Annotated in this window: 49 protein-coding genes (2 of these 49 cut by a window edge); 19 read left to right on the plus strand and 30 right to left on the minus strand. The window is 57.1% G+C overall.

Annotation, left to right across the window (positions count from 1 at the left end; all coding sequences use genetic code 11):
- Positions 1-154 carry the final stretch of a winged helix-turn-helix domain-containing protein gene (locus OJ965_RS20870; protein ID WP_265139340.1) on the plus strand. It extends 722 nt beyond the left edge of the window, so only the last 154 of its 876 coding nucleotides appear in the window; its start codon lies beyond the left edge, outside the window; the stop codon is at positions 152-154.
- Positions 147-620: a hypothetical protein gene (locus OJ965_RS20875; protein ID WP_009093199.1), complete on the plus strand. Its 474-nt coding sequence runs from the start codon at positions 147-149 to the stop codon at positions 618-620. Before OJ965_RS20870 ends, OJ965_RS20875 begins: the two co-directional genes overlap by 8 nt.
- Positions 621-724: 104 nt before the next feature.
- Here OJ965_RS20875 and OJ965_RS20880 read toward each other — a convergent pair whose 3' ends face one another.
- Together OJ965_RS20880 and OJ965_RS20885 are read right to left on the minus strand one after the other, a co-directional pair.
- On the minus strand, positions 725-1,222 hold the full coding sequence (locus OJ965_RS20880) for a FidL-like protein (protein WP_058957537.1): 498 nt from the start codon (positions 1,220-1,222) through the stop codon (positions 725-727).
- On the minus strand, positions 1,219-2,043 hold the full coding sequence (locus tag OJ965_RS20885) for a transcriptional regulator (protein WP_154929192.1): 825 nt from the start codon (positions 2,041-2,043) through the stop codon (positions 1,219-1,221). Before OJ965_RS20885 ends, OJ965_RS20880 begins: the two co-directional genes overlap by 4 nt.
- A gap of 316 nt (positions 2,044-2,359) precedes the next feature.
- Here OJ965_RS20885 and OJ965_RS20890 point away from each other — a divergent pair, with 316 nt between their 5' ends.
- Complete coding sequence (locus tag OJ965_RS20890; RefSeq protein WP_154929191.1) at positions 2,360-3,241, plus strand: ROK family protein; 882 nt, start codon at positions 2,360-2,362, stop codon at positions 3,239-3,241.
- A 195-nt stretch (positions 3,242-3,436) separates the two neighbouring features.
- On the opposite strand, the gene OJ965_RS20895 is transcribed toward OJ965_RS20890, so the two are convergent.
- Complete coding sequence (locus OJ965_RS20895; RefSeq protein ID WP_154929190.1) at positions 3,437-4,225, minus strand: MipA/OmpV family protein; 789 nt, start codon at positions 4,223-4,225, stop codon at positions 3,437-3,439.
- A 129-nt stretch (positions 4,226-4,354) separates the two neighbouring features.
- On the opposite strand from OJ965_RS20895, the gene OJ965_RS20900 reads away from it, so the two are divergent.
- The 4 genes from OJ965_RS20900 to OJ965_RS20915 all read left to right on the plus strand — a co-directional run bounded on the left by OJ965_RS20900 (position 4,355) and on the right by OJ965_RS20915 (position 10,484).
- Positions 4,355-5,050 carry a response regulator gene (locus tag OJ965_RS20900; RefSeq protein ID WP_154929189.1) on the plus strand — a complete coding sequence of 232 codons (696 nt, stop codon included), beginning with the start codon at positions 4,355-4,357 and terminating at the stop codon, positions 5,048-5,050.
- The gene (locus OJ965_RS20905; protein WP_265139341.1) at positions 5,047-6,216 is read left to right on the plus strand and encodes a sensor histidine kinase; all 1,170 of its coding nucleotides are present in this window, start codon (positions 5,047-5,049) and stop codon (positions 6,214-6,216) included. The genes OJ965_RS20900 and OJ965_RS20905 overlap by 4 nt, the downstream gene beginning before the upstream one ends.
- Positions 6,217-6,309: 93 nt before the next feature.
- The gene (locus OJ965_RS20910) at positions 6,310-7,443 is read left to right on the plus strand and encodes an efflux RND transporter periplasmic adaptor subunit (protein ID WP_265139342.1); all 1,134 of its coding nucleotides are present in this window, start codon (positions 6,310-6,312) and stop codon (positions 7,441-7,443) included.
- Entirely contained in the window at positions 7,440-10,484 is a 3,045-nt protein-coding gene (locus OJ965_RS20915; protein ID WP_154929187.1) for an efflux RND transporter permease subunit, read from the plus strand. The genes OJ965_RS20910 and OJ965_RS20915 overlap by 4 nt, the downstream gene beginning before the upstream one ends.
- Before the next feature lie 38 nt (positions 10,485-10,522).
- Here the strand turns inward: OJ965_RS20915 and OJ965_RS20920 are convergent, their stop codons facing one another.
- Complete coding sequence (locus OJ965_RS20920; RefSeq protein WP_033736884.1) at positions 10,523-10,768, minus strand: hypothetical protein; 246 nt, start codon at positions 10,766-10,768, stop codon at positions 10,523-10,525.
- 71 nt (positions 10,769-10,839) lie between these two features.
- Positions 10,840-11,742: a LysR family transcriptional regulator gene (locus OJ965_RS20925; RefSeq protein ID WP_058957545.1), complete on the minus strand. Its 903-nt coding sequence runs from the start codon at positions 11,740-11,742 to the stop codon at positions 10,840-10,842.
- 104 nt (positions 11,743-11,846) lie between these two features.
- On the opposite strand from OJ965_RS20925, the gene budA reads away from it, so the two are divergent.
- From budA to OJ965_RS20955, 6 genes are all read left to right on the plus strand, one after another.
- Positions 11,847-12,629, plus strand: coding sequence for an acetolactate decarboxylase (gene budA, locus OJ965_RS20930; RefSeq protein WP_009093211.1), 783 nt, complete (start codon positions 11,847-11,849; stop codon positions 12,627-12,629).
- Between the two features lie 14 nt (positions 12,630-12,643).
- Entirely contained in the window at positions 12,644-14,323 is a 1,680-nt protein-coding gene (gene alsS / locus OJ965_RS20935) for an acetolactate synthase AlsS (protein WP_154929186.1), read from the plus strand.
- A gap of 23 nt (positions 14,324-14,346) precedes the next feature.
- Positions 14,347-15,120 (plus strand): (S)-acetoin forming diacetyl reductase, encoded by a 774-nt coding sequence (locus OJ965_RS20940; protein WP_154929185.1) that lies wholly within the window; start codon positions 14,347-14,349, stop codon positions 15,118-15,120.
- Between the two features lie 203 nt (positions 15,121-15,323).
- Positions 15,324-16,775, plus strand: coding sequence for a flagellin N-terminal helical domain-containing protein (locus OJ965_RS20945; RefSeq protein ID WP_140029860.1), 1,452 nt, complete (start codon positions 15,324-15,326; stop codon positions 16,773-16,775).
- A gap of 331 nt (positions 16,776-17,106) precedes the next feature.
- Positions 17,107-18,420, plus strand: a complete 1,314-nt coding sequence (locus tag OJ965_RS20950; protein ID WP_009093217.1) for a CitMHS family transporter — start codon at positions 17,107-17,109, stop codon at positions 18,418-18,420.
- A 165-nt stretch (positions 18,421-18,585) separates the two neighbouring features.
- On the plus strand, positions 18,586-19,446 hold the full coding sequence (locus tag OJ965_RS20955) for an MBL fold metallo-hydrolase (protein ID WP_009093218.1): 861 nt from the start codon (positions 18,586-18,588) through the stop codon (positions 19,444-19,446).
- Here OJ965_RS20955 and OJ965_RS20960 read toward each other — a convergent pair.
- The 3 genes from OJ965_RS20960 to OJ965_RS20970 form a co-directional block, all read right to left on the minus strand.
- Complete coding sequence (locus OJ965_RS20960) at positions 19,443-21,980, minus strand: excinuclease ABC subunit UvrA (RefSeq protein WP_154929264.1); 2,538 nt, start codon at positions 21,978-21,980, stop codon at positions 19,443-19,445. The two genes, OJ965_RS20955 and OJ965_RS20960, sit on opposite strands and share 4 nt — an antisense overlap.
- A gap of 270 nt (positions 21,981-22,250) precedes the next feature.
- Positions 22,251-23,627 (minus strand): DUF2382 domain-containing protein, encoded by a 1,377-nt coding sequence (locus OJ965_RS20965; RefSeq protein ID WP_237712334.1) that lies wholly within the window; start codon positions 23,625-23,627, stop codon positions 22,251-22,253.
- Positions 23,628-23,989: 362 nt separating this feature from the next.
- The gene (locus OJ965_RS20970; RefSeq protein WP_154929263.1) at positions 23,990-24,559 is read right to left on the minus strand and encodes a pyridoxamine 5'-phosphate oxidase family protein; all 570 of its coding nucleotides are present in this window, start codon (positions 24,557-24,559) and stop codon (positions 23,990-23,992) included.
- A 246-nt stretch (positions 24,560-24,805) separates the two neighbouring features.
- On the opposite strand from OJ965_RS20970, the gene OJ965_RS20975 reads away from it, so the two are divergent.
- Positions 24,806-25,342 (plus strand): GNAT family N-acetyltransferase, encoded by a 537-nt coding sequence (locus tag OJ965_RS20975; RefSeq protein ID WP_154929262.1) that lies wholly within the window; start codon positions 24,806-24,808, stop codon positions 25,340-25,342.
- A 48-nt stretch (positions 25,343-25,390) separates the two neighbouring features.
- Here the strand turns inward: OJ965_RS20975 and OJ965_RS20980 are convergent, their stop codons facing one another.
- The 3 genes from OJ965_RS20980 to OJ965_RS20990 all read right to left on the minus strand — a co-directional run bounded on the left by OJ965_RS20980 (position 25,391) and on the right by OJ965_RS20990 (position 29,826).
- On the minus strand, positions 25,391-27,526 hold the full coding sequence (locus tag OJ965_RS20980) for a sensor domain-containing phosphodiesterase (protein WP_154929270.1): 2,136 nt from the start codon (positions 27,524-27,526) through the stop codon (positions 25,391-25,393).
- 278 nt (positions 27,527-27,804) lie between these two features.
- Positions 27,805-28,044 carry a hypothetical protein gene (locus OJ965_RS20985; RefSeq protein WP_009093224.1) on the minus strand — a complete coding sequence of 80 codons (240 nt, stop codon included), beginning with the start codon at positions 28,042-28,044 and terminating at the stop codon, positions 27,805-27,807.
- A 348-nt stretch (positions 28,045-28,392) separates the two neighbouring features.
- Positions 28,393-29,826: a methyl-accepting chemotaxis protein gene (locus tag OJ965_RS20990; RefSeq protein ID WP_154929261.1), complete on the minus strand. Its 1,434-nt coding sequence runs from the start codon at positions 29,824-29,826 to the stop codon at positions 28,393-28,395.
- Positions 29,827-30,172: 346 nt separating this feature from the next.
- Here OJ965_RS20990 and OJ965_RS20995 point away from each other — a divergent pair, with 346 nt between their 5' ends.
- Positions 30,173-31,954 carry a sensor domain-containing diguanylate cyclase gene (locus tag OJ965_RS20995; protein ID WP_154929260.1) on the plus strand — a complete coding sequence of 594 codons (1,782 nt, stop codon included), beginning with the start codon at positions 30,173-30,175 and terminating at the stop codon, positions 31,952-31,954.
- A 24-nt stretch (positions 31,955-31,978) separates the two neighbouring features.
- Here the strand turns inward: OJ965_RS20995 and OJ965_RS21000 are convergent, their stop codons facing one another.
- From OJ965_RS21000 to OJ965_RS21030, 7 genes are all read right to left on the minus strand, one after another.
- On the minus strand, positions 31,979-33,559 hold the full coding sequence (locus OJ965_RS21000) for a sensor domain-containing diguanylate cyclase (RefSeq protein ID WP_265139300.1): 1,581 nt from the start codon (positions 33,557-33,559) through the stop codon (positions 31,979-31,981).
- Positions 33,560-33,693: 134 nt separating this feature from the next.
- Positions 33,694-35,574, minus strand: a complete 1,881-nt coding sequence (locus OJ965_RS21005; protein WP_154929256.1) for a sigma 54-interacting transcriptional regulator — start codon at positions 35,572-35,574, stop codon at positions 33,694-33,696.
- A 136-nt stretch (positions 35,575-35,710) separates the two neighbouring features.
- Complete coding sequence (locus OJ965_RS21010) at positions 35,711-36,874, minus strand: metallo-dependent hydrolase (RefSeq protein WP_154929254.1); 1,164 nt, start codon at positions 36,872-36,874, stop codon at positions 35,711-35,713.
- 13 nt (positions 36,875-36,887) lie between these two features.
- The gene (locus tag OJ965_RS21015; protein ID WP_154929252.1) at positions 36,888-38,285 is read right to left on the minus strand and encodes a DASS family sodium-coupled anion symporter; all 1,398 of its coding nucleotides are present in this window, start codon (positions 38,283-38,285) and stop codon (positions 36,888-36,890) included.
- Between the two features lie 69 nt (positions 38,286-38,354).
- The gene (locus tag OJ965_RS21020) at positions 38,355-39,053 is read right to left on the minus strand and encodes an RraA family protein (RefSeq protein ID WP_009093232.1); all 699 of its coding nucleotides are present in this window, start codon (positions 39,051-39,053) and stop codon (positions 38,355-38,357) included.
- 10 nt (positions 39,054-39,063) lie between these two features.
- The gene (locus OJ965_RS21025) at positions 39,064-40,017 is read right to left on the minus strand and encodes a hydroxyacid dehydrogenase (protein WP_140029844.1); all 954 of its coding nucleotides are present in this window, start codon (positions 40,015-40,017) and stop codon (positions 39,064-39,066) included.
- 586 nt (positions 40,018-40,603) lie between these two features.
- Entirely contained in the window at positions 40,604-40,813 is a 210-nt protein-coding gene (locus OJ965_RS21030) for a hypothetical protein (protein WP_009093234.1), read from the minus strand.
- A gap of 415 nt (positions 40,814-41,228) precedes the next feature.
- Between OJ965_RS21030 and OJ965_RS21035 the strand changes: the two genes are divergently transcribed.
- Positions 41,229-42,140: an N-acetyltransferase gene (locus tag OJ965_RS21035; protein ID WP_154929250.1), complete on the plus strand. Its 912-nt coding sequence runs from the start codon at positions 41,229-41,231 to the stop codon at positions 42,138-42,140.
- A 2-nt stretch (positions 42,141-42,142) separates the two neighbouring features.
- Here the strand turns inward: OJ965_RS21035 and OJ965_RS21040 are convergent, their stop codons facing one another.
- Positions 42,143-42,382: a hypothetical protein gene (locus tag OJ965_RS21040; protein WP_154929248.1), complete on the minus strand. Its 240-nt coding sequence runs from the start codon at positions 42,380-42,382 to the stop codon at positions 42,143-42,145.
- Positions 42,383-42,611: 229 nt separating this feature from the next.
- On the opposite strand from OJ965_RS21040, the gene OJ965_RS21045 reads away from it, so the two are divergent.
- The 3 genes from OJ965_RS21045 (at position 42,612) to OJ965_RS21055 (ending at position 45,168) form a co-directional block, all read left to right on the plus strand.
- Positions 42,612-43,145: an SRPBCC family protein gene (locus OJ965_RS21045; RefSeq protein WP_058958374.1), complete on the plus strand. Its 534-nt coding sequence runs from the start codon at positions 42,612-42,614 to the stop codon at positions 43,143-43,145.
- The gene (locus tag OJ965_RS21050) at positions 43,146-44,312 is read left to right on the plus strand and encodes a zinc-dependent alcohol dehydrogenase (RefSeq protein ID WP_046103058.1); all 1,167 of its coding nucleotides are present in this window, start codon (positions 43,146-43,148) and stop codon (positions 44,310-44,312) included.
- A gap of 310 nt (positions 44,313-44,622) precedes the next feature.
- Positions 44,623-45,168, plus strand: a complete 546-nt coding sequence (locus OJ965_RS21055) for a chorismate mutase (RefSeq protein ID WP_154929246.1) — start codon at positions 44,623-44,625, stop codon at positions 45,166-45,168.
- Between the two features lie 245 nt (positions 45,169-45,413).
- Here the strand turns inward: OJ965_RS21055 and OJ965_RS21060 are convergent, their stop codons facing one another.
- The 11 genes from OJ965_RS21060 to OJ965_RS21110 form a co-directional block, all read right to left on the minus strand.
- Complete coding sequence (locus tag OJ965_RS21060) at positions 45,414-46,445, minus strand: hydroxyacid dehydrogenase (RefSeq protein WP_154929244.1); 1,032 nt, start codon at positions 46,443-46,445, stop codon at positions 45,414-45,416.
- Positions 46,446-46,468: 23 nt separating this feature from the next.
- The gene (locus OJ965_RS21065; protein ID WP_154929242.1) at positions 46,469-47,887 is read right to left on the minus strand and encodes a DASS family sodium-coupled anion symporter; all 1,419 of its coding nucleotides are present in this window, start codon (positions 47,885-47,887) and stop codon (positions 46,469-46,471) included.
- 26 nt (positions 47,888-47,913) lie between these two features.
- Positions 47,914-48,612: an RraA family protein gene (locus OJ965_RS21070; protein WP_154929269.1), complete on the minus strand. Its 699-nt coding sequence runs from the start codon at positions 48,610-48,612 to the stop codon at positions 47,914-47,916.
- Between the two features lie 37 nt (positions 48,613-48,649).
- Positions 48,650-49,219 carry an HD domain-containing protein gene (locus OJ965_RS21075; protein ID WP_154929240.1) on the minus strand — a complete coding sequence of 190 codons (570 nt, stop codon included), beginning with the start codon at positions 49,217-49,219 and terminating at the stop codon, positions 48,650-48,652.
- Positions 49,220-49,544: 325 nt separating this feature from the next.
- Positions 49,545-50,492, minus strand: a complete 948-nt coding sequence (locus OJ965_RS21080) for a LysR family transcriptional regulator (protein ID WP_009093245.1) — start codon at positions 50,490-50,492, stop codon at positions 49,545-49,547.
- Positions 50,493-50,967: 475 nt separating this feature from the next.
- Positions 50,968-51,972, minus strand: coding sequence for a substrate-binding domain-containing protein (locus OJ965_RS21085; RefSeq protein WP_265139301.1), 1,005 nt, complete (start codon positions 51,970-51,972; stop codon positions 50,968-50,970).
- 28 nt (positions 51,973-52,000) lie between these two features.
- A complete protein-coding gene (locus OJ965_RS21090) occupies positions 52,001-53,410 on the minus strand; it encodes a sucrose-6-phosphate hydrolase (protein WP_265139302.1) in 1,410 nt (469 codons plus the stop codon).
- On the minus strand, positions 53,410-54,780 hold the full coding sequence (locus tag OJ965_RS21095) for a sucrose-specific PTS transporter subunit IIBC (protein WP_046103061.1): 1,371 nt from the start codon (positions 54,778-54,780) through the stop codon (positions 53,410-53,412). Before OJ965_RS21095 ends, OJ965_RS21090 begins: the two co-directional genes overlap by 1 nt.
- A gap of 66 nt (positions 54,781-54,846) precedes the next feature.
- Positions 54,847-56,361: a carbohydrate porin gene (locus tag OJ965_RS21100; protein WP_265139303.1), complete on the minus strand. Its 1,515-nt coding sequence runs from the start codon at positions 56,359-56,361 to the stop codon at positions 54,847-54,849.
- 158 nt (positions 56,362-56,519) lie between these two features.
- Positions 56,520-57,446 (minus strand): aminoimidazole riboside kinase, encoded by a 927-nt coding sequence (locus OJ965_RS21105; RefSeq protein WP_265139304.1) that lies wholly within the window; start codon positions 57,444-57,446, stop codon positions 56,520-56,522.
- A 184-nt stretch (positions 57,447-57,630) separates the two neighbouring features.
- On the minus strand, positions 57,631-57,671 hold the 3' portion of the coding sequence (locus tag OJ965_RS21110; RefSeq protein WP_154929237.1) for a ParB family protein. It continues 931 nt past the right edge of the window; 41 of the gene's 972 nt are visible here — the last part of the coding sequence; its start codon lies off the right edge, out of view; the stop codon is at positions 57,631-57,633.

Here is a 57,671-nt window from a genome sequence, read left to right on the forward strand (position 1 = left end):
ATTGAAAAGCAGCTGCAGCCATTATCCCTGGGTCTATGTGACGCATTATGCGCTCCTGCCCAGAACCTCAGTCATTCGCTGCAATAAACCGATGAGCCAGAAAAATCAGTGCATTTCAGAATATCATTTCAGAGGATTGAATCCGGGTGATTAAAAAAACGCTTATCGTACTAACGGGTATCGTAATTTTAATGGAGGCGTCTTTTCTGGCCTACCCCTATCTGCAGCGCCGTCCCACAGAAAGTTTTAACTGTGTTGCAAACTTAGTAGAACATTACAGTGACGACATTTATCATCTGTCACTCAACTATATGATTCGCGATAACTTTGCGTTAGCCCATATCACCGGCTATTCAGAAATGAATCCTGGAAAGGTGTTTAATCGTAAAGTCTCCTTCAGCCTGCAACGCAATGGTGATATCTATTATATGTCCGCTGAAAAAAACATCAGGCTACCGGATGACAATCTCAGTGATGACGAGATCAGCCAGTATCTCTCGCGGTTTTTCATCGCCTCTGAGAAGGAAGTTTATATGCGAATCATCAGGCAGAAGAACAAAAACTTTCTTTTTATGGTCAATTTTATCCCGACCTATATCTGCAATTCGATATCAGGATAACAGCCTCTTTGTCCGATGCAGGGAAGAGCGGATACACACAAAATGGCATAAGCCTAACGTCCGCTTTCAACGCTTAACAGGCCCCTGCAGAGGCCTGCCTTCATTCAGTAACGCTTGCAGGTAAACAGATAGGAGAGCGGCCCGCTAATCAGGTAGGCCTGCTGATCCACCTGGCGCACATCCAGTTGCAGGTAGGTCGGATCCAGCGTGATCTCCGCCAGCAACAGATTGAATACCGCATCCGGGGTGGTATCGTTGGTTGAGGTGATAATCGATTTAATTTTATAGCGATAAGTATCGCTCTCTATTTTTCCCCCCTCGCTCAGTGCAATACGGCGATTGAGCGTGGTGACCTTATCTCCCAGCGTGACCTGCCCGTTGAGTAACAGATAACCGGAGTGCGCATCAATAAAACGCAAATCCTGCGACACCGCAAACTCGACTTTCTTCCCTTCCTGACGACTGAGATCGTAGCGGCTGAACGCCGAGCATCGGAACGGCAAATCAGTTTCCTGATGACGATAAAAATTGATGGCTGCAAAGGTAACCAGTAGCAATATGGCCAGCGTTGCCGTCAGCGTAAGAGTGGCGCTGCGTTTCAATTCATTCTCCAGTCGAGATAATAAACGTTGTCACAGGAAATGATGTGCCCACGCTCATCAAGATTACAGGCTGACAGCATCGTTCTGCCGTAGTTCGTGGTGGTGAACGCCGTGTTTTTATCGAAATAGATCCGTCGTCCGGCGCTGCAGGATTGATTATTCTCCCGGAGCATCTGCAGAATCTGTTGATCAATAGACTCGCGCTCTACCACATCCAGGCCTTTCAGCAGTACCGCTTCACAGCCGCCCGCCAGTGACACAGTGGTCAGCCCGCTATTCTTCTGCGCAGGATGGATGAAGATGTAAAAGCTGAAGGCAACGATGAATATCGCCAGAAGAATCAGAGCCACACTCAGTAGTCGGGTCCTGCGCATCGGCTTTGCGACCGGAGCCAGAGAGGGTTCCGGCGCGGTGACGTTATCCGGCGGCGCATCGGTGTCTGTGCCCGCTACCGGCTCCGGCGCGATATCAGACACCGCCACCGGCTGAGCCGTTTGCCGGACAATCCTGATCTCCGGATTAAGTCGGATGCCAATCTTCGGCAGGGTCATTATCAGATTCTGGCAACCATAGGCCGCAAGCGCCCTGCGCAGAATACTCAGATACTGATTCAGATTACTGTTAGATCCGCGCAGGCCATACCGGTCCCACACCTCTGTCAGTAAGGTGTCACGCGACAGGATTTCTCCGCCAGAATTCAGCAGCTGCTCAAACAACCGGCCGGAAGAGATACTCAGGCTCAGCGACTCCTGAGTAGGTATATGGCTCAGCGTACAGTCATCTGAATTATACGTAATCTGGTCATCGATAATGTAAATCATTAAGAAATCACTGAATTTGCGCTCATTGCTGACAGTATAATTCAGCTGGATTGAAGAAGCACCAGGCAGGGTTAATCCGGTAAATTAATACCGAAAACATTCGCTTAACAGAAACATCGCCGCCGGAATGTTCACTATTCTCCGCACCGCTTACTTAATAGCAGCACCTTCCGTTATTAACGCTTCGCTCATGGCGCCCTGTTCCGGCAGCTTTATAAATCTGTACCTTTCCTGACAAAATTGCGGCTGCCCGGCCGCCTGCGATTTTATTTCAACACTACAATTAATCGCACCAACATCATTTCAGAGAACGTTGATGAATATTGCAGCTTTTGATATTGGCGGTACCTCTTTAAAAATGGGCGTGGTGGACGATCGGGGAAACATTCTGACGCAGGAAAGCGCCGACATTTCCCACAACGCGCGGGACAAAATTCTGGAAGAAATAGTGGGCTGGCTGGAGAAGAATCCCGGCTGTGAAGGTATCGCCGTGAGTACGCCAGGCTATATCGACCCCGATAAAGGCTTTATTGAGATGGGCGGTACCATCCGTGATTTTGACCAGTTTCATCTGAGCCAGTGGCTGACGGAGAAAACATCCCTGCCTGCCACGGTGGAAAACGACGCGCACTGTGCCCTGCTGGCGGAATACTGGCTGGGCAAAGCGAAAAAACTGAACGACTTCCTGATGCTGACCATCGGAACCGGGCTGGGCGGAGCCGCTTTCTGCAACGGTGCGCTGATTCGCGGTGGCCGGAACCGGGCCGGTGAGTTTGGCTGTCTGCTGACCTCACGTCCCACCAGCAGCGACATTGAACGCCACACCATGAGCCAGAGCTGTACCATGACCGCCCTGCGGGAGAATTACAGTCAGCTCACCGATCGGCCTGTCGACGACGTCAGTGGCAAAGATGTGTTTGACGCCTGCGACCGCCAGGAAAAAATGGCGCAGCAGGTGGTGGAAAAATTCTACCAGGATCTCGCGGCCTGTTTATATAACCTCTTCAGCGTCTTTGATCCGCAGATGATATTTATCGGCGGCGGCATTACGGCGCGGGAACCTTTCCTTGAAGAACTCGCTGAGCAGCTGGAAAAGTATCAGATTGATATTCGCATTGATGCGGCCACCTACGGCAACGACTCCGGCATGCTGGGTGCAACATGGAATTTCCTCCAGCGCCAGCCACAGAAAAATTAGCTGACCGGTCACAGACAGCGTCAGGATAAAGGAGACGCCCAACCCTCTCTGTCGCCTCCCTGTCGCGCCGGCCCGGCTCCGGCGCATCAAACAGGCTCAGTGCAGCACCGGTCAGGGTAAAGACCAGCAGATATAACAGAATGAGCGCGACAAGCAGAGCACGGTGACTGCGCATCCCGCTTATTCCCATGTGGCTCAGAAGGTGTAGCTGAGGGCCAGCGTGACCCCGGCACCGTCGTGCCGTGCGACAAGGGGACTGTCGGAGGCAGATTTATCGAGCCAGCTGTAGTCACCCGTGACGCTGGCTGCCCAGGCAGGGGTCAGCTGATGACTCCAGGTCAGGCTGGCGTCCGTTCCGTAGAATCCCCCTGAAGCGTTATACCGTGCAAACCCGCTGCGCGCACTCTGCTGGCTGTTCACGCCGTACCAGGTGTTCATGTAGCGTCCATCACCGAACAGACCGGCCACCTGCAGCGCCACGGTATCGTCCGCGGTCTGCCAGGGGATCAGGGTGACCGACGTCCGGTACTGCACGCCCTGACTGTCACTCAATGGCAGCGTCGCTTTCCCCTCCAGCACCAGCCACGGCGTCACAGACCAGCCCAGCGCCAGCGCGGTATTGACCGTCGCGTCGATATTTCCCATTCCCCGCAGCCGGTCATCCCCGTCACGCCAGGAGGAGTTCCGGTCTGAGCGGCCCAGCCCGTAGCCCAGCGTATGCTCAAGGTAAAGTCCGTTATCCGCCTGCAGGTCATAGCCGATACCTTTTTGCGAATCGAGAAAAAACGCCCCGTCGCGCGCCTGAATCACCGGCATCACCTGCCAGTGATTCCTCTTTGCGCCGCTGTAGCGCGGTGCGTTAATGCCAGCAATGCCCAGCGTCATGCTGGGAGGCGGCGTGGGACTCTCTTCGGCCATCGCGGCGGCGGCACTGAAACCCAGCGACAAACAGACCATGTGAAGCGTTATTTTTCCGGTTATCATCACGTTTCCTCATTATCACATCCGGTGCGGAGCTGGGGAGTCAGTACCGCGTCACCGGAGGTGAGTATGCGAGGCGCGTATCAATGAACGGCCAGGGATTTATGAAGAAACAGTCAAGGTGGTCCGGAAATGCAGGAAAAACGTGTACTGATTATTGAAGATGACGCGGATGCAGCGGGCGTCCTTGAGGCTTATCTGAAACGTGAAAACTATGCGGTTACGATAGCCGGTGACGGACCGGGCGGGCTGGAGGCGGCCAGACGCTGGCAGCCCGATCTGATCCTGCTCGATATCATGCTGCCCGGCATGAACGGCACCGAGGTGCTGGCGGCGCTCCGGCGGCGTGACGATACCCCGGTGATCATGGTCACGGCGATGGGTGACGCGCCCGATCGCATCGGTGCGCTGCGCTACGGGGCCGATGACTATGTGGTAAAACCCTATCATCCCGGTGAAGTGGTGGCGCGCGTGCAGGCCGTTCTGCGCCGCAGCCAGCCGCCCGCGGCCGCGGCCGGGGTCCTGCGCTGGGCTGGTTTAACAGTCGATCCCGAGGCGCTCACCGCGGTCGTGGAGGGTGACAGCGCTGCCCCACACCGGCTCGATCTGACGCCCACCGAATTTTCTCTGCTGGTCACGCTGATGCGCGCCCCGACGCGTCCCTTTACCCGCCTGTTTCTGCTGGAGCACTGCCTGCCGGAAAGTGATGCGCTGGAGCGGGTAGTCGATACCCATGTCTACAACCTGCGCCGCAAACTGGAAGCCGCCGGCATCTCTGATGTACTGCCGGCGGTGCGCAGCGTCGGCTACCGGTTCAGACAGCCATGAAGAACGCAACCCACACCTCACTGTGGCGCTGGATCTGCATCCGGGTCCTGTTGCTGGCGATAGGCAGCGTAGTGCTGATCGCCCTCTGTATGTGGCTGCGATTTGCGGTGCAGGCGGTCTGGGTCTACCACCGGATGCCCCCCGCGCTGGTGGAGGAGTTCACCCGGCTGCGCCAGCATCCCGCCAGCGATCCGGCGCGCTTCCATCAGATAGTCGATCAATACTGGGGCATCAATTTTTCCGATCCGTCGCTGGCCTCCTCTGACTGGCTGACCGTCATCCTTCTGGTCGTGGTCACCATTCCCCTAATGGTGCTGATCGCGCTGCGCTTTGCGCGTCCGCTCTCCGCACAGTTCAGCCAGCTGGCAACGGCGGCGCGTGCGGTGGCGCAGGGGGAGTTTGGCCGCCCGGCGGCGGTTGTTGACGCGGCTCCGCAGGAGCTGGTGCGCTTTACCGAAGACTTTAATCAGATGACACAGCAGCTGGCGCGTTACGAGCGCGAGCTGCGCGCCTCTCACGTCGCGATGGCGCACGAACTGCGCTCTCCGCTGACGGCGGCGATGGGCCGTCTGCAGGGCATTCTGGATGGCGTTTTTCCGGCCGACCCCCAGCAGCTGGCGATGATCATGAAGCAGCTGACACAACTGAGCCGGCTGACTGACGAACTGCATCTGCTGTCACTGGCGGATGCGGGGCAGCTTACGCTGAACCCGGAGTGCTTTAACCCCGCCGAGCTGCTGCGTGAGCGCACCGGCTGGCTGCTGCCGCAGGCAGAGCAGGCAGGCCTGACCCTCCGCGTGAAAGCCCCTGACAACCTGCTGCTCTGCGCCGATGCGTTCCGGCTGGGGCAGGTGGTGACCATCCTCTGCGAAAATGCGCTGCGCTACGCGGCGGACGGCGGTGAGCTGCTCATCTCCGCCAGCCGGGACGCCCAAGCCACGATACTGACCTTCCGCGATTACGGTCAGGGCGTGGATCCGGACTTCCTGCCACAGCTGTTTGACCGCTTTACCCGCGCCGACTCCTCACGCGCCCGCCACTCCGGCGGCAGCGGACTGGGATTGTCCATTGCCAAAGCCATTGTCGACGCGCACGGCGGGACGATCATCGCCTCGCTACCCGCCGACGGCGGCCTGCTGATTCGGATAACACTCCCGGATCGATAAATTGTTCTGACTTGACCATTTCTTGATGGTTCATGGAACGTTTCTGGACATGGGCCGGGTTCAATGAGCACAACTCATTACAGGAACCCGGCTATGACAGACTTCTTATCTGATGCTGCCCGCCAGATGTGGCGTCACCTCTTCTCTGTTCACCTCGTGGTGCCGTTCGTCTTTGTGCTGTCCGGGGTGCTGATCATGACCGGCTGCCGCGATAACAGTGCGGCCCCGCCGCCAGCTCCGCCCCGCCCGGTAAAAACCGTGACCGCGCCGCCGCCCGGCGGTGCGGCCTCTCTGCGGCTGACCGGTGAAATCCGGGCGCATGACGAAGTTACCCTGGCCTTCCGGCTTGACGGGCGGGTCGTCAGCCGCACGGCTGAACTGGGCGATCGGGTCAGTGCCGGGCAACCGCTGGCGGCGCTGGAAAACGATCAGACGCGTAACCAGCTGAGCAGCGCCCGGGCCGATCTCGACAGCGCCCGGGCTGCGGAGCGGGTCGCCGCGCTGAATCTGCATCGGATGCGGTTGCTGATGCCCGGCGGTGCTATCGCCCGCAGCCAGCTGGACAGTGCCCAGGCGGACTGGCAGAGCGCGCAGTCCCGCCGCCTCAGTAGCGAAGCGGCGCTGAAAAATGCTCAGGATAGCCTCAGCTGGACCCAACTGACGGCTCCTGCTGCGGGCCTGATCACCGCTATCACGGTTCAGCCGGGTCAGGTGGTCAGCGCCGGACAAAGCGTAATGACGCTGGCCGCAGGGGATGCTCGCGATGCGGTGTTTGATCTGACCACGACCGAGCGGCTGCAGATCGCTGATCGCACACCGCTGAAGGTGACGCTGCTTGCCGACCCCGGCATCGAGGCCAGCGGCACGGTCCGTGACATCAGTCCGCAGGCTGACCCGCAGACCCGCACCTGGCGGCTGCGTGTCACGCTGAATCAGCCGCCCGAGGCGATGGCGCCCGGTGCCACCGTTATGGTTACCCTGCCCGACTCGCAACCGCCGGTCATCGCCCTGCCCGCCAGCGCCCTGACGCGCTTAGCCGACCAGCCGGCGCTGCTGGTTGTGGATGCGGCTTCCCGTCTGCAGCTTCGCCCGGTGGTGCTGGCCCGCTTTGACGCTCAGCAGATCTTCGTCGCATCCGGTATTCAGTCGGGCGAGCGCATCGTTACCGCCGGTGTCGCCACCCTGCAGCCTGGCGAAAAAGTGTTGCCTGCGCAGGAGGAACCATGAAAAAACCGGCTGGCTTTAACCTCTCTGGCTGGGCGCTGGCGCATCAGCAGCTGGTGGTCTTTTTCATGCTGCTGGTGATGGCCGCGGGCGTGATGAGCTATGAACATCTGTCACGTAATGAAGATCCGGCGTTTACCATCAAAACCGCGGTGGTCTCTGCCCAATGGCCGGGCGCCGACGTTAATACCATGGTGCAGCTGGTGACGGACGTGCTGGAGCAGAAGGTGCAGGAACTCCCCTCTCTCGATACGGTGGAGAGTGAGACCCGCGCCGGGCAGACGGTCATCTATGTCAATCTGCGTGACGATACGCCGCCGTCCCAGGTCGCGGGCATCTGGTATCAGCTGCGCAAAAAGATGAAGGATGTGAGCACCTCTCTGCCGCAGGGCGTGCAGGGTCCGGCGGTGAACGACGAGTTTGATGACACCTTCGGCACGATTTATGGCTTCACGGCGGAGGGCTTTAGCGCCCGTGAGCTGCGCGACCGCGTCGATAACCTGCGGCGCGCTCTGGCGACCCTGCCCGACATTGGCAAAACCCGGCTGCTGGGTGTGCAGGAGCAACAGGTGGTTATCGCCTTTTCTCCGCAAAAGCTCAATGGCATGGGTCTCGATTTGCAGCAGGTCAGCGACGCCATCAACGCGCAGAACGAGGTCGTCCCGGCGGGCAGCCTGCGCACCGACCGCGAGAGTATTGCGCTGCGGGTCAGCGGCACCCTGACCTCCGTCGACAGCCTGCAGGCGATGACGCTGCATATCGGCGATCGCTTTATCCCGCTGACCGATCTCGCGACGATCAGCCTGCAACCCGCCGAACCGCCCGCCCCGACGTTCCGGGTCAATGGCGTGCCCGCTATCGGGCTGGCCGTCTCCATGGCCGCCAGCGGCAACCTGCTCGACTTTGGTCAGCAGCTGAATCAGCGCATGCAGACGCTGGCTGGTCAGTTACCGCACGGCATCACCATGACCCGCGTTGCCGATCAGTCTGCGGTGGTAAAAACGGCGGTCAGCGGTTTTGTGCGAATTCTGGGCGAAGCCGTGGTGATAGTGTTAGCCGTGTCGTTTATCTCGCTGGGGCTGCGCGCCGGACTGGTGGTGGCGGCGGCGATCCCGCTGGTGCTGGCGATGACCTTTACCGGCATGTTGCTGGCCGGTATCGGACTGCAGCGCATCTCGCTGGGTGCGCTGATTATCGCACTGGGGCTGCTGGTGGATGACGCCATGATCACCGTCGAGGCGATGGTGGCCCGGCTGGAAGCGGGTGACAGTAAGTGGCAGGCCGCCACCTGGGCGTTTAAAACCACCGCCTTTCCAATGCTGACCGGCACGCTGGTCATGATCGCCGGGTTCATTCCGGTCGGGTTCGCCGCCTCCAGCGCCGGCGAGTACTGCTACTCGCTGTTTGTGGTGATCGCGCTGGCGCTGCTCTGCTCGTGGGTCGTCGCGGTGATCTTCTCTCCGCTTACCGGCTGCTGGCTGCTGTCGGCAAAACTGAATCATGCCGACCCGCGACCGGGCGTGCTGATGCGCGGCTATCACTGGCTGCTGGAAGTCATTCTGCGTCATCGGGGCGTGACGGTGAGCGCGGCGCTGGCGGTGCTGCTGGTCAGCCTGTACGCCACCACGTTTATGCAGGGTGAATTTTTCCCGGCGTCCGACCGCCCCGAACTGCTGGTCAGCCTCACGCTTCCCGCCAGTGCGACGCAGGCTGAAACCACGCGCCGGACCGCACAGCTGGAAGAGGTGCTGCGCCATGACCGCGATGTCGCCAGCTTCAGCAGCTACGCAGGGTCGGGTGCCATCCGTTTCTATCTGCCAATGGATGTGCTGCTGGAGAATGAAAACATCGCGCAGCTGGTGGTGGTCGCCAGAAACCTGACGGTGCGCGACCGGCTGCAGCGCAGGCTGGAGAGCAGGCTCGCTGAGAACTTCAGTGATATCACCACACGGGTCTCGCCGCTGGAGCTGGGACCGCCGGTTGGCTGGCCACTGAAATACCGCCTTACCGGATCGGATTATGGTCATGTCCGGCTGGCGGCGTCCCGGCTGGCGGCGCTGATTGCCCGCTCACCGCTGACCCGCGAGGTCAATCTGACCGCCGGAGAACCGGAGCGCGTCATGACGCTGGCCGTCAATCAGACCGAAGCCCGCGCGGCCGGACTCTCCTCCGGGACGATAGCCCGTGCCCTGAATACGCTGATGTCCGGCAGCGTGGTGACGACACTGCGCGACCGCAACCGGCTGATTGATGTGGTGTTACGCGGCAATAACGCGGAGCGGCAGGATACGGCGACGCTGGCGGGTTTGATGATCACCAATGCCAGCGGTCAGAAGATCCCGCTGCGCCAGGTGGCGACCCTGAAGTGGGGCGTGGATGATCCGGTGATCTGGCGGCGTCAGCGGCTGCCCTACATCACGGTGCAGACGGATATCGCCCCCGGCCAGCGGGCGGAAGCGGTCTCTCAACAGCTGGCACCGGCTATCGCCGCCCTGCGTGCTTCCCTGCCTGCCGGGTACACGATTGAGGAAGCGGGCACGGTAGCGGAGTCGGACAAGGGCAACAGTTCGGTCTTTGCCCTGCTGCCGATGACGCTCTGCGCCATGCTGGTCCTGCTGATGATTCAGCTGCAACGCTTTTCCGGCATGCTGCTTGCGCTGAGCATGGCCCCCTTCGGCCTGCCCGGCATCGTTTCCGCCATGCTGCCGACCGGCACCCCGCTGGGCTTTGTGGCGCTGCTGGGGATTATTGCACTGGCAGGTATCATCATCCGCAATGCGGTGATCATGATCAGTGAAGTGGATGCCAATGCCCGCGTCGGGCTGGCCGCCGGTGAGGCCATCCGCCAGGCAGCGCATCACCGCGCGCGGCCTATTCTGCTGACCGCCTGCGCCGCGATCCTCGGTATGATCCCCATCGCCCATCAGGTTTTCTGGGGACCGATGGCGCTGGCGATTATCGGGGGGCTGGTCAGCGGAACGCTGGTGACGCTCACCGTGCTGCCCGCCGCGTTAAGCCTGTTAATGCAGCGCCGGTCGCGCTGAAACGGTGTCAGGCGATCGCGCGGGATCGCCTGACATGCTCAGTTCATCACCTCCACCAGAATCAGCGGGCACTTTCTGACTTTACAGGCCTGGGTATAGGCCAGCGAACAGACCGAACAGAGGTCGCGCACGTCAGACTGGTACTCATACTCCATGAAATAGCGGAACTGGCCACCCGCCGAATCTGTTCTCCAGAATCGCTGCGGCTCCAGAATTTCATCCAGTTGCCTGAATGTCAGGGCTGACGGGTTGTGAAACCCGACTCTTACGCGGTATGTAGTCATGCCCCGATTATTAATATCCCGCCCACCGCTCGCCAGCTGGTTATTGTTTTCAGTTCAATAGCTGGCGCTTATCAACCCGCTTCGCCTGAAGCCGACTGTTCCGCCAGCAGCGACAGCAGGTGCAGCACCGCTTTCGAGGGGTGATGCCGCCGCCAGGCAAACGCCACGTCGGTGAACAGCGTGTTGTTTTCGATATCGCTGAAGCTGACGTCCGGGTTATCAACGCAGCGCATCGACTCCGGCACCAGCGCAATCCCGCACCCTGCCGCCACCATACCGAGTGACGTGGTGATCTGCGGCGCCTGCTGGAAGGTGTGGCGCGAAAACCCCGCCCGCAGACAGGCGGTGACAATCAGCTCATACAGGCTGGGCGAAACATCGCGCGGGAAAATCACCAGGGTTTCACTGGCCAGGGCCGATAAGGGCAGAACGGGTGTGCCGCTGAGAGGGTGGCAGCGCGGCAGCGCAATCAGCATCTTTTCGGTGGAGATGACGCGCAGATTAAACGCCTTGCTGCTTTCGCACGGCAGCCGGATAAAGGCGGCGTCCAGCAATCCCTCCTGCAAATCCTGCATCAGCAGGGACATGTTCTCTTCGCGCGTCAGCAACTCCATCGCCGGATAACGCCCGGTAAAGCGGCGGATCAGGGTAAAGATATGAGGATTAAAGGCAACCGAGCTGGCAAATCCCAGTGACAGCTGGCCGCTGATCCCACGGGCGATCCCGCGCGCATTCTCCAGCGCCTGGTCGGCAAGTTGCACAATCTGCACGGCATCCGCCAGAAAAGCCTCGCCGGCCTCGGTGAGTTCCACCCCGCGCGTCAGCCGCTTCAGCAGGGGTGTGCCAATCTCCTGCTCCAGCCGCAATATCTGCTGACTCAGCGGCGGCTGCGATATCCCCAGCATTTCGGCGGCGCGGGTGAAGTGAAGCGTCTCGGCAACGGCAACAAAATAACGCAGGTGGCGCAGTTCCATATCAAAAACGTCTCAAAGTTAACAGGTTTCGCTATTGGATCTTACGACTGAATCGGTTCACCCTTAGGTTAACACGGCTTAACGGTTAACTTACGAGGCATCAAATGAGCAATTGTGTAACTGATTGTTCCTGTGAGGATCAGCTAAAACGAACTGTCTTAACGCTTTCCCAGGATGCACCAGAAAGTGTTATCTATCAGACCTCTTTAATGAGTGCGCTACTGAGCGGCGTTTACGACGGGAACACGCGGATTGCCGATCTTCTGCGCAAAGGCGATTTTGGCCTGGGCACCTTTAACCGGCTGGATGGCGAGCTGATCGCCTTTGACAGTCAGGTTTACCAGCTGCACGCCGATGGCAGCGCCCATCCGGCCGATCCGGCGCAGAAAACCCCGTTTGCTGTCATGACCTTTTTCAAACCGCAATATCTGTTTGAGTTTGACCGGCCGATGTCGCGTGAGGCCATCCATCAGGTGATCGACAGCGAAATCACCTCCGACAACCAGTTCTGCGCGCTGCGGATCAGTGGCCGTTTCAGCCGGGTCGAGACCCGCACCGTGCCGTGCCAGTGTCGCCCCTATCGCTCCATGCCGGAAGTGCTGGGCGATCAGCCGACCTTTGCGTTCCGCCAGCGTGCGGGGGAACTGATCGGCTTCCGCACACCCCAGTACATGCAGGGGATTAACGTCGCGGGCTATCACGAACATTTTATTACCGACGATCGCGAAGGCGGTGGACACATTCTGGATTATGCGCTGGAACAGGGAACCCTGACCTTCGGTGCCATCAGCAAACTGGTCGTGGACTTGCCGCAGGACAGTGACTTTCTCAATGCCGACCTGAACCCCGCCAATCTTGACGCTGCCATCCGTGCGGTCGAAAGCTAATCAGAGGAATGACGATGAAAACTCCAACCGATACCACGCTCTGGACCTGTGGCGCTGACCTGGTGGTCGCGCAGCTTGAGGCGCAGGGCGTCCGCCACGTCTTTGGTATTCCCGGCGCCAAGATTGATAAGGTTTTTGACTCCCTGCTGGACTCCTCCATCCAGACGATTCCGGTTCGCCACGAGGCGAACGCGGCGTTCATGGCAGCAGCCGTAGGCCGCCTTACCGGCAATGCGGGAGTGGCGCTGGTCACCTCCGGACCGGGCTGTTCTAACCTGATCACCGGCATGGCTACCGCCACCAGCGAAGGGGACCCGGTGGTCGCCCTCGGCGGCCAGGTAAAACGCTCCGACAGCGCCAAACAGGTGCACCAGAGCATGGATACCGTCTCGATGTTTCGCCCGATCACCAAATATGCAGTTGAGGTCACCGATCCCTCCGCGCTCTCCGAGTGCCTGTCGAATGCGTTTCGTCACGCCGAACATGGCCGGGGCGGCGGCGCGTTTGTCAGTCTGCCGCAGGATATTGTCGACCAGCCTGTTACCGGCAAAGCACTGAGCAGCAAAGCGCGTCCCGTCCTGGGCGCAGCACCGGACGCGATGATCGATGCCGTGAGCCAGGCTATCGCCGGGGCTAAAAATCCGGTCATCCTGCTGGGACTGATGGCGAGCCAGCACGAGAACAGCGAGGCGATCCACGATCTGCTGAGCCGCAGTCACATCCCGGTCACCAGTACCTATCAGGCCGCCGGTGCCATCCGCCAGGAGCACTTTTCACGCTTTGCCGGACGCGTCGGATTATTTAACAACCAGGCGGGCGATCGGCTGCTGCAACAGGCTGATCTGATCATCACCATCGGTTACAGCCCTGTGGAGTATGAACCGGCCATGTGGAACAGCGGCAACGCTACCCTGATCCACATCGACGTGATCCCCGCAGAGACCGACAACCGCTACCTGCCGGACGCCGAGCTGGTGGGCGATATCGCCGCCACGCTGCGTAAGCTGGCGGCGCGCATCACCGCGCCGCTGCAGCTGACGCCGGAAGCCGCCACCATCCTCGATGACCGTCAGCAGCAGCGGAAACTGCTGGCGATGCAGGGAGCCAGCCTCAATCAGTTTGCCCTGCATCCGCTGCGCATCGTGCGTGCCATGCAGGACATCATTAACAGCGACGTCAGCCTTACGGTGGACATGGGCAGCTTCCACATCTGGATCGCCCGCTATCTCTACAGCTTCCGCGCCCGCCAGATCATGATCTCCAACGGTCAGCAGACCATGGGCGTCGCCCTGCCGTGGGCAATCGGGGCCTGGCTGGTCGACCCGCAGCGCAAAGTCGTTTCGGTCTCGGGCGATGGTGGCTTCCTGCAGTCCAGCATGGAGCTGGAGACCGCCGTCCGGCTGAAAGCCAACATTCTGCACATCGTCTGGGTCGACAACGCCTACAACATGGTGGCGATGCAGGAAGAGAAAAAATATCACCGCGTCTCGGGCGTTAACTTTGGCCCGGTCGATTTTAAAGCCTATGCCGAAGCGTTTGGCGCAGCAGGCTTTGCGGTGACCAGCGCGGCAGAACTGGAGCCGACGCTGCGTAAAGCGATGGATGTTCAGGGACCTGCGGTGGTGGCTGTCCCGGTGGATTACGCCGATAACCCGCTGCTGATGGGCCAGCTGCATCTGAGCCAGCTTCTTTAATTTCATGCAAAAAGGAAATCACGATGAAAAACAGAGTGGCATTTGTAACCGGCGCAGGCCAGGGCATTGGTGAAGCGATTGCCCTGCGTCTGGCGAAAGATGGACTGGCGGTCGCGGTGGCGGACTTTAATCAGGACACCGCCCGTCAGGTGGCGGAGAAGATTACTCAGCAGGGCGGTAAAGCGATCGCGCTGAAAGTGGATGTGTCGCAGCGCGATCAGGTGATGGCGGCAGTTGAGGAGGCGCGTCGTGCGCTGGGGGGCTTCGACGTCATCGTCAACAACGCCGGTATTGCCCCCTCGACGCCGATTGCGGAGATTACCGAAGAGGTGGTCGACAAGGTTTACAACGTCAACGTCAAAGGCGTGATCTGGGGTATGCAGGCGGCGATAAAGGCCTTTGCGGCTGAAGGGCACGGCGGCAAAATTATCAACGCCTGCTCTCAGGCCGGACACGTCGGCAACCCGGAGCTGGCCGTCTACAGCTCCAGTAAATTTGCCGTGCGGGGCCTGACACAAACCGCCGCGCGCGACCTGGCCGCGGCCGGCATCACGGTCAACGCCTTCTGTCCCGGCATCGTCAGGACGCCAATGTGGGAAGCGATCGATCGGCAGATCTCGGAAGCGGCCGGAAAACCGGCCGGTTACGGCACGGAAGCGTTCGCCAGACGCATTACGCTGGGACGTCTCTCTGAGCCGGAAGATGTGGCGGCCTGTGTGGCCTATCTCGCCAGCACTGACTCCGACTACATGACCGGCCAGTCCCTGCTGATCGACGGCGGCATGGTCTTTAACTGATCCCCCTGCCTGCTGCGCCAGCGCGCAGCAGCTGTTTTTCCTGCCCGGCTTCACCCTTAAATTTTTTTTATCTGAAAAGCGGTTAACCATCAGCAGGTTGCCCGCCTGGCCGCGCCCCTGCTGGTTTTTTGTCACTGCAGAGGTTAAAGCTGCTTATCACCCTGCCGATAAATCAGAGACTCCTCTCCCTGTTCGAAGCGACCATGTTAACAATCAACCATAACGAAACCGCCGCGATAGCGAACAAAACGCGGTACGGCACTGACTCTGTTCTGGGACGAACGGTTGAACGACTTTCATCAGGGATGCGGATTAACAGTGCTAAAGATGACGCGGCGGGTCAGGCCATCGCCAACCGCATGACGGCCAATGTGAATGCCGATGCGGTTGTTGCGCGCGGCCTTAATGACGCGATCAGCTACTCCCAGACGGCAGGCGGCGGCCTGGGCACCATCGCCAATCTGCTGATTCAGGCCCGCACGCTCTCCGTGCAGGCGGCGAACGGCACGCTCTCTGATGCAGATCGGCAGAGCGTTAACGCCCAGTATCAGCAGATTCTGGCCGGGATTGATGAAGTGGCCGATCACACCGAGATTTTTGGCCGTTACCCACTGGCGACCGATAAACCCGATCTTCCGCCCGCGAAGCTGGGCAACGTTGATCCCATCAACACCAAATTTCCGGTTTCGGGCAGGAATTACTCCTTCAGCTCCGGGGTGATCCCGCTGGCCTATATTCCGGCAGGCGCGACGTCGATTACCATCACCATCGACTCGCTGGGTCAGGATGATGACCTTCAGCTGTTTACCCGCGACGGTAAGCATCTGGTCGGCACGCCGCTGGAAGGCAGCGCGCCCGACTACACCTGGACCAGCAAGGGGATAACCGATGCGGCGACCGCAAAATCGCGCCTGCTGACCAGCAGTAACGGCTTTGACAGCAACGCGGCCTATGACAGCTCCTCCCTGCTGGAAGGGGGATCGAGCTGGGCGCTGGCGGGCAGTAACAGTGGCAGCTACAACGGCATGAACATCACCTACAGCGGTGACGGCGATCGCTATGAAGATGCCACCAGCGGCGATTTCAACAACGGCACCATTACCGGCAACCGGCTGGAGCGCATCACGCTGGATACCGTCAGCGAAGATCTGATTGTAGTGGTGGTCGGCAACGGTTCTTTCACCAGCAATCTGACCTGGGGGATCCTGCCTGAGCCGAAAGGGATGCCCGCCATACCGCCGCATAAGAGTCAGCCGATGGAGGTGATTACCAGTGCGGATTATGGTCAGCCGGTGCAGTCGGACTCGATTCCGGCCACGCCCTCGGACACCAAAACGCTGAAGCTGAATAACACCACGCTGCTGACCAGCGGTGACATCTCCGTCACCATGAAGGCGCTGGATTCAGCCCTGGAGAAGATCAGCAGTTATCAGTCGCTCTATGGCGCGAAGATTAACCGCTACGAGTCGAACCGGAATGTGCTGTCGCAGCAGGGTGTGGATACCGCCACCGCCCGCAGCCGTATTCAGGATGCTGACTACGCGGAAGAAGCGAGCCAGCTGGCACGCAGCCAGATTATTCAGCAGGGGCAGACCGCCGTCAGCAAAATGGCCAACAAAACGCCTGAGACGATTATCCAGTTGCTGAATAATTAAAGCCCATCAGGCTGAGCGCTCGCGCTCAGCCGCTTCCCCTTGACGGATTTTCGCCGCTGCATCAGCCCCCGTCTGGCCCGCAATTCCCTCTTACGCCCCCGTATCGTTTGATCTCAGTCACACAATCTCGTTTAACATTCGTTTAAAGATGATCCCGATCACCCTTCCCTGTTAAAGAAATGCTAAAACCTGATAACAATTTAATATCATCTTTCCGCTCAGGGTTAATTAAAACAACAGGTTAATCGTTACCACGCTAAGCAATTTCCTGAATTTTCCTGACTGAACGCCACCTTTTCATTACTTTTACGCCATTGTGAGGGCTGTTATTTTGCTGACGATACTGGGTTTTTCCATGGTTGTTTGCTTCATGTATCTCATCATGACCAAACGCATGTCAGCCTTAATTGCGCTGATCCTGATACCAACCATTTTTGCGCTGATTGGCGGTTTTTATGCGGGACTGGGCGAAATGATGCTGGATGGCGTCAAAAAGCTGGCCCCCACCGGTGTCATGCTGACCTTCTCGATTCTCTATTTTGGTCTGATGATCGACGCCGGCCTGTTTGACCCGCTGGTCCGTTTTATTCTCCGGCTGGTGCGCGGCGATCCGCTTAAAGTGCTGGTCGGCACCGCCGTGCTGACGCTGCTGGTTTCACTGGATGGTGACAGCTCCACCACCTACATGATCGCTATCGCGGCTTTCCTGCCCCTCTATCACCGGCTGGGGATGAACGTGCTGATGATGACCTGTCTGGTCAACCTCGCCAGCGGCATCATGAACCTCTCGCCCTGGGGTGGCCCGACCGCCCGCGCCGCCGCCGCCCTGCGCATTGACGCCCTCGACATCTTTATCCCGATGCTGCCCGCCATGCTGCTGGCCTGCGTCAGCCTGGTCGCGATGGCTATGCTGTTTGGCCTGCGTGAGCGCAAGCGTTTAGGCGTCATGACGCTGAAAGATCACCATCTCGACAACATTGAGCTGGGACTGGGCGATGCCGATGAGTGCGCCGCCAACCGCCGTCCGAAGATGTTCTGGCCCAACTTCATCCTGACCACCGTGCTGCTGGTGCTGCTGGTGGTCGGGTTAATGCCGATTCAGATCCTGTTTATGCTGGCGTTTGCGATTGCCGTGATGCTCAACTATCCAAGCCTGGAGGAGCAGAAAGCGCGCATCAGCTCTCATGCCGGTAACGTGCTGGCTGTGACCGCGCTGATTTTTGCCGCCGGTATCTTCACCGGTATTCTCTCCGGCACCGGCATGGTGGATGCCATGGCGAAGAGCCTGCTGGCGGTGATCCCGCACAGCTTCGGACCTTATCTGGCCGTCTTCACCGCACTGGTCAGTCTGCCGTTCACCTTCTTTATGTCGAATGATGCCTTTTACTTCGGCATCCTGCCGGTTATCGCGCAGACGGCGGCCAGCTACGGCATTACCGCAGAGGAGATCGCCCGCGCCTCTATCGTCGGTCAGCCTTTCCATCTGCTGAGTCCGCTGGTGCCGTCAGTCTATCTGCTGGTGGGGCTGGCGAAAGTCGATATCGGCGACCATCAGCGCTTTGCGATTAAATGGGGGATTCTGGTCAGTCTGGTGCTGATGGCGGGCGGTCTGCTCACCGGCGCTTTCCCGTTCTTCCATCGTTAACTCTGCTTTCTGGCGGATAACCGGCAAATTTGCCCGGTTATCCGCTTCACCGCTCCGCCTACTGTTACAACCCTCTCTACACTCTAAAGCCAGGCTGATCTGCTGCGTGCCGGAAACGAGCCGAAGCACCTCAGCCATTCTGCCGATGATTGCGAGGGAGGCCCGATGAAAATTCACCACCTGAACTGTGGCTGCATGTGCCCGCTGGGCGGGGCATTTTATGATGGATTCAGCAAAGGCATCAAAGCGCATCTGGTCTGTCACTGCCTGCTGATTGAGACGGACCGCGACGGGCTGGTGCTGGTCGACACCGGCTTTGGCCGCCAGGATATCCACGCGCCGGGCAGCCGCCTGTCCGGCTTTTTCCGCGCGCTGAACAATATTCAGCGTCGCGATGAACTGACCGCCCTGTCACAGGTCAGGGCGCTGGGCTTCCGGGCTGAGGATGTACGGCATATTATTCTGACCCACCTCGATTTTGATCATGCGGGCGGACTGACCGATTTTCCGCAGGCGCGCATCCATCTGCTACAGCAGGAGGTGGACACGGCCCATCAGCGTCATAGCTGGCTGTCGCGGGAGCGTTACCGTCCCGGACAATGGGGTGGGATCAGCCACTGGGAGACCTATCAGCCGCAGGGCGAAACGTGGTTTGGTTTTGAGGCGGTAAATCGCCTGCGGGATTTACCGCCGGAGATTCTGCTGGTGCCGCTGGCGGGCCACACGCCGGGTCACGCGGGCATCGCCATTCAGCAGCCTGACGGCTGGCTGCTGCACGGGGGCGATGCGTGGTTCTATCGGGGCGAAATGCGCCAGCAGACGCGCCACTGCACGCCTGGACTGCGTTTTTACCAGTGGATGATGGCGATGGATAACGGTGCCAGACGACACAACCAGCAACGCCTGCGGGAGCTCTCCTGTCAGCGCGGCAGCGAGATCACCTTTTTCTGCAGTCACGACGCACGTGAGCTGGAGGCCCTGCAGGTTAATGCGCCGCGGTTCAGCCAGAGTGCCCGGCCCGATTAATCCGGATCGCCCGCTCGCTTTTGCAGCTGGGCTGACAGCCACGGAGCGGTCAGACTCTCTGATGACTGACTGACCGTCTCCGGTGAGCCGGATGAAACAATCCGGCCCCCCTTATAGCCCGAACCCGGTCCCAGATCGATCACCCAGTCCGACTCCGCCACAATTCGCATATTATGTTCTGCCATGATGACCGTATGGCCGCGCTTAACCAGCTCGTCCAGCACCCGCAGCAGCTTATCCATATCCGCCGGATGCAATCCGGTCGAAGGTTCATCGAGCAGATAGAGCGTGGCGGTGCGCTGGACCCGCTGCAGTTCCCAGGCGAGCTTGATACGCTGACACTCTCCGCCGGAAAGTTCTGTGGCGGGCTGCCCCAGCCGGAGGTATCCCAGCCCCAGCGCCGTCAGTGCCGACAGCGAACGCTGAATCCCTTCGTTGCCGCTAAAGACCGCCGTTGCCTCGTCTACCGTGAGATCGAGCACATCCGCAATCGTCAGGTTGTTCCACCTTACCTCCAGCGTCCCGGGGTTGTAGCGGCTGCCCGCACAGACGGAGCAGGTGGCCGTGGCGCTGGGCATGAACAGCAGCTCAATGGAGATCTGCCCCTGCCCCTCACACGCAGGACAGCGCCCGGCAGGCAGATTGAATGAGAACCGCCCGGCGTCGAAGCCTTTTGCCTTCGCTTCGGGGGTATCGGCAAACAATCGGCGAATGATGTCGAAAAAGCCGGTATAGGTGGCCAGGTTGGAGCGTGGCGTCCGTCCGATAGGACGCTGATCGATTCTGATGAGCCGGCCGAAGGCGTCGCTTCCGCTGACCACGCGTCCCTTCACATCGGGCACCAGATCCTCGTCCTCCCCCTCCTCGCTGTCGGACTCTTTATCCGCATGACCGAGCATTTCAGGCAGCACGCGATTCAGCAGCGTCGATTTCCCTGAGCCTGACACCCCGGTGATGGCCGTCATTCTCGCCAGCGGAAGGGCGATATCCATCCCGACAATATTGTTGCAGTCGATCGCTTCCAGCCTGAGCCAGTCTTCCGGCGACTGGCGCTGGCGCAGTCCGGTGTAGCGTCGGGAGAAGAGATAGCCTGAGGTGGGCGATTCAACCTCTTTGATCCCCGCCGGGACGCCGTTGTACACGATCGCCCCGCCGTAACCGCCCGGACCGGGTCCGATCTCTACCAGCCAGTCCGCTTCCGCGATGAGGTCAGTGTTATGTTCCACGACTATCAGCGAGTTGCCTGCGCGAACCAGCCTTTTCAGGGAGGCAAGCAGCGCTTTCACATCTTCCGGATGCAGCCCGGCGGACGGCTCATCCAGCACGTACAGCACGCCAAACAGGCGTGAAATCATCTGGGTTGCCAGACGGACGCGCTGCAGCTCGCCGGAGGAGAGTAGCGTGGTGCGACGCCCCGGCGCGAGATGTCCCAGCCCCAGCGCGACAAGCTGCTCAAGCCGCATACAGATGTCTGCCGCCATCCGGATGACCGCCTCACGCAGCGCCGGCTCTTCTGGCAGATCGGGAGATTCGCCACGGGCATGGGGACGAAAGCGTTCCGCCAGCGCGGAAACTGTCAGCTCGCTCAGACTGGCGATGTCATACCCGGCAAACGTCACGGAGAGCGCATCGCGGTTGAGTCGTTTACCGTGGCACTCAGAACAGGGCGTGACCGTCACAAAGCGCGCCAGCCGTTTTCTGACCGATTCGCTGCCGCCCGAATAGCTCTGCAACACGATTTTTGCGGCGCTGGTGTAAGTGCCGGTGTACCCCGGTTCCTCGCCTGCCGCTATCGCCTTTTCGCGCTGCTTAGCGTTGAGACCTTCGTAGATGGGCACCGACGGCTGCTCCTCAGTCAGCAGTATCCACTGCCGGTCACGCTCAGACAGAGTGTGCCACGGCGCATCGATATCGTAGCCGAGCGTGTCAAGGATGCTTCGCAGATTCTTGTTGTGCCAGCCTCTGGGCCAGGCGGCGATAGCCCCCTGCCGGATGCTCAGTGAGCTATCGGGCACCAGCGCCTCAGTTCTGACAGTTTGAACCTTTCCCAGCCCCTGACAGTGGGGACAGGCACCCTTTGGGTTGTTCGGTGAAAAATAGTCGGCCGTCATAAAAGGAACACCGTCCGGTCTGGCGCCCGCACGGGAATAGAGCAGACGCAGCGTGACGGCGATTCGGGTGAGGCTGCCGACCGTCGATCGCTCCTGCGCGCCCGCCCGGCTCTGCTGCAGGGCCACCGCAGGCGGAAGTCCGTCAATGTTATCGACATCCGGCGCCGCGGCCTGATCAATCAGACGGCGGGCGTGAGGTGAAACCGACTCGATAAACCGGCGCTGCGCTTCCGCATAGATCGTATCAAAGGCGAGGGACGATTTACCGGAGCCGGAAACCCCGGTGAACACCACCATAGCGTTACGGGGAAAACGCAGCGACACCTCTTTAAGGTTATGGGTGCGCGCGCCCTGCACGGAGATACAGGGATCGATCTCCCCCTCTTCAGCGCGGTATGTCTCGGTAAAGCGGTGTTCTGTCATGATGTCCCTGCCTGGTGAAATGCGGCCGACTGATGATCGCCTGCGATGAATGGCCGAAAACTGCAGCGGCTAATCTGGCGGACGCACTGGCCCGCTTCTGAAAAACATCAGCAAGGGTAGTCAGGGAACCGGGATTTAACAATTTATGGGGTGGAGTAACGCCTTGAATCGGCAAGGGGGCACACGTTCAGAGGGGGGGCCGGAGGAACATGGCCTTCTGTAGTCAGCCGGGAAAGGGGCAGAGACGCCCCCCTTCCGGCCCTCACAGCATCACGGTTTTTTAAACTTGTCTTCGACTTTCTCTTTCGCTTCCGCGATTTTGTCCCCGGCCTTGTCCATCAGCCCCTCTTTGTGATCGGGATGGTCTGGCGTCAGCGAGCGGTGATCCTGCTCTGCGCGGGCCTGTCGCGTGCCTTCCAGCAGGGGATCGGTCGCTGTGCCCTGGCCGCTGACCGGTGCGGCGCGGGTGTGATCGGCCCTGGCATGGTCGATGTCGACTTCCTGACGGCGCACCGAGTCATTGATGGTCTCCACCCGGTCGCTCTCCTCTTTACGTAGCACCACCTCTTCGATGATTTGCGCGGTCTTATTAACCACCGGCTGCTCGTGCGACTCCTCCACTTCCACCGTTTTTTCTGACCAGTCGACATTATCGGGCGAACCCGCTTCGTTCACCGGGCGGCGGAAGATTTCGGCGTGCTGCTCATGCAGCGAGACATTTTCAGACACCCGATCGGTGACCGTATAGCGACGGACGCGGGTCGAGCCTTCGCTGACCAGTCGCTTACCCACTTCCAGTCGCTCTTCAGCCAGACGCAGCACATCCTCATCACTCTCATCACCGGTCAGCGCGGTGCGGGTAGTGCCGCGCTCACTGTTCAGCGGATTGACCGTCTCGTTACCCGGTAACGTTCCGCTGGCTGGCGGCGTCAGGCTACTGTTAACCGTAGCGTCACCGGGAACGGCGGCGGTACGCTCCGTCAGCTCTTCATGGGCATCAAGAATGCCCAGCGCGCGCGGCAGCTCATCTTCATCAGCGCGCAGCGACAGCACCACCCCGCCGGTACGCATCGCATCTTCATACACTTCAGCCTGATCTTCCTCCAGCGTGTTGCCGAACAGGCGTTGCCAGAAGCCAGGATGGCGGGCCTCATGGCCTTCTGTCCGCAGTCGTTCGCCGGAGATGATATCGATATCATCATCCAGGAAGCCTGCTTTGATCAGGTTACGTTTTGCCCCCTCTGCCAGTGAGATATTGCTGAACATTGTTACGATTGTTTCACGCGCCATATTGTGTTCCTCGCTGATGGATTCGGATGACTCTGGATGAGGGGATCGGGTCAGGTGAGCGTGCTGTCTGCGCAGGGTCACGACCTGTTCTGTCGCCGCCTCGCTGACGACCGTGCGGATGTGCCACTCCTCTTTCAGCACCAGATGACGAACGATCTCGACTTCCTCTTCCACAATCGGGATGATCAGAACGCCATTTTCCTCCCGGATCGTCGGCATCGCCGCCAGCCTTTCCGATTTGGGAATGCGCTCTATCGCCGCCGTCTGCTGCCGGAGCATCAGCGCCATCGTCTGCTGATGCTCAGTGACCTGCCGGGTTACCCTGACAACGCCGTCACTGATCCGCTGTGTTGACACCTCTGCCGTTTCTTCAGCAAGGCTTATCACCTGCTCGTTATCCGCTGACCCTGATTTTTCAGGAGGCTGATTGTTCATGGTTAACCTGCCTGTCATACAGAGCGATCATTTGTACTTCCCCTGGCCTTGAGCATAAGTCACTGCTTTTCGGTTAGTTAAAGCCTGGCACAAAGATGGGCAAAAGAAAGGAAAATGCAGATAAACGCAGCCATATGAGGATAACGTGGCGCTAAAATCGCATAACCGAGGCGGCAGATAAAAAAAGGCTCTTACTGTGTCAGACAGTCAGATTGCTGTTTAGCCTGCTCAAAAAAAGGGCCAGTCCTTTTTCAGGCTGGCCCGCGAAACAGAGACGTCTGCGTTCAGGGATTGAGCCACTGACACGCCTTCAGTTCGCCGTCGGGCGCATAGCGAAACAGGGCGCGCTGATTGTCGTTACGCTGTAACTGGTAGCCCTCCAGTGTGGTCACCTGCAGGATCACCACGCCGAAGTGCGGCTCGCCAGACTCTGCGGCGTGCACAGCGGGCAACTTATTCGCCGGTATCGGTATCTCGCCCGGCGGCCCGCCCTGATAGGTCTGCCGGGTGTACTGAGGTAATGCCTGCCAGGCCTGCCGGGCGATATCACTCCCCGCCGCATAACAGCTGACCCGGCCCGCCAGTCGAAGCTGCAGGCGGCGCTGCAGACAATATCCGAGTACGGTGACCGCCGGATTGGCCGCCATCTCCTGCCACTTCGGGCTGCGGACATCAGTGTGAAAAGTCAGCATCCGACGGTGACTGCGACTCTGGCGCAGGACCAGCGTGCGCGCCTGGGGGCGCTGCTCAGCGTCAACGGTACAGAGTGCCAGATAACGAAATGCGTCCTGTGGATCGGCGGCGGCCGCCTCCAGCGCTGCCCAGGCGGTTGCTTCAAACTGTGTCAAATCCATCGGGGTTTCTCTCGTCAGGGTCAGGGGTTAAGCCAGACGGCTCTGCTCAAGCGTAGCAACGAAGTGACCAGATGGCCTGCCATCGCGGGAGGTAAACCGCGGGATCGGGCTCCTTTCGCCGACCCGGCCGTCACTGAACGGGTCAGGAAGGGGGAAAATGCGTGCCGCATGTTCTGTTTCTGCGTCTCTGTGTTATTTTTGCGCTATCCCTGAGATCGCGAAAAGCGTTACGCCATGGAGGCGGCTATGTTGTCTGAAATGCGTTCGCCACGTCTGACCTACCGGCTGCTCAACCCTGAGGACTGGCCCTTCTATCTGGCAGTCAGTCAGGACAGATCGGTGATGAAATATATCTGTGACCCGCGCAGCGCCGAAGAGATAAAAACCCGCTCTTTTGATGTTCGCCTGCCTGAATGGGAAAAAGGCTGCCAGCACTGGCTCTGTCTGGTGATGGAGGAAAAAGCCAGCGGGCTGCCCGCAGGTTTCTGCGGGTTTATCGATCGCGGAGACGGCATTGCTGAGTTCGGTTTTATTGTTGCCGCGCATGCGCAGGGAAAAGGCTACGGCCGTGAGTCACTGCATGCCACCATCAGGCTCTGCTTTGAGCAGCTGGATTACCGCCGTCTGGTCGCCACGGTGACGGCGGGTAATGCAGCCTCACGCCGCACCCTGCTCTCGGCGGGTTTCGTTCAGGAGGGAACACTGCGGCAGAATTTCTTTCTGGACGGCGCGTGGCAGGATGACTGGATCTTCGGCCTGCTGAAACAGGAGTACCGGCCCTGAGGCCGGGAGAGGCCGTAGATGACTCTCCCCCGCCTCAGAGACGCGCGATCAGCGCAGAGCGGCCCCTGAACCGGCCGCGATGGCCGCGGCAGGCAGAGACGGCGTTTCTGCACAAAGCATCGCTTCAAAATCGGCCGGACTCAGCGGCTGGCACAGCCCGTTCCCCTGCATAATGTCGCACCCTGCCGCCGTCACAAACGCGATCTGCTCTTTTTCCTCGACCCCTTCGGCAGCGACCCGGATACCCAGACTTTTACCCAGCCCGGCGATAGCCCGGAACATCATACGCACCCGCATACTCGAGCCCAGCTCGCGCGTCAGGGACTTATCGATTTTAAAGCCCGACACAAAGCTGTAGCGCAGCAGGTTGATCGCGCCCAGCGTCCGTCCGAAATGGTCGATAATGAATGAAGCACCGGTCTGGCGGATAGCTTCAACCTGCACCGGCATATCCTGCACCAGCACCGTCAGCAGGGGCTCATCCACTTCCAGCTCGACAAAACCGGCATCGCCACCGGCACTCTCCCGGAGCACCTTCTCCAGGCTGTTGCCCACCAGCTGGCGCGGAAACAGATTGATGCTGACGCGAAGATGAGGCGAGCGCACCTGCCACTGCCGGACCTGATCCAGCGCCGTCCGGATAATCCACTCCCCCAGCGTGACGGAAAGCGGGCTCTTCACCAGCATGGCGATGAAATCAGCCGGCAACAGCAGGCCGCGCGTCGGATGCTGCCAGCGCACCAGCGTCTCACAGCCGGTGAGTTTGCCGCTTTCGACGTCGTAGCGGGGCTGATAGTAGAGCGTGAACTGCTGCTGCCGCACCGCGGACTCCAGTTCACGTTCAAAACGACGGCGCTGCTGCTCCGCTTCACGAAAGGCGGGCCTGAACAGGATGCTGCAGCCTTTGCCCGACGCTTTGGCACGATAGAGCGCCAGGTCGGCGGCGGACATGACTGCAGAGGGATCCCGGCCGTGCTCCGGGTAGGAGGCGATACCGGTGCTGGCGCCGACCACAACCGGTGAGTCGTGATAGCTGAACGGCGTCTGAACGGCGGCAATCAGCTTCTCTGCCGTCAGCGCCGCTTCCGCGCAGCCCCCCGTCAGCAGGATGACAAATTCATCACCGCCCAGGCGCGCCGCCGTCACCGCACCGGTGCACACGGCACGAATCTGTTCGGCAACGTGACACAGCAGCGCATCCCCGGCCGCGTGGCCTAGGGTATCGTTTACTTCCTTAAAGCCATCGAGATCGGTCATCAGTAACGTATAGGGGATCTCCGCTTTAGTGAGCTGAGCGACCTGATCCATAAACGCGCTGCGGCTGGCGAGGCGCGTCAGCATATCGAGAGAGGCCAGCTCACAAAGCCGTGCCTCACTTTCATAACGGGCCGTGACGTCGCGGATAATCATGCCCACCAGCCGCTCTCCCCCTTCACGCCAGCCGGAGAAAGAGACCTCAGCCGGAAATTCGCGTCCGTTACGCGTCAGTCCCCAGATCTGCAGAGAGCGCGGACGCGAGATCGCCGATTCATCGGAGGTAATCCGGGCCAGCTCATTACGGTAGTCGGTCTGGCAGCGCGCCGGGATCAGCTCACTGACGAACTGACCGCGCATCTCCTCTGCGCTGTAGCCGAACAGTGCGGTGGCGGCAGGGTTCCAGAAAGTGATGCCGCGCTGCAGATCCGTGCAGATAATGGCGTCAGGCGAGGTAGAGGAGATCGCCTCCAGCCGCTGCTGACTGGTATAGCGCAGTAATTTAAGCCGGTGCATCTCCATGCGATCCATCACCAGCGCGGCAATATCGCTGAGATGCTGCCGATCTTCTGGGGTCAGCGGCGCGCGGGGACGGGTATCGGTCAGGCAGACCGTGCCGATGTGATGACCATCCGGCGTGGAGAGCGGAATACCGGCATAAAAGCGGATGTAGGGATAGCCATGCACCAGCGGGCTGTCGCAGAAGCGCGGATCCTGCAGGGTATCCGGGACACAGAGTATCCGTCCCTGCGTTAAGGTGTGATGGCAGAACGCGACGTTGCGTGACGTACCCGTAATGTTCAGTCCGTAACGGGAAGCAAAGAACTGCCGCTTTTCGTCAATGAGGGAAACAAACGCGACGGGCACCTTAAACAGTCGGGCGGCAAGCGTAGTCAGACGATCCAGCGCATCGTTTGGCGGTGAATCCATCATCTCGTACTGCCTGAGTGCATCGAGGCGCGCCGCCTCGGCATCATGATAAACGGGACGTTTCAGGATAACTTCCTCTGCGGATCGGTACTGTGGACGGCATGACACAGCATAAAGAGGACACGTTCAATCAGACAGGCCAGGCAGTATATGCTGCTGACCCGCTGCCGTAAGAAAGGCCCGTCGGTAAAATCTGGCGCAGCCGATGGCTGCGCTTCGCTTAATCTGTTTATCGGCCTGCCATATTCTAACTTCAGAGAAAACAGCGGCTGAAAACCCTATTTTTTCTGTTTTGCGACCAGCTCAAAGTGCGGATGCTCCCCGGCCAGCAGCATCAGCAATTCATATTCCCCCTGACTGAGCCGCGCAGGATTTTTCGACGCCTCTTTGGTCTGCCAGACACGCTGGCTGAGGTCGAAACGCTCTGCGGCGATCTCCTGAGAAAACCCGGCGGCAAGGCGGAGTTCACGTACGTTGCACTGCACGGCGACAGGCCGCTGTAAAATCTGATTTCCCATATGAAACTCCCGGCTTAGGGTGGCCGTATAGAGGGCAGGACGCCATCACACGCCTGACCAAAGCATAAATTCTGGTTATGTTTTAATCGCCCGGCACAGCAGGCCGTCCTGTGAAATCAGTGAATGCAGCGTGCGATGATTAAATAAGGCAAATTATCTTTCTGACGATGCCTGAATAATAAGCACATCGATAAAAGAATAACCGATAGGATGAGTTGCAGACTCATCCTGCGATTATTGCCGCACGCTCTGCCCTTAAAAAATAAGGTGTCAGAGCGCGATTTAATAATCATTCGCGAACGTGCACGCGTTTTTCATACAGGCCCATTCCTCGTCGGGCGACTGATGTCAGGCCTGACTAAAGGCAGCCCATCCGCCAGGCTGTTCCGTGGCTTCGCGTCTGTTCGCCACGGCAACCGCCTGATGCGGGAGGGTAAAGCGGGTGATGACGCTGCCCAGCGTTTGCGTCTGACCGCTGAGACTGCCCGCGGTGGCTGACACCTGCTGCACCAGCGTCGCATTCTGCTGCGTCACGCGGTCGAGCTCAGCAACGGCGACGGTGACCTGAGCGATGCCTTTACTCTGTTCATCTGACGCCAGCGCAATCTGCCCGATAAGCTCATTCACGCCGCCAACGCCGCGCAGGACGGCTTCCATCGTGGTGCCGGCGCTCTCCGCTGCACGGCGGCCATCGTCAACCCGCGCCACGGTATCTGAAATCAGCTCTTCAATCTCTTTGGACGCCGCCGCACTGCGCTGCGCCAGCGAGCGCACTTCGCTGGCCACGACGGCAAAGCCGCGGCCCTGCTCACCGGCACGCGCTGCCTCTACGGCCGCATTCAGCGCCAGAATATTGGTCTGAAACGCGATGCCGTTAATGGTAGCGGTAAACTGACGAATTTTTTCTGACCCTTCCGCGATGCTGGTAATGGCCGCAGTCACCGTCTGAACCAGCTTCGCGCCCTGCTGCGTGGTATCGGTTGTACTGACGGCCAGCTCCCGCGCTTCACGGGCGTTCTGCGCGTTGTGGCGCACGGTGACGGTAATCTCTTCCATGCTGGCGGCGGTCTGCTCCAGGGCTGCAGCCTGGGTGGAGGTCCGATCGGAGAGGTCTGCGTTGCCTGCAGCAATATCCGCGGCTTCACGATGAAGAATGGCGGCGTTATCGCGGATAGCGCTGACCATATGCAACAGGCTGTGCTGCATCTCTTTCACCAGAGGAACCAGCTGTCCGACACAGTTACGGCCCAGATCTTCCGGCTCCTGCGTCAGATCGCCATCCGCAATGATTTTCAGGTGACCACGAATTTTTGCCACCGGACGCACCAGATGCACGACCAGATAGCGATCGCAGAACAGCAGTAACGCGAACGCCGCCAGCAGCGCCGCCAGCAGTACACCCTGCAGCTGATGCCGGTCAGCCCTGAGCGGCGCCTGATGCTGCGCCAGCTGCTGCGTGATGCTGTTCAGTTGCGCCCGTGCCGCAGAGGCATAGTCTGCAGGTGTGGTGGTGAGTGCCGTACGCAGACGCTCCCAGTCAGCGCCTTCCGGCATGGCAGCCATCACCGCACTTTTGTCGGCGGCGCTTCCGCTCTGCATGGCAATAGCGCTTTGCGTCAGAAAGCTGAGCTGCTGAGTGAGAACGGCGGTGCGATCGGTTTGACGATAGATGTCGCGCAGCACATGGCTACTGTAGCCGCCTGCCAGTGCAACCACGCCCAGTGAAATGATCATCATCCACAGCACGACGCGCCGGATGGTGAAATGCCGGAGTGAGTTCATAAGGTTTCCCTGATGTTGTTATTGGTGTGTGTAAAAGTCGGGCAATAATAAGTTCTGTCATCTGCTTTAGCGCGTTATTATATAGTGCGCTATTTTTGTTCTTTCTATCCTGGCAGGATATTTCAGAAATACAAATTTTTTGACGACAAAATAAAAGAATCGCCGTTCTGAAAATATTTTATTGAAGAAAGCCGATCCGGTAACCGTTTGCTGCTCTCTGCATTCCGTTACGTAATAAATTTGTCAGGACACTTTATTTTTACGGAAATTGCCTGTACTCATTACACACTACTCTGCAATTTTTCTGCTTAATTTCGCTCCGTAACCAGCCGGGGCGGAGGAATTCATGTTCATAAGTCTCAGCGGCGGCGATGATGGTCGCACGCGAACCCTGCGCGCGTTGCGCAATCCCGACGAAAGTCGTGATGAAGTACTGCGTCAGTTTGTCCGACTGGCCAGTCAGGCGCTCAGCATTCCTGGCAGTTTTATCTCCGTGCTGGATGATGAGCAGCAGCATGTGATGGCCGCGCATAATTTTACCCTTACCCGGTCCAGCCGCGAAGATTCGCTCTGCCGGTATGCGGTCGACAGCGACAGCACCGTGGTGATCCCGGATACCCTGCTGGATGAACGGTTTGCGACGCACCCCTTGATCATCGGCGCACCCTTTATCCGCTTCTATGCCGGTACGCCGCTGAAAAACAGCACGGGCATGATTCTGGGCACGCTGTGTGTCACCGACACCACGCCCCACCCTTTCAGTCCGGCTCAGGTCACCATGCTCACGATGCTGGCCACCCTGGTCATGTCATTTCTGGAAGCCTGGTATTCGGCAGGTTTTGCCGATCCCGTCACCGGATTGCCCAACCGTCAGCGGCTTATCCGCGACCTCCAGTTTCTGGCCGCCTCGGGTGATCGGACGCCACGGCGACTGGTCCTGATTGACTGCATTGATATGCCGCGCGCCTACGAGCTGGCGCGTTCGATGGGGATGGGGCCGGTTGAAAGCCTGCTGAAAGATGTCGCCACGCTGCTGCCTCTGCGCCTGCGCCCGGCGCCGGGCGAGATACTCTATACCGTGGCCACCGGGCGTTTTGCCCTGTTAACCCGCCAGGAGAGCCGGCTGAGTGCCGGATGGGTGGCGAAGCAGCTGACGGGCATCAGCGCGGATCTGGGCGACGGGCTGTCTGTCGCGCTGATGACGCATACCGGTGAGGCCAGTTTCATCACTGGTGAGATGCCCGCACAGGAGATCCTGCGCCGCGCCGTCAGCGCCCTTCATGAAGCGATCGCCCGGGATGTCGCGTCGATGTGTTTCAGTGAAGCCACCGACACACGGCATACTCAGGATTTCACGCTGATGCACGATCTGGCCCTGGCGATACGGGAAAACAAAGGATTGTGGCTCGCGTATCAGCCGAAAATCTGTCTGCATAGCGGAAAGCCGATTGGGCTGGAAGCGCTGATCCGCTGGCGGCATCCGCAGCGCGGCGAGCTTTCTCCGGCAGAGTTTCTGCCTTTTGCCGGACAGACTGAACTGCTCAGCGAGCTGACCCGCTGGGTGACTGAGCAGGCCATCACCCGCCTTTCCCGGCTGCGTGACAGCTATATTCAGCTGCCCGTCACCATCAACGTCAGCAGCAGCGATTTCTCCCGCAGCGGCTTTGCCGACGAGCTTGAAGAGCAGATGATCAAGGCAAAGCTGCCGGTTTCACTGCTGGGCATCGAGTGCCTGGAGACAGAGCGGATTCTGGAGAGCCCGTCAGCGATGCAGGGGCTTGAGATGCTGAAACTGCGCGGATTTGGGATCTCTCTGGATGACTTTGGTACCGGCTACAGCAACATCAGCTACCTGCGACGTATGCCACTGGACGTGATCAAGCTGGACCGCTCGCTGATTAGCGAAATCGCCAGTGATACCGGCTCGCGGGTTATTGCCCGCAGTATTATTGCGATGCTGAAAGATCTCGATTATACGGTGCTGGCCGAAGGCGTGGAGAATGCGGAAACGGTCAACACGCTGACCGAATTTGGCTGCGATCAGGCGCAGGGATTTTTCTACTCCCGGCCGCTGGCGGAAGCGGCGCTGGATGAGTGGCTCGGCTGGCGACTCCGCAGCAAATGCTGAGCCGGTTGCGCCAGCCTCAGCCCTCTACCGGGCCGGATCAAACACGCTGAATCCCGCCGATCCGGCAATCACGACGGTATTGCGTCCGGCGCCTTTTGCCTCATAGAGCGCTTCATCTGCACGCCGCAACAGCGCTTCGCGTTCGCTGTTGTGATCCCGCGACGCGACGCCTGCGGATATCGTCATCGTCCCGACAAACGGAAACAGGGTAGCGCTGACGCTCTCACGGATACGTTCCGCCGTGCGGGCGGCGTCCGGTAGCGACGTGTCCGGCAGCAGCAGAATAAACTCTTCTCCCCCAAACCGGCTGACAATATCCCCCGTGCGGCTGGCCTGACGCAGTAGCGCCGCCAGACTCACCAGCACCGCATCGCCCGCATCGTGTCCGTACCAGTCATTGATCTTTTTGAAATGGTCGATATCGATGGCGATCACGCACTGTTCATGGTCGTTGTCACTCTGCGCCGCCAGCGCCGAGAATCCGCGCCGGTTGCAGAGTCCGGTCAGGGGGTCAGTCATCGCTTCATCGTTCAGCGCCGCCAGATGTCCGGCGACGGCGTGACGATGCTCCTGCACCGCTTCCCGGAGCCGGTCGGCTTCGTAATACCAGGTTTTGACCGAGGAAAGAGATTCCGCCTGCGCTTCGCTGCCGCCGTTGCGGACTCTGTCCGCCAGCTTCTCAAGCGGAGAGGCGATGCGTCCCGCCAGAAAAGCAATAATCGCCGCAGTCAGCACGATAATGCCCAGCGTGAACCAGATAGCGTTTTCCGCCGTGCGCATCAGCAGGTGCCTGACCGTTTCTGAGGTGCCGGTAATAAACACGTTCCAGCCGGTTTTGTGCAGTGTGCCATAGCCGATCAGATAGTGACGACCGTCGTTTTCCAGCGTGAAATGCCCGCTCTCCGTATCCTCAAGCCGCTTCTGCAGCGCCTGGCTCAGCTGCATTTTCGTGCCGACCTGTGCCGGGTCGTGACTGAAGATGATCAGACCTTCATTGCTGACCACGCTCACCGTAGAGCCTTTGGTATAAAAATGCTGGCTCAGGATGTCGCTCAGCATGCTCTGTTTTTTGAGATAGATCGTGCCGCCTATGTAGCCCAGGTAGCGGCCATCGGCGCTGAACAGCGGCTGGGATAAAAACAGCACATAGTTACCGGCGGCAGAGGTGAACGGCGCGGAGATAAAGGGCTTTTTGGTGGAAATCGCCTGCAGGCTGGCCGCCGAGTGGAGTTTTACGCCAACCAGTTTCAGACTTTCCGGTGAAGTTGCGGCAATAACAGCGTCATGATTCACCACCACGACCGAGTTGAAAAAGCCCGACTGCATCCGCAGGCGATCGGTTTCGCTTTTCAGCTGCGTCAGATCGCCGAGATCCCTGATCTGCGACGCACTCCACGCCAGTTCGCGCTGCGCTGTCCCCAGATAACGATCGGTGGTATCTGCCAGTTTGCGGGCATAGGCAATGTTCCCCTCAAGCAGGCTGTCTTCAATATTGGCCTTCTGAAACAGCAGCAGCGCCCCCAGCAGCAGACCGGAGGTCAGGATGACGCCGCCAATGGAAAGCAGCGTCAGCAGGGAGCGAAGACGTATTTTTTCGTGGGGCATTGCAGTCGGAATCCGGAGTAAGTATCCCTATAGTGTAACTGTTGATGGCACGGCTGAAGGGGAGAAAAGAAGAAGATTTCCCTCTCCTTCCGGATGATTAACGTTCCGGCGCTGCCCGACAGCGCGCACGCCGGTCAGTCAGAGTTCAGTCCGTATCGCTTCATCTTTCGCCACAGGGTGGTGGGACTGATGCCCAGCATCACGGCGGCCCGGGCGCGATCGCCACCGGTTCTGTTGATCACCGACGCAATCAGTTTCCTCTCCTGCTTCTCCAGTAAATTCACCTCGTCACTGAGCGTGCAGGGAGGCGCCTCACGCTCAACGGCTGCTGAAGAAAGGTGGCAGAGTGACTGCAATGCATCGGCATCGACTGTGCTGCTCTTATGCAGCACCACCAGCCGCAGGATAGCGGCTTTCAGCTCACGGATATTGCCCGGCCACGCCGCATTATTGAGCAGGGCAACCGCTTCGTCGCTAAACGTCAGCGTCCGGTTCTGGCTGGCCAGCAGCGCGTCGACAATCAGCATAATGTCGCCCCGGCGCGCTCTCAGCGCCGGCAGCCGCAGCTCCAGAATATTGATGCGGTAAAAGAGATCCTGGCGGAACTGACCTGCGGCCACCATCTGACCCAGGTCTTTGTTACTGGCGGTGATCAGGCGGAAACTGGCGGTGATGAGCCCCTCGCCCCCTACCCGGCTGAACCGTTTTTCCTGCAGAATACGCAGCAATTTGATCTGCACGGCGGGCGGGGCTTCGCTGATTTCGTCGATAAACACCGTGCCGTTCATCGCCATTTCGAAAATACCGGGTTTGCCGCCCCGCCGGGCACTGGTAAACGCCCCTTCAGCGTAGCCGAACAGTTCACTTTCCAGCAGGGACTCCGGGATTGCCGCGCAGTTAAGCGCAATAAAAGGCCCTGCGCTGCGCGCACTGGCGTGATGAATACTCTGGGCAAACAGCTCTTTGCCCGTGCCCGTCTCCCCGAGAATATTCACCGGCAGATCGTGAGCCGCATAAAGTCTGGCCTGCTCAATCACAGACACCATCTCAGGCGAGCGGCCCACGATGTCCGAAAAGGTGTAAACCGTGGTGAAGCTGCTGCCTGCAGGCTTTCTCGCCGGAACCGGAGCGCATCCCTCGTGCTGTCCCGCTCTGACGGCGGTGATGAGGGTATAAAAATTTTGCTGACCGGGGATATGTTTCACCGTCAGCCGGAGGGCGTCGCCCTTGATCTCATGTACCTCGTCGGTGATATCCCGCTCATTGATGATGCAGCTGAACAGCGTTTTAAACGCGTCGTTTTTTAAAATCTTATCCCCGATCCGGCAGGGAAAAAGCGACAAGCCCCGGGCGTTGATATTGATGACTTCCCCGGACTGATCCAGCCACAGGATCCCTTCCCGCGACTGATTGAGGGCTGACCAGGCCATCGCCAGCTTCGTGCTCTCCCTGTTGATATATTTCAGCGTGCTCGCCGCGACATCGAGAGCCTGCTCGATAGCGATATTATCGGTGTCCCCCATGATGACCTTCAGATCGTACTTTCTGGCCATTTCCGCGACGGTCAGGCCGCCAATCACCAGATCATAATCATTATCTGCCAGATTTTTGACGACGTTATCAATGTCATAGTGGTTGTAGACCTGACAGATTTTGAACTCTTCATGCGTCATGTTCTGGTAATGGCGAAGAACATGGCAGAACTGCGGAAACCCGACTGCGGCGATTTTTTGTGACTTCTTGCGCGCTTCCATCAGGATACGAAATATGCCGTGCAGGTCGTGGGCGATTTCAATGACCGGAACCGCCACGTTATTCCGAAGCAGTGCCGCGGTGCCACCCCGGCTGATGAGGATGCGGGTTCCTCCCTGAATCAGCTGCTGCGCTTTTTCAACCACGTCAAAATAGCGATATTCGTAAACCGGAATATCGATTTTTTTCTCAAGCAGGACATTCGAGATGCGTTGCGTGATGGTTTGTGACACCGAGAGGATCGCAATTTCGTTGTTTTTCATAGGCCATTCTGCGCCATCGTTTTACCGGAAAAGCGGCAACTTTCGTCACGCTGACAGCAACCGATGCCGCGTGACGAAACGAACAACGCCTGCGCAGGGCAATACGCAGGCAGATTTTTATGGGCGGGATTCTCAATCAGAAACGCTGGCGACGATAGACAATCTGTCCATTGCTGATGGTCGCACAGTTGTCGAGATAGTGATCGCCCGTTAAGCGTTCACCCCGGGTGTCTTCAAACACCACCTTCTCCTGCCGCAGTTTCACGATAGCGATATCGGCAAAGGCGCCGGAAGCCAGCGTGCCTGCCTCGCCCTGCATTTTCATCAGGCGTGCAGGCGTGGTGGTGACGGCGCGAACCACATCGAACAGTGACATTCCCATGTTCAGGTACTTGGACATAATAAAGGGCAGACTGAAGACCTTAACGGTGCGCAGGCTATTTCGCAGGGTGAGATCGGTGCTGATGATGTCCGGATTAAACCCCTGCTCCATCGCCTTGCGCGCCACGGCAAAGTCGAAGTGCGCCACACCATTCGAACAGTCGAAAATGACGCCGCGATCCCTGGCCGCTTTGATGTCCGGAAAGAGGTCGCCGTTGTCCTGCAGGATGGCATGGCCGGTGCCGTGGAAACAGTGCGCGAAGATATCATCAGCCTGGAAATGCGTAATCAGTTCATCGGCGGGCAGACGCGAATCTGTCACATGCACGCACAGCCCGGTGTTCAGCTGACGGGCCAGTTCCACGGTGGCGAAGAAGGGATCGCCACTGAAGTGACGTCCCCTGGCGATATCCTGGCTGTAACGCAGCTTCAGACCGAGAATATTGTCGCGATGTTCATTTACCGTCCGGGCAATCTTTTCCACGTTGAAGTTGGCCGGGTTAGTATTTTCCAGATACCCGGTCGGCCCACCGCCCAGCGTGGAGAGGCCGACATTGACGACGTTCAGATAGCTTTTTATCCGCGTCTGCGCCGTGTTGATGACGCTGTTACGGAACAGCCCGTAGTTCACCCAGCCGCTGCTGCCCGCATCCACCACCCCGGTCACGCCATTGGGCAGGCCGATCACATCGGGGTTAACGCTGATAGCCGTGCCCCCATGAAAAACGTGGGCATGAAAGTCAATCAGGCCCGGCAGCACCAGGCAGCCCGCCGCGTCGATAACGGTTTCCGCCTCCGGGTTGTCAACCGACTGCAGATCGACGATACGGTTGCCTGCCACCCCAACGCTCTGGTCAAGGAAGATGGCGCGTTCCGGGTCCACTACCCGGCCATTTTTAATCAGAATATCCAGTTTCATTTTGCTTTTTCCTTTATCCAATACCGATCATTTTCCAGTAGGGGATCCCTATCAGGAAAAAGACCAGCACGTTGACCAGCACCATGGCGCTACCCAGTAACCAGAAGGTCTTTTGCGGGACATATCCACTTGAGAAGGTGAAGACACCCGCGCCGTTGCCGTAATGGGTCAGGAGTGCGCCATACCCGGCAGAGAAGGCCAGTGACAGTGCGATGTACATCGGGTGGGCCTGCGTGGTCATGCCCAGCGTGAATAACACCGGATAGAAAGAGACCACAAAGGCACTGTTAGAAACGAAGAAGTAACGCACCGCGAGGCTGATAAAAACCAGTACGCCAAGGGCACTGATTTCGCTGAGTTGCGACAGGTCCAGATAGTTTTTGATCACGTCGACCAGAAAGACATAGAAACCGCCTTTAGAGAGCGCGACCGCACAACCGTAAAACGCACCGTACCAGACAAAGGTCTGCCAGGCCGATTTTTCACTGGCTACATCGTTCCAGTTCAGTACGCCGGACAGCAGCAGACAGGCCAGGAATGCCAGCCCCACCGGAATGAAGGGGATCCCTGTTAAAGAGCCGGTCATCCAGCCGAGAATACCCAGCACAAAGAAGACCATCAGCAGTTTCTCTTCACGCTTAACCGGGCCCAGCTCGTGCAATCCCTGAACGGCAATGTCATTGACGTTATCGATGCTCTTCAGCTCAGGCGCATAGAGTTTATAGAGGATCCAGGGGGCCGCCAGCAGCACCAGGCCCGCCGGCAGGATGGCAGCCTTAAACCAGACCATCCAGCTGAGATTCACATTCATGATCTCATTCGCCAGCGAGACGGTAATCGAGTTGGTCGCCATCCCGGTCAGGAACAGGCTGGAGGTTCCCATCGAGACGACATACATCAGAATCGTGAGATAAGCGCCAATCCTGCGACTGCCCTTATCGGGCGTTGATCCCAGTGCTTCGGCGATGTTGCGGAAAATGGGGTAGGTGATGCCGCCGGAACGCGACATGTTTGAGCCTGTGGCCGGTGCCAGCACCGTGTCGGTCACCATCATCAGGTAACCCAGTGTCAGCGTGTTTTTGCCATAGCGCTGAAGCAGCAGGTAAGCGATACGTTTACCTAAGCCGGTGATCACGAAGGCTTTGCATATGATAAAGGCACTGATGATAAACCAGACCATCGGGCTGCCAAATCCCGCAAACAGCGGGCCTGGCGCAATGAACAGTGACGCGAAGCCCAGAATAATCAGCATAATCACGGCGTCGGTGAACGGACGCAGAACCAGACCGCACAGCATCGCCAGATAGATACCGACTAAGTGCCAGGTCTGGGCGGAGAGGCTTTCCGGGGGCGGGATCATCCAGAACAGAACGGGGAAAAAAAGGATGGGTAAGAGCTTCAGATAAAGCATGATGATATTACCTCTGCTTAGCAGCCGCGCGCCGGAACGCCGGGACGCGGCTTTTCATTATTTTAAGAATTAGCGGTAAACGTCGTCGATGAACTCAACGCCTTTTTCATCTAATGATTTTCTGACCCATGCCCGGTTTGCGGTGCCACGCTTCGCTGCGGCAACTTTACCGGCGTCAAAACTGGCGTATTCCGTCGCTTTTTCGAGCAGCGCCGCGGCATCGTTCAGCGGGACGACAATCACCCCGTCCGCATCGCCCACGATCAAATCCCCCGGACACACCGCGACACCGCCGACGGCGATGGGGGTATTGACCTCTCCCGGTCCCTCTTTAAACGGACCGGCGGGATTTGAACCGGTGGCGAAGATGGGGAAATCGAGCACCGAGAGGGCATCAATATCCCGGACAGGCCCATCCAGCACGATGCCGGCAATTTTGCGATCGTAGTGAGCGTAAGCGATCATGATCTCCCCCATCAGCGCACGGGACCGATCGCCTTCGTTAGAGACCACGATGACATCGTTTTCTGTTGCCATATCCAGCGCCGCATGCAGCATCAGATTGTCACCGGCGCGCGCCTTCACGGTAATGGCATAGCCCGCCATGACAGGTCTGGCCGGTGAAGAGATGCGCCTGATGCCGTTACCGAGTACAGCAATCCGGTTCATGGTGTCAGCAATGTTGGCCACAGGCAGCTGCTGATAGGCTTCAAGTAACGCCACGTCAAAAGCGGGACGCTGTGTGAAAATACGGTTACCAATAGACATACGCTTCTCCTTAAAAGCCCGGCACCGGCCAGGATGGTTTTTTGCCCGATAACACTTCATCAATGCCGATGGCGGAATGCAGCGAGGCACGGTCCGTGGCCTCTTTCGTGGCGGCACCAATATGGGGGGCAATTACGACGTTACTCAGTGCAAAAATGGGATCGGCGGGATCGAACGGCTCTTTCTTCAGGACATCCAGCCCGGCTCCGGCAATCTGAGAGGTCGACAGCGCGTGATACAGCGCTTTTTCATCGACCAGCTTGCCGCGTGCGGTATTGATGAAGTAAGCCTCTGGCTTCATCAGTGAAAACTGCTTTTCACCGACAAAGTCAAAGGTCTCTTCTGTCGCCGGGCAGTGCAGCGAAACAAAATCACTCTCCCGGAAAATCCGGTCAAAATCTTCTGTTAACTCAACACCGTCCGGCACCTGAGCAGCTGTTTTGTAGGGGTCAAAAGCAATGACTTTCATGTTGAAGCCATGCAATGCCTTCATGGCTACGCGTGAACCGATATTGCCGACGCCGATAAGGCCGAGGATTTTCCCGTCCAGCTCTACTTTTGGCGTGCGCAGTTTTGCCCAATAATAATCTTCCAGCATTTTCTCTTCGACGAGACGGAAGTTACGTGAGCAGTGCAGCATGAAGAAAAGCGCCAGTTCAGCCACGGACATACTGTTGGCGACAGGCGCATTAAGAACCGTGACGCCGTGGCGTTTTGCCGCCTCTAAGTCAACGGTGTCATAGCCTGCGCCATGGCGTGCAACCACTTTTAATTTTTTTGCTGCGGCAAATACGCGCTCAGACATTTTTGAAAGTCGAACAATAATTCCGTCACAGTCAGGGATATCGCGAATGATATCCTCCTCTTCCATGCCGGAACCGGTAATGAGTTCGTAGCCACGACTCTCCAGATAGTCCCGCCCTTCCTTCATGATCTCCTGCGGAAGCAGAATTTTATAGCTCATTTAAGGTACTCCCTTGTGGTTTCTTTCCCCGGCTGTTGCAGAGGTCATGCCAGAATGAAAAAGACAGACAAACGAAAATAATTAAGATTATGAAAAATAATATTTTTTTATTTTAATGTTAGCTGACACGCCGCTTTAAAAGAGTGACAAAACTCTCACCCTGCACAATGGAAAAATAAGCACATTTCAGAGTGAAAAGAAAAAATTTCAATATGAAATAACCACTACGTTAATAGCTGGTTAATTAAACTTTCTTGTTTTTTCTGACTGGTTAAAGGGAGGTAGATCAGATTAATGAAGGGATAAAATATAACGCTGTTAATGTTATTTCCAGACCACCGACAACAGGAAAGAAATAAAGCGCTCTTTTTCCTTGAATAATGAAAAAGGAAAGGTTTTTCGTTCAGGGCTGCGCTCAGAGGTGACAGATAAAAATTTTCACTCCGTTCAACTTTTTTGAGCGCTGATGACAGGCGCTTCATTGAAAAATTGGATGGGGCTATTTCTGCCCCACCCATCATTTTTCCAGATACAGATGAACGGTACTGGCTGGCGAGAGCGTGATAACGTCATCAATCAGGTTACGTTATCGCCAGAATGACTTAATATAAGAACGGCTGCTAAGTCTTTTAATAAAATGGTAGGGACAGGTAAAACGCTGCCCGTCCCACTCAAGATTAAACCACTGAAACTCATCATCTTTTATTTTATCTACCAGGCTCATCGCCTGCATGGGCGTCTGAAAAGCATAAGCTTTCATCACGCCCTCTTTGGTGCATAAATCAATATGAACCATGGAACCCCCTGCTGTGTAAAAAAGGCACGCTTTATAATTATGGAATAGCCTTTAAAGCATAATGCAGGATCCGCCCGCCGATTATCTGAATCTGTAATATTTACGTAAAAGATAAAACAAAGTATTTTTTTGTGCAAACCAGCCTTATTGCATCAATTAATTTGACGATGCAGACATAACAGGGCCGGATGTGAATAGACGCCCCTTGTCGCGATTGACGACAGCACAGATAACACGCTCATCCGCGCATTTTTTTGGCCTGCCGTTCCGGCTTCAGATGCGCGCCCGCTCGGGCAGAGCGTCACCGATGCTGTCGGGATGGTCAAAAACAGAGCATATCGTTACACTCTCAGCAGCCTTCTCCGCGAACCGGCACGGCTCAGACGTTCCCTTACGGCAGGCAATAAGGACTCTTATGCTGGATTATATGGTGTCGCTCTACCGTACTGTTCCTGTCTCGTCGGACTGTCTCAGCGCCTGGCTTGCCCGCTGGCTGGCCCGGGAGCAGAGTCGCTGCCACGATCATCACTTTTCCGCCGCGTTTCCCTGGCGTGAAACCGGCCTGCCCCAGCACACCTTTTTGCAGCGGGAACTGACGATAAACGGCCAGCGCTATCTCACCGGGCCGCGCTATCTGGGAGGAGACCTGGCTCAGCCCTTCATTGATGTCATCGCACGTGATGGCGCGCTGGATTATGCGGCGGCTGACGCCATCATGCGGGCGTGGCAGGTGCTGAATCCGCTCAGGCTGCGGGTCCTGTTGCCTGTGACTCACGCTGAAATCGGCTTTACTGACCAGCTGCTTTTCCTCAGCGATCCCGCTTCGCTGCCGGAACCTGTCACAGGCGAACTGTCTCTGGTCACCGCCAGCCGGCGCGATTTTCCCGCCTGTCTCGCGGCGATCCATCACGCCTATCGCGTCAGCAGGCAGACCCTGCCGCATCTCCGCGATCAGTTACAGGCTACCAGCAGGCAGGAGTTACGGGAGGATATCGCTGACGGGCACGTCCGTCTGATTGTCTGGCAGGAGAGGATGGCTGGACTGATTATTTGTGTGCCACGGCAAACGGCGTTTATTGAAGGCTTCCAGATTATGGATGAAGTTATTATCCCTGCCTGTCAGGGCCGGGGGCTTGCCGCGAGCGCGCAGCGGCTTTTGCTGCGGCAGCTTCATCTGCACCATGACGAGCGCGCGCTGCTGACCGGCACGATTCTGCCAGGCAACCTTCCTTCTTTACGAACGGCCTGCAATGCCGGACGACGCTGCGTGCTGAAGTATCAGTTTTTTACCCCCGCCGATTTACGTACAGGCGGTCTGATCTGCTGAGGTCACCACAAGGCGAGCGCAATCAGCTTATCCTGCAGCCGGTAAACCCGCTGCTTCAGACTCAGGCTCTCTTCAGCACCGATCAGGTTAGCCTCATAAGCCGCATTGATTTTTTCCAGCGCGCTTTTGGTGCTATTTTTCAGTCCTTCATGCCAGTTCGCTTCTGAGCGGCTGGCTGCCTGCTTCTCCAGCTTTCTCCCATATTCCGCGACGTTTTTGTTCGCGGAAAACAGGTTACTCACGGCCCTATCTCTCTCTTTTTGCTGCTGTAAATGTCCCTCCCGGCGGCGCCAGGTCTCTGTTCCGGCATGCCAGAGTGCGTCTCTGCACTGGCTATCCGGCAGGCATCCTGACCTCTTTCTGAGATTGCAGCTTTGATCTGACTGACGCGGCTTCGCTCGCATAATCCCCCGCACTGTCCTTAACTCAAATCCTGTAATCCCGTTCCACTGAGAACTCCCGGAGGACGTTTTGACAACCACATCTGAGACAACGACCAGTGACAATACCCTCACGCTCCGGCGCTGGATAACGATCGGCCTGCCGGCAACCGAGCTTTTTGCCCTGTGGCTTGAGCCGGATACCCTGCCCCGGATTATGAGCCACTTCGCCAGCGTGACACCGGTGAATAAAAGTGATGCGCACTGGCAGGTTGAAGGGCCTCTCGGCAGGCATTACCGCTGGGAAAGCCGGATTGTTGAAGCGCAGCCGGGCGAAGTCATCGCCTGGCGTTCGCTGGACGGCGCGGACATTCCTAACGAAGGTGAACTGCGTTTTCGCCCCGCGCCGGGTGAATGGGGGACCGAACTCGCCCTGACGCTGCAGTTCACCCCGCCGGGCGGGGCACTGGGGAAAAAGGTGACCACGTTATTCGATCTGCTGCCGAAAGAGGTGGCCAGCAAAGCGTTACATCGCTTCAAGAGCCTGGCTGAAACCGGTGAAATTCCCACGCTGGAGGGACAGCCTGCGGGCCGCCATGCCAGCCGTAAGGATAAGGAGAAATAGATGCGCGCACTCTGCTGGAATGGGGTCAACGATCTCAGTGTTGAAACGGTGGCCGATCCCGGTCTGATTAACCCTCACGATGCCATCATACGGGTCAGGCTTACCACAACCTGCGGCTCCGATCTCCACGTCATTGACGGTCTGATCCCGACGATGCGCGAGGGGGATATCCTGGGCCATGAATTTATGGGCGAGGTCGTCGAGGTCGGCAGCGCGGTGAAAAATATCCGCCGCGGTGACCGGGTGGTCGTGCCCTCCTTCATCTCCTGCGGCTCCTGCTGGTATTGCCAGCAACAGCTCCCCTCCTGCTGTGACAACACACATCCGCAGTGGGAAAAAGGGGAAACGGCGCTGGGCCATCCGACCGGCGGGATTTATGCTTACAGCCATGCCTTTGGCGGCTATGCGGGCTCGCATGCGGAGTATGTCCGCGTCCCCTTTGCCGACAATGACTGCTTTGTCGTTCCCGACGGTGTCACCGATGAGCAGGCGCTGTTCCTCTCCGATGCGACACCAACCGGCTACATGGGTGCCGATTTCTGCAATATCCATCCGGGTGACACGGTGGTGGTCTGGGGCTGTGGCGGCGTCGGCCTGATGGCTCAGCAGAGTGCCTGGCTGATGGGTGCACATCAGGTCATCGGTATCGATCGCTATCCTGAGCGGCTGGCGATGGCGCGGGACTTTGCAGGCAGCATCGCGCTGGATTACACCTCGGTCGATATCCACGAAGCCCTGCTGGAACTGACCGGCGGCCGCGGCCCGGACAGCTGTATCGATGCGGTCGGCATGGAGGCCAGGGGGGAAGGCTTAAGTCAGGTCTACGACAAGACGAAACAGATGCTCCATCTTGAAACGGATGTGGGGGCCGCCCTGCGTCAGGCACTCTACAGCTGCCGCAAAGGCGGCAACATCGCCATCCTGGGCGTGTATGGTGTGATGGATAAGTTTCCGCTGGGGCTGATGATCAACAAGAGTCTGACCATCCGCACCGCCCAGCAGCACGGGCAACGCTATATGCACAGGCTGCTGGAACATGTCGCGCAGAATGAACTCAACCCGGCGTTTATGGCGACGCATCGCTTTCCACTGGAAGAAGCGCCGCGCGGCTATGAGATGTTTAAGCATAAAGAAGATGGCTGTGTTCGTGCCGTCTTTGTTCCCTGAGAACAGGATGCCCCTGACCGATCCGGGCGGCTGAGCCGCCCTTTTCTCTTTGTCCCCCGCGCTTACCTCAACGTCAGATTATCCTTTTATGGCAGCCCGTTCCCCCTGAGCAGAGCACAAGCCGACCGATCAGGATGGCAGGATCATATGAATTTTTTATGAACCTGAAAGCCAAAAAACGATGTTAAATGAATAACCTGCCTGAATGTTGCCGGTACCGCCATCATTCACATTTTGTAAAAAAATTAATCACACTACGTTATCGTTTCATGCATAAATTAGTGCCACCTTTCACTCATGGAGCAGGCAAATGACGCAGTTTGTAGCGATTTTTTTCTCTTCACTCTTTATGTGCAGCAACGTTTTCGCCGGGTCGGTCTCTTCCGTCTCACTCGGGGCCATTTCAACCGCTCTGAATGAACGTATGCAGGTCATGAAAGCCGTGGCAGGTTATAAAGCGCAGCATCATTTACCCGTGGAGGATCTGCCCCGGGAGCAGGTGGTACTGGAGAACATGCTGCACAATGCGCAGCAGGAAGGACTTGAGCCGGAATCGGTGGAACCTTTTATTCACGCCCTGATGAATGCCAGTAAAGCCATTCAGTATCGCTATCGGGCTGACTGGCTTTCCACGCCGGATAGCCTGCAGGCTGTTCCGGATCTGGCAGAGACCCGGCAGCAGATACAACGGCTGGATACACAGTTACTGACGGCGATCAGTCAGCGGCTGATGGCAGGCACCCTGGCAGACGCCGACAAGGGCTGGCTGCTCTCGCAGCTCGCGGCCCCCAACCTCAGTGAGGCGGACAAAAACAGCCTCGTGACCTCCCTTTCCCGCATTCAGCGCAGGCATTAGGCGGAGGGCGTCACGCAGACCCTGCAGAACGTTCTGCCATCAAAAGGGGGAATCTGAGGGTGCGTCACCGGTCATAAGTGAGAACGTTACAGGCAACAGCCCTGTTGTGACTTTTCACTCTGAAGAATAGCTGCAAATGCTGAAAGGATGCGTTTACATCAATGCAGGCATAAGAGCCTGTTGTCCGACAGGCTCTTATGCAGAGTGTTAGCAATGCCAGGATCGATGATCAGTGCAGGAGTGAATTAATAATCAAACATCCCGGCGGGAATTTTATGACTCTCTTTTGTATCAGCGTAAGTCCGCGCAGTCTGGTAATCAATCACTGGAATGGGCCAGGTGGGGGCCTTACCTTCATACATCTCGGCAACCCCCATAGCAGCCATGTAAGAAGCCCGGATGGCGGCTTCAGCCGTATTGCCTCCCACGTGCGGGGTGATGAGCACATTATCCAGTGCCGCCAGAGGGTTATCCGGGTGCATCGGCTCATGAGCAATGACATCCAGTCCTGCGCCAGCGATGATGCCATTTTTACAGGCTTCAACCAGATCGTCTTCATTGACCAACCCACCGCGCGCGGTATTGATCAGAAAAGCACCCGGTTTCATCATGGCTAACTTTTCTTTGTTAATCATATTGTGCGTCACTGACGTATCGGGGGCGTGCAGTGAGACGTAATCACTCTCCGTAAAAATTCTCTCCAGGTCTCTTACGACCTCAACCCCATCAGGAAAATCTTTAGCAGGCTTGTAAGGGTCGTAACAAAGCACGTTCATTTCCATCGCCAGACAACGTTTAGCGGTCCGGCTGCCTATGTTTCCGCACCCGATGATCCCCACGGTTTTGCCGTTTAAGGTTGTCATCGGCGTTTTTAATTTTGCCGCATAGTAGTCGACCGGCAGCATGGCACGAAGACGGCTGACATTGCGGCTCATATAAAGCATGAGTAACAACGCCGTCTCCGCAACGGATGTACTGTTCGCAACAGGCGCATAGAGGCATTTGACACCAAAGTCATCAGCAGCCTTCAAATCAACCGCATCAAACCCGGCACCATGCCGGACGAGGACTTTTAAATTCGGTGCTGCCGCCTCAAACACTTTGCAAGACATTTTGGTCACACGAACAATGATGGCATCCGGCTGGTGTAACTGCATGTCTGCAATCACGTCGTCGGTTTCAAAGCCACGCCCGTCAATTAACGTATGCCCCTGCCGTTCAAGCAGAAGTCGTCCATCCTGTTTCAATTCCTGTGGCAAAAGCACTTTCCAGCCCATAATAAAACCTCGTTATTTATAGATTACAGTATGCCTATCAATTTCCAGTAGGGAAGACCGACAGTAAAGAGCACTAAAGAAATAAGGATGAGTATTATCGTGCCTTTTGTATACCAGTCCTTTTGGCTGACATAGCCGTTCCCGTATAAATAAATACTTGCCCCGTTTCCGTAATTACAAAGCAGAGCACCGTATGCGCCAAAGAAGACCAGCATCAACGACAGGGCCATCATATTGACCTGGGTCGCTTTGGCTAAGGTCAGCACCACTGGATATATGGAAACGATATAAGCGGAGTTCGAAACAAAAAAATACTTCACGACCAGACTGAGTAATACCAGAATCACCAGAACCAGAGAGCCGCTAATCGCGTTAAGATTCAGATACAGCTGAAGCTGTGACGCAATCCAGGTATAGAATCCGCCATCATTTAACGCCACGGTCAGACTGTAAAAAGCACCAAACCAGGTAAACATGTTCCAGGCGCCTTTTTCAGCCATCAGGTCATCCCAGTTTAACAATCCAAACACCAGCTCCAGCGCTAACCAGATAAAGGCAACAATATAGAGTCCCATGCCAATCTTATAGCCAATACTCCATCCCAGAATGGCACAGATAAAAAGCACAAACATGATCTTTTCATCCCGCTTCATGGGGCCCATTTCCGCAATCTTTTGCAGAACGATGGGTTTTATATTTCCCAGGTCACGCATTTCGGGTGGGAATAACTTGTAGACAACAATGGGGCTGAGAAAAAGGATCAGTAAACCGGGGACCAGAGCGGCTTTGAACCACAGCGCCCACGTCAATTCAATCCCAACGACATTGTTTATCGTCGATGCAATCACGGCATTGGATGCCATTCCGGTTAAAAACAGCGCCGCTGTTGACATGGTAACGACGTGCTGTAAGAGCTCAAGATATGCGCCCAGTTTTCGGGGATTTTTGTCGGGATGGGAATCCAGCGCTTCCGATAAACCCCTGAATATCGGGAAGACAATCGCAGACCGTGATGTGTTAGATCCCGTTGCCGGGCTCAATATCAGATCGCATATCAGCATGACATAACCCAGGCCAAGCGACGAACGGCCAAAGGAGGTGTTGCCGAATTTAGAAAGTAAAATGTATGCCATGCGTTTACCCAGCCCATTTTTCCTGAATGCGCTGCAAGCCAGTAACACGGCCAGGATAAACCAGACGTTCTGTTGTCCCCATCCGTAAAAAAGCGCGTTGGGATCTTTCACGAAAAAAGCCCCAAGCCCTACGATAATCAGGCTGATAATGGGCTCGGAAAACGGCTTCAGAATGAGTCCACACATCAGCGCAAGGCATAAGCCCGCCATATGCCATGTATTAATATCCAGTCCGTCAGGACAGGGTAGCGTCCAGAATAACGCAGGGAAAATAACGACCGGAATAAGCTTTGTTATCTTGCTTTTCATTTTTCGTTCTTCCTGGTTTTATTTTATTACTCATAGTGATTATCAATAATGTCTACATTCTTTCTTTCCATTAAATCGTCTACCCATTGACGATCAACCGTACCGGCTGCGGAATTGACGGCTTTTTCTTTATCTTTCTCAGATAATATTTTTGATTTTTCCAGAACAGAGTAAGCATCGTCTTTCGGAATGACGATGACGCCATCCCTGTCACCCAGAATGATATCGCCAGGATTGACCATGATACCGCCACAGGAAATCGGGACATTAACTTCTCCGGGGCCCTCTTTGTAAGGTCCCGAGGGGGTGGTTCCGGTTGCATAGAGAGGTAATGTTCCCTGAGAGAGAATATCAATGTCTCTGACCGGGCCATCGATAACAATCCCCTCTATTTTTTTGAAGCCCTGTAAATAATTAAACATGATTTCACCCATGATAGCCCGGCTCCGTTCCCCCTCATTGGAAACAACAATGACATCGCCAGGTTGTGAAATATTCATCGCTTTATGGAGCATCATGTTGTCACCCGCTCGGGCTTTGACCGTCAATGCAACCCCGCACATAATTCTGCCGGAGGGGTTCGACATCAGTCTGATTTGCGGGTTCATTCCGCATAATCTCCCCATGCAATCCGCCACATTTGCGGCTGCAATTTTACTGAAAGCTTTAACCAGTTCAGGATCTGGCAATTTTCTCCTGGTGAAAACGCGATTACCCACTGACATGAGCGACTCCTTATTAATATGATCTTTTTCTGACGTTTTATTTTTCAGTAAGACAAATATCTGTTCCGGCATGAACAAAATGGACATCAGCATCCATCATGTCTGCATAGAATAAAATCATCCCCTCAATGCCCTGAGGGATAACTTTGGATTGTCCTGAATGCGCGACGACCAATGCCGTAATTGCTTCCGGAAGTCGGTATTTATGGGTGTAATACCCACTTAAAAAGCCATGCTGATAAAGCTTACCCGTTTGACTTTTTTTACTGGTGCCCGGCCCACCCGCCCCCATCTCCATCTCTTCCAGCTTGCATACGTCATGCAGTACAGCGGAAACAATCAGAATATCGGTGTCAACTTCATACCCGAATTTTTTCTGGATATTCCGGGCAATAAGCAGGACATTGTCCGTGACATTCTCGGTATGCTTAACCAAAGAAACATCCGGTGCTCTGATCGCAAACTGTGCATCTTCAATGTTCTCCCATGCACTGTTCCGAAATGCCTCAACCCAGATTTCACATGCAGCATCCGCAAGCCTTCTGTTTTTGACTACTGCTAACTGAGGGAAAAACTCTTTTATCTTTTCAATGGTGATTTCGCACATTTCCTGCCTCACAAAGTCCTGTCAGATAATAAAGAAAACCCTTCACCCTATCGGAAACCGGGTGAATATTATGATCTTGCGGGCATTCTATTTTTTAATACGCACCAACAGAAACAATATTTTATTTATTTCCGACAAAGAAATGTTGTTTATGCATTATTTAAAATTAATTTAACTATTCTGCAAAAAGGCCTTCGTTAATCACGCTCAAGCCGTCAATATAAAACGATGAGATTTGCAATTAACCTCACAGAAATTCCGGAGTCTGGTTCATAATAAAACCGTCAACTCTGTTACAGGAAGGCTTGTCACCACGCGGGTTGCGTCAGCGATGCCGTGAAAAAGGTCCGGGCGTACCAAATAGCGCCGTTGTCCGGGAGATGAAGTCACGCGCATAGCGTGATAGATAGCGGTTTTTGTGGTAAATAATGCTCAGCGGACTGAAAACATAGTCATTCTGAAGAAGAACGGGCAGAAACACACCTTCCGGATAGCGTTCCTGTAAGGAGGGTATTCTTATTTCAGTCAGAAAAAAGACACCAAATTCAAACAGGGCAAGCATAACATCGATGGAGTCAACCTCAAATATTCTCCGCGGTTCAAATCCCGCCTCCTCAAAGCATGCGTTAACAATTTTGTGCAGCCGGTAATCCGATTTAAAACAGATAAAGGGAAAGTCTTTGAATTTATCAAGCGTCGTGCCCTGCTGGCATCCTGCGATAAAATTATCCGTGTCACTGCCAAAATGCTCAATCAGCAGATTTTTATTTACGGCAAGATAGAGCCTGTCGTTCATCAATGGGATGGTTTTTAACAGGGGGTCATCCCCTTGTTTTATCCCGACAAAAAAATCCAGCTCTCCGGACATCAGCATCTGTTCCATCCTGGCTGATTTTTCGTTTGTCAGGTTTATCGTAATGTTGGGCCATTTTTTTATATAATCCGGCAGAACCATAGGAAGCCAGTAACTTCCTCTGTAGGGCGTCGCCCCGATATATAACGTGCCAATATGATGATGCTTAATATCGCTTAATCGCGATGAGATATTATCGCTCTCCATCAGTATCTTTATCGCAGAATCATACAGCGCGCTGCCAGCCTGAGTGAGTTTAATCTGCGGTTTTCTGTGGAAGAGAATCGTATCATAATAATCCTCTAATTTTTTAATGTGTACACTGAGATTTTGCTGAGAGGTTGAAAGATTTTGTGCAGCCCTGGTGAAATTTAAATTTTCAGCCAGCTCAACAAAGTATCGCATGCTGATTAAGTTCATTATGACCTCCCTGTAAGCCTGTAACCAGCGCGTTTTACTCATCTGATTTACGGCAATCTGCGTGTATTGAAATGCTGAAGATAATGATTAAAAATTCAAAGTTGATAAAAGAGATGATGATTTTATATTTGCAGGTAAATGAGGTTAAACATCGTTAACTTTTTTGCATCATCTTCTTTGAATTATCGATTGCCATTATATTTTTTCTCGCGCGCTGTGTCCCCCGACAACCTGAGCTGAAGCGATGGTTTTTTAATACGTGTGAGCGATGGCTCGTTATGCATGTCCCGATACCGGCTGTACCCTTATCCGGTGCCGCAGTCTCAGGGTGAATGCACAGTACATTACGCACCTTAAGAGGTCGCCGTATCGTTATAACGATACGGCGAAAATGATCAGGCGGGGGTAAATGACGTTGTATGCCTCAGTGATACAGAGAACAGCGAACTCAGGCGCTGGATCTGACCCGCATCCGTTAACCGCGCAGCCGCAGTGTGGCCGGCAAGACCAGCTGGCTCTCGGTGGGATCGTCTCCCCGGATCAGGGTGGTCAGCATGGAGAAACAGGCCTGCGCCAGTGCCGGAACATTCTGCTCTACCGTATCGATCGGAATGGAGAGCGAATCATACAGATAGTGATCGTCAAAACTGGCGATGCGGATATCGCGGGTCAGCAGGTGATGCTCGCTCATGTAGCGCAGCACCCCTTCCAGCAGACCACAGGCGGCGGTGAACATCGCTTTAGGAGGACGTCCCAGCCGGTCACACAAGGCCGAAAACATCTCATAGCCGCTGCCGGGATGGTAGTTACCCTGAATAATCCACTCCGGCTGCAGGATCACCCCCGCGCGCGCCAGCCCCTGCCGGAATCCCGACAGACGATCCTGGGTGGGCGACAGCGCAGACTGTCCGCCAAGGAAGTAGATCTCTTCCGGACAGGCGCGCGCCAGTTTTTCAACGAGATCGGCGGTAGGGGTGACCGAGTCGGTGATCACCCAGGGAAGCGCGGTGTTGTTCATGTGGCGATCAAATAGCAGTACCGGTAACTGTTCGCTGAGGCTGACATAGTCACTGTCATCCAGCATGCTGGAGGCGACAATCAGCCCATCGACCTGACGGGCAACCAGGTTATTCACGACCACCCTCTCCTGAGCACCATTTTCATCGGTACAGGAGATCAGTAGCTGGAGACCGGCTGCCCGGCAGAGATTTTCCAGCGCATGCGAAAAGGCTGCGAAACCATGGTTAGTGATCTCCGGCACCACCAGCCCCAGCGTGTGGCTGCGGGCATCATGCAGCATCCGGGCATGGATGCTGGGCTGATAATGGTGTTCACGGGCCAGCGTCAGAACCCGCTCACGCGTCTCCTTTGCCACCCGTAACTCTTCGCCACGGCCGTTAAGCACCAGGCTGGCAGTGGCTTTTGAAACGCCAGCCAGCCCGGCAATGTCACTGATGGTAACGCGTTTGGTTTTTCTCACGGCAGGACACGGTTGATGGAACAGGCCGTTATTCTACCATGCAGCGACGCAACGACCAGTAGCGGGCCGTCAGTTCTGCGCCTCCGCGCAGGGTGAGCTTCACCGGCGTGTCCGGAAAATAGCGGCTGCTCATCACGCCCTCCCCCTCATTGATGAAAATCTCCACGCTGGAGTGGTCGCAGAGGATCTGCAACCGGCAGGCTGCCCCCGTCCAGTAGCGGAAGATCCACTCGCCCGAAACCAGACTGCGACGGGCAAGCCGCAGTTCATCCTGCTGCCACGACAGGATCAGCGTATCGGCAAAATTGAGTTCGATATCTCCCTGACTCTCCAGCATCAGCTCCAGTCGCGCGGCGGCGATCGGTGGCATGTCATCAGCGCGACCCTGATAGTGCTGCTCCGCTTCGCGCAGCGCCTGCAGTTCAGCAACCGGCTGCTGACAGAGCCGCCCGTTGCGTGAGCTCAGTTCACGCAGGCAGGTCATCTGGTGGATCCAGCGATGCGCGACCGTCGGCTGGGCCATCTCTTCGCCATCCGGCGTACCCATCCAGCCCACCAGCAGACGCCGTCCGTCCGCAGTAAGCGTGGTCTGCGGCGCATAGAATTCAAACCCGGCATCCATTTCATTCAGCGGGCCGTGGGTGTATTCAGCCCGCTCATAATCCAGAGAGCCGCTCAGCCAGGCGCAGGCGTGGCTGTTCAGGTAGCGTTTTTCTTCCGGCGCCACGCCCTGCGGACAGCAGATCAGATAGGTGCTGTCACCCAGCGTGAACATATCCGGGCATTCCCACATATAGCCTGCAGCACCCAGTCCCCCCCGCTCGCTGCCCGCTATTTCGCCGAGAGAGTGCCACGCGCGCAGATCGTCAGAACGCAGTAACAGCACCCTGCCCTGCCGCTGCGTGGTCTGCGCCGCCAGAACCATGTACCAGTGGTTTTCGTGCCGCCACACTTTCGGATCGCGGACGTGGCCGGTGTAGCCCTCCGGCACGGCAATGACCGGGCCGAGTTTGTCGAATCCCCCTGCGCTGTTCTGCTGCGCCAGGCATTGCCACGCGGTGCGCGAGCCATCCTCAAATTTGACGTTACCGGTGTAGATCAGCGTCAGCACGCCGTTCTCCTCCACTGCGCTGCCGGAGTAACAACCGCTGCGGTCATACTCCTCATCAGGCATCAGGGCAATGGGCTGATGCTGCCAGTGCAGCAGATCCGCTGAGCGCCAGTGACCCCAGCACTTATGCTGATGCGCACACCCCAGCGGATTCCACTGGTAAAAGAGATGATAGTGTCCGTCAAAATGGATAAAGCCGTTAGGATCGTTGAGCAGCCCGGTCACCGGTGCCAGATGCCAGCCGGGATAGTGGCGGTCGCTGAGCGCCGCGGGCATACCCTGCATGACCGCCTGCAGGATAGCGGCCAGACGTGTTGATGCGCTCATTATTCCGCGTCCGTTTTATATTTGAGCAGGTAAGAGATCACAAACGCCGAAATGAAGGCGATGGCGATACCGATAATATAGTTCAGCAGCGATCCGGCCTGCACGATGGCCATGCCCGGCAGACCGGTCAGGCCGACGGCGGTCATGTAGACGTGCACCGAAACCACCCAGGCTCCCCCCAGCGCGCCCCCGACCAGGCCGGCAATGAAAGGTTTCATAAACCGCAGGTTAATACCAAAGATCGCGGCTTCCGTGATCCCCAGCAGCGCAGAGAACGCGGAGGGCAGCGAAATCGCTTTGATTTTTGCATCGCGGGTTTTAAACCACACCGCCAGGCAGGCACCGCCCTGAGCGACATTCGCCATCGCCCAGACAGGCAGCAGGAAGTTTACCCCGATGGAGGGGTTACCCAGCAGCCCCGCCTCGATAGCGTGAAAGCTGTGATGCACACCGGTAATGACGATCACGGAATAGAGTCCGCCGAACACCAGGCCTGCCAGCCAGCCTGCGTGTGCGATCAGGGTGCTGAGCACAAAGGAGATGCCATCACCCAGCATACGGCCGGCCGGACCGATGATCAGCAGCGCAATGAAGCCGGACAGAATCACCGTCAGAAACGGGGTCAGGATCAGATCGAGGGCATCCGGAATAACCCGACGCAGCTGCTTTTCCAGCATACTCATAAACCACACGGCCAGCAGCACCGGGAATACCGTCCCCTGATAGCCGATCATCGCCACTTCAAAACCAAAGAAGTTCATGGTGTGGAAACCCGACGCGACCCCCCAGGCGTTAGTCAGGGCCGGATGCGTCAGGATGCCGCCGAGGGTCGCGCCGAGAAAGGGGTTACCGCCAAACTCGCGCGCCGCCGTAAAGCCAATCAGGATCGGCAGGATAATAAAGGCCGCCGAGCTGCACATATCGAGCATGATATAGAGCGCATTCTCCGGGTTAACCCAGCCGTAGGTTTTGACCATCCCCAGCAGGCCCATCAGCAGCCCCGACGCCACAATGGCCGGAATGATCGGCACAAAGATGTTCGACAACAGACGGGCGATTCGCTGGAAAGGGTTGAGCTTACGGGCCGCAATATCCGCCGCCTCCGACTTGCTCGATTCGCTGATGCCCGCCTCGGCGATGAACGCCGCATACACCTTGTTCACCACGCCTGTGCCAAAGATCACCTGAAGCTGTCCCGCATTGCGGAAGCACCCCTTTACCCCCTCAATCCGGCCAATGGCAGCGGTGTCCGCCAGCGCATCATCGGCCAGCACCAGCCTCAGCCGGGTAGCGCAGTGTGCGGCACTGGCGATATTCGCTTTGCCACCCAGCAGGGGCAGGAGTGCCCGGGAAATCTTCACATAGTCCATACATACCTCTGTCTTGTTATGTTTTTATCCGCGTGACTATCCGGCCCCGGATGCGGGGCCAGCCGGTCAGAACCAGGTTTCCATCTGAACGCCGAAGTTCCATTCGCCACCGGCATCAAACCCTTTACTGCCGAAGGCATCGTCACTGGCATAGTTATCCAGCCGGTGATCCCAGTCCATCCAGGTAGCAAAGAGCCGGATTTCCGGGCGCTTGAGGAAGTCACCGACATCACCGGCTTTCAGCGTGGGCGCCACGGTGAGCTTGGTGAAGCTGCCGCTGACCGCGTTGCGATTGTTATACCCCTGCGGACGCAGATCCATGTACTGATAGGAGCCCTCATACTGCATCTCAAAGTTCTGCGTGATTTCCTGGATCAGCCGCAGGTTGACCGTCGCCCAGTCGTAGCTGTCCCCTTTGACGTAACGGTCGTCACTGCGCTGCGCCAGTAAAGCAGGCGCAATGTGCCAGCCTCCGCCCAGCGGCGTGATGCCGTAACTTGCCAGACGCCAGGTGCTGGCCTCCGGCAGCAGTGCGCCGTCAGAGCCAATGGATTTCACCTCCGCCCCCAGTCCGTGACCGTAAAGCAGTGCAGTTTTCGACGAACCGTCTGTCAGCCCATAGAAGCTGTCGTTGTGCAGGCCCAGCAGCGCGTGGACGCCGGTATTGGCTGCATCGCTTTTGACTTTGTTACCGTCAATATCCCGGCGGTCATCGTTATCCTTTGCCCGCAGGCCGCTGACCATCATCTGCACCGGACCGACAAAGTTATTCAGTGACAGGATGTAGTTCTGCGCGGTGTTTTCGTTGTTTTCAATGTCGCCGAAAGTACGGCCATAGAGAGAGAGGTTGCTGCGCGCCTGATCGCGCCATTTCATGTCGTAGATACCGGCACCGGTTCCGGCAAGGAACACCACATCGGAGTCGATCCAGTGGATATCAAAGTTATCACGGTCAAAACGCTTACCGGCCCAGACGGTGGCGTTGTCGAAGGCGCCGGTAAAAGTAGGCAGCTGGCCCAGTTCGACAAACGCCTGACGCAGATTGAGGTCGCTGCTGGCTGCCGTCCAGTCGTTATAGGTTCGCTGCCCGTCGGCCAGCATCGCTTTAAAACGGGTTGTGGCCCCGCTGGCCAGCGTCTGCTTATGCTCCAGATTCAGCTCAACGTAGGTGTCCGGTTCATTACCCAAACGACCAACGTGACCGCCGGTCTCCCCGGCGGGGGTTACGGTCGGACCGCCCTGGGTTTTCGCGGCTGAACTGTTCATCAGCAGGCCGGATCGGGCATAGCCGTGAAATTCAAAGCCGCCTTCATCGGCCGAATGCTGCTCCAGCTTCGCGGTGCGCTGTTCGACCTGAGCGGCAGAGGCCTGATTCTGCTGCTGAACCGCCGCCAGCTGCTGAGCCTGCTTCTCAGCAGCCCGCGCGCGGGTTTCGGCGGCATCCGCCCGCTGCTCGGCCGCCTGAAGCCGCTGCTCCATGGCTGCCAGACGGGCTTCGATACTGCTCATGCTGGAATCGGCCCAGACGGGAGAGGAAAGCAACAGGGTAGAAAGGGTCACTGCAATGGTGCTTTTTTTCATTTTTTTATGTCCCTGAGAGGAGGCTATCATCACCGGCTTTTTGCTAAACCGGTTTAGGCCAAATCATAGCCACGGGTAATTTCCCTTCGCAACGAAAATAGCTAAACCGGTTTAGTGATTGTGAGATAGTTCGCAAAACAGGGGTAAAAAAGCAGGGATTACTCCGTCAGTTCCTGAAGCTGGTGGAGCCAGGGGAGTGCAGTCATGGCACCTTTAGCCGTGGTGGCGAGTGCACCGCAGCGCTGAGCACTCGCCAGCGCGCGGGCCAGCTGCGATTCATTTGCGGGCAGACCCGACTTTGCGAGTTCCCACAATAACCCCGCCACGAAGGCATCGCCTGCGCCTGTCGTATCGACACTGACCACAGGGGAGGTGCTGTAGTGCGCAACCCGGCCCTGATAACAGGCCAGCACCCCTTCCCTGCCCCGCGTCACCAGCAACAAATTGATCTGATAACGCGACGCCAGTTGCAGCATGCGCCCGGCCGCTTCACCCTCCGGACAGAGAAAATCGAGTTCTTCATCTGACAGTTTAACGACGTCGGCGTGACTGAGCGCCTTGCTCACCACCGCCTGCAGCAGTGCGGGATCGGGCCAGAGGTCGTGGCGCAGATTCAAATCAAAACTGACATGCCCGCCTGCGGCCCGGATCTGTTCCATCGCCTTCAGCGTGGTAGTACGCGAAGGCTCTGCCGCTAAGGCGATGGAACAGCAGTGCAGCCACTCCCCGCGGCCGAACGCAGGCAGGTCGCCCGGTTCAAGAAACAGGTCGGCGCTTGGCCGCACCATAAAGGTAAAGGAGCGTTCGCCCTGTTCATCCAGCCCGACCACCACCGTTGAGGTGCGGTGCCGGGGATCGTTTATCATGGCCCTGGTGTCGACCTGCTCTTCCTGCAGCGTCTGCCGCATGAATTCACCAAAGGGATCCGCGCCAACCCGACCGATAAACGCGCTGTTTCCCCCCAGACGCGCGACGCCTACTGCGACATTGGCGGGCGCCCCGCCCGGACACTGCATTAACCGACCCGGCATTTCGGGAAGTAAATCCACCACGGCATCGCCGAGGCACCACACGCGAACTGACATACATACTCCTTTGATCAGACCTGAACGCTAAACCGTTTTAGCTATAGCGGGAAACGATGCCAACTTCAAGTGTTCTTCTGCTGGAGTGATACCTCGCTGACAGCTGCGAGCAGGTCATTGAGGTAGTGAAGCGATATAAAAAAACCGGCCTGAGCCGGTTTCGTTTACGCTGAAGCGAGGCAGGTTACTTCATGGTGGCGAGAATCTGCCGGATCGATGCATCTA

It is taken from the genome of Pantoea anthophila, from assembly GCF_026104315.1.
Taxonomy (GTDB): domain Bacteria; phylum Pseudomonadota; class Gammaproteobacteria; order Enterobacterales; family Enterobacteriaceae; genus Pantoea; species Pantoea anthophila.

What these genes read in the sequence shown, in the direction of transcription:
- OJ965_RS20885 (WP_154929192.1), bottom strand. Translation starts at nt 2,043, where the DNA reads ATGATTTACATTATCGATGACCAGATTACGTATAATTCAGATGACTGT.
- OJ965_RS20890 (WP_154929191.1), top strand. Translation starts at nt 2,360, where the DNA reads ATGAATATTGCAGCTTTTGATATTGGCGGTACCTCTTTAAAAATGGGC.
- OJ965_RS20895 (WP_154929190.1), bottom strand. Translation starts at nt 4,225, where the DNA reads ATGATAACCGGAAAAATAACGCTTCACATGGTCTGTTTGTCGCTGGGT.
- OJ965_RS20900 (WP_154929189.1), top strand. Translation starts at nt 4,355, where the DNA reads ATGCAGGAAAAACGTGTACTGATTATTGAAGATGACGCGGATGCAGCG.
- OJ965_RS20905 (WP_265139341.1), top strand. Translation starts at nt 5,047, where the DNA reads ATGAAGAACGCAACCCACACCTCACTGTGGCGCTGGATCTGCATCCGG.
- OJ965_RS20910 (WP_265139342.1), top strand. Translation starts at nt 6,310, where the DNA reads ATGACAGACTTCTTATCTGATGCTGCCCGCCAGATGTGGCGTCACCTC.
- OJ965_RS20915 (WP_154929187.1), top strand. Translation starts at nt 7,440, where the DNA reads ATGAAAAAACCGGCTGGCTTTAACCTCTCTGGCTGGGCGCTGGCGCAT.
- OJ965_RS20920 (WP_033736884.1), bottom strand. Translation starts at nt 10,768, where the DNA reads ATGACTACATACCGCGTAAGAGTCGGGTTTCACAACCCGTCAGCCCTG.
- OJ965_RS20925 (WP_058957545.1), bottom strand. Translation starts at nt 11,742, where the DNA reads ATGGAACTGCGCCACCTGCGTTATTTTGTTGCCGTTGCCGAGACGCTT.
- budA (WP_009093211.1), top strand. Translation starts at nt 11,847, where the DNA reads ATGAGCAATTGTGTAACTGATTGTTCCTGTGAGGATCAGCTAAAACGA.
- alsS (WP_154929186.1), top strand. Translation starts at nt 12,644, where the DNA reads ATGAAAACTCCAACCGATACCACGCTCTGGACCTGTGGCGCTGACCTG.
- OJ965_RS20940 (WP_154929185.1), top strand. Translation starts at nt 14,347, where the DNA reads ATGAAAAACAGAGTGGCATTTGTAACCGGCGCAGGCCAGGGCATTGGT.
- OJ965_RS20945 (WP_140029860.1), top strand. Translation starts at nt 15,324, where the DNA reads ATGTTAACAATCAACCATAACGAAACCGCCGCGATAGCGAACAAAACG.
- OJ965_RS20955 (WP_009093218.1), top strand. Translation starts at nt 18,586, where the DNA reads ATGAAAATTCACCACCTGAACTGTGGCTGCATGTGCCCGCTGGGCGGG.
- OJ965_RS20960 (WP_154929264.1), bottom strand. Translation starts at nt 21,980, where the DNA reads ATGACAGAACACCGCTTTACCGAGACATACCGCGCTGAAGAGGGGGAG.
- OJ965_RS20970 (WP_154929263.1), bottom strand. Translation starts at nt 24,559, where the DNA reads ATGGATTTGACACAGTTTGAAGCAACCGCCTGGGCAGCGCTGGAGGCG.
- OJ965_RS20975 (WP_154929262.1), top strand. Translation starts at nt 24,806, where the DNA reads ATGTTGTCTGAAATGCGTTCGCCACGTCTGACCTACCGGCTGCTCAAC.
- OJ965_RS20980 (WP_154929270.1), bottom strand. Translation starts at nt 27,526, where the DNA reads ATGGATTCACCGCCAAACGATGCGCTGGATCGTCTGACTACGCTTGCC.
- OJ965_RS20985 (WP_009093224.1), bottom strand. Translation starts at nt 28,044, where the DNA reads ATGGGAAATCAGATTTTACAGCGGCCTGTCGCCGTGCAGTGCAACGTA.
- OJ965_RS20990 (WP_154929261.1), bottom strand. Translation starts at nt 29,826, where the DNA reads ATGAACTCACTCCGGCATTTCACCATCCGGCGCGTCGTGCTGTGGATG.
- OJ965_RS20995 (WP_154929260.1), top strand. Translation starts at nt 30,173, where the DNA reads ATGTTCATAAGTCTCAGCGGCGGCGATGATGGTCGCACGCGAACCCTG.
- OJ965_RS21000 (WP_265139300.1), bottom strand. Translation starts at nt 33,559, where the DNA reads ATGCCCCACGAAAAAATACGTCTTCGCTCCCTGCTGACGCTGCTTTCC.
- OJ965_RS21005 (WP_154929256.1), bottom strand. Translation starts at nt 35,574, where the DNA reads ATGAAAAACAACGAAATTGCGATCCTCTCGGTGTCACAAACCATCACG.
- OJ965_RS21010 (WP_154929254.1), bottom strand. Translation starts at nt 36,874, where the DNA reads ATGAAACTGGATATTCTGATTAAAAATGGCCGGGTAGTGGACCCGGAA.
- OJ965_RS21015 (WP_154929252.1), bottom strand. Translation starts at nt 38,285, where the DNA reads ATGCTTTATCTGAAGCTCTTACCCATCCTTTTTTTCCCCGTTCTGTTC.
- OJ965_RS21020 (WP_009093232.1), bottom strand. Translation starts at nt 39,053, where the DNA reads ATGTCTATTGGTAACCGTATTTTCACACAGCGTCCCGCTTTTGACGTG.
- OJ965_RS21025 (WP_140029844.1), bottom strand. Translation starts at nt 40,017, where the DNA reads ATGAGCTATAAAATTCTGCTTCCGCAGGAGATCATGAAGGAAGGGCGG.
- OJ965_RS21030 (WP_009093234.1), bottom strand. Translation starts at nt 40,813, where the DNA reads ATGGTTCATATTGATTTATGCACCAAAGAGGGCGTGATGAAAGCTTAT.
- OJ965_RS21035 (WP_154929250.1), top strand. Translation starts at nt 41,229, where the DNA reads ATGCTGGATTATATGGTGTCGCTCTACCGTACTGTTCCTGTCTCGTCG.
- OJ965_RS21050 (WP_046103058.1), top strand. Translation starts at nt 43,146, where the DNA reads ATGCGCGCACTCTGCTGGAATGGGGTCAACGATCTCAGTGTTGAAACG.
- OJ965_RS21055 (WP_154929246.1), top strand. Translation starts at nt 44,623, where the DNA reads ATGACGCAGTTTGTAGCGATTTTTTTCTCTTCACTCTTTATGTGCAGC.
- OJ965_RS21060 (WP_154929244.1), bottom strand. Translation starts at nt 46,445, where the DNA reads ATGGGCTGGAAAGTGCTTTTGCCACAGGAATTGAAACAGGATGGACGA.
- OJ965_RS21065 (WP_154929242.1), bottom strand. Translation starts at nt 47,887, where the DNA reads ATGAAAAGCAAGATAACAAAGCTTATTCCGGTCGTTATTTTCCCTGCG.
- OJ965_RS21070 (WP_154929269.1), bottom strand. Translation starts at nt 48,612, where the DNA reads ATGTCAGTGGGTAATCGCGTTTTCACCAGGAGAAAATTGCCAGATCCT.
- OJ965_RS21075 (WP_154929240.1), bottom strand. Translation starts at nt 49,219, where the DNA reads ATGTGCGAAATCACCATTGAAAAGATAAAAGAGTTTTTCCCTCAGTTA.
- OJ965_RS21080 (WP_009093245.1), bottom strand. Translation starts at nt 50,492, where the DNA reads ATGAACTTAATCAGCATGCGATACTTTGTTGAGCTGGCTGAAAATTTA.
- OJ965_RS21090 (WP_265139302.1), bottom strand. Translation starts at nt 53,410, where the DNA reads ATGAGCGCATCAACACGTCTGGCCGCTATCCTGCAGGCGGTCATGCAG.
- OJ965_RS21095 (WP_046103061.1), bottom strand. Translation starts at nt 54,780, where the DNA reads ATGGACTATGTGAAGATTTCCCGGGCACTCCTGCCCCTGCTGGGTGGC.
- OJ965_RS21100 (WP_265139303.1), bottom strand. Translation starts at nt 56,361, where the DNA reads ATGAAAAAAAGCACCATTGCAGTGACCCTTTCTACCCTGTTGCTTTCC.
- OJ965_RS21105 (WP_265139304.1), bottom strand. Translation starts at nt 57,446, where the DNA reads ATGTCAGTTCGCGTGTGGTGCCTCGGCGATGCCGTGGTGGATTTACTT.